Source organism: Arthrobacter sp. Sr33, assembly GCF_054511195.1.
In genome coordinates this window covers 341,009-396,030 of sequence record NZ_JBTNDD010000001.1, presented here as the reverse complement: position 1 = coordinate 396,030, position 55,022 = coordinate 341,009, and the positions used below count along the sequence as shown (strand labels likewise).

Annotated in this window: 62 protein-coding genes (2 of these 62 running past the window's edge); 32 read left to right on the top strand and 30 right to left on the bottom strand. The window is 62.7% G+C overall.

Going from position 1 to position 55,022, the window contains the following annotated elements:
• From ACX80T_RS02025 to ACX80T_RS02015, 3 genes are all read left to right on the top strand, one after another.
• On the top strand, positions 1–1,419 hold the 3' portion of the coding sequence (locus ACX80T_RS02025; protein ID WP_459303561.1) for a rhamnulokinase. Its footprint begins 72 nt before the window's first position; the window shows 1,419 of its 1,491 coding nt (coding positions 73–1,491); the start codon falls outside the window, past its left edge; it ends in the stop codon at positions 1,417–1,419.
• 99 nt (positions 1,420–1,518) lie between these two features.
• Entirely contained in the window at positions 1,519–2,517 is a 999-nt protein-coding gene (locus ACX80T_RS02020) for an acetamidase/formamidase family protein (protein WP_459303560.1), read from the top strand.
• Positions 2,518–2,525: 8 nt separating this feature from the next.
• Positions 2,526–3,287, top strand: a complete 762-nt coding sequence (locus ACX80T_RS02015) for an SDR family NAD(P)-dependent oxidoreductase (protein WP_459303559.1) — start codon at positions 2,526–2,528, stop codon at positions 3,285–3,287.
• Between the two features lie 15 nt (positions 3,288–3,302).
• On the opposite strand, the gene ACX80T_RS02010 is transcribed toward ACX80T_RS02015, so the two are convergent.
• Positions 3,303–4,130: a DUF1206 domain-containing protein gene (locus ACX80T_RS02010; protein ID WP_024476015.1), complete on the bottom strand. Its 828-nt coding sequence runs from the start codon at positions 4,128–4,130 to the stop codon at positions 3,303–3,305.
• Positions 4,131–4,470: 340 nt separating this feature from the next.
• Here ACX80T_RS02010 and ACX80T_RS02005 point away from each other — a divergent pair, with 340 nt between their 5' ends.
• Positions 4,471–4,962, top strand: coding sequence for a nucleoside deaminase (locus ACX80T_RS02005; RefSeq protein ID WP_459303558.1), 492 nt, complete (start codon positions 4,471–4,473; stop codon positions 4,960–4,962).
• Here ACX80T_RS02005 and ACX80T_RS02000 read toward each other — a convergent pair.
• The 3 genes from ACX80T_RS02000 to ACX80T_RS01990 are packed head-to-tail and all read right to left on the bottom strand — an operon-like array spanning position 4,956 to position 6,891.
• On the bottom strand, positions 4,956–6,143 hold the full coding sequence (locus tag ACX80T_RS02000) for a hypothetical protein (protein WP_459303557.1): 1,188 nt from the start codon (positions 6,141–6,143) through the stop codon (positions 4,956–4,958). The genes ACX80T_RS02005 and ACX80T_RS02000 overlap by 7 nt on opposite strands.
• Before the next feature lie 13 nt (positions 6,144–6,156).
• Positions 6,157–6,426, bottom strand: a complete 270-nt coding sequence (locus ACX80T_RS01995; RefSeq protein WP_116777978.1) for an SHOCT domain-containing protein — start codon at positions 6,424–6,426, stop codon at positions 6,157–6,159.
• A gap of 36 nt (positions 6,427–6,462) precedes the next feature.
• A complete protein-coding gene (locus ACX80T_RS01990; protein WP_116777979.1) occupies positions 6,463–6,891 on the bottom strand; it encodes a DUF6325 family protein in 429 nt (142 codons plus the stop codon).
• Positions 6,892–7,007: 116 nt separating this feature from the next.
• Here ACX80T_RS01990 and ACX80T_RS01985 point away from each other — a divergent pair, with 116 nt between their 5' ends.
• The 4 genes from ACX80T_RS01985 (at position 7,008) to ACX80T_RS01970 (ending at position 10,994) form a co-directional block, all read left to right on the top strand.
• A complete protein-coding gene (locus tag ACX80T_RS01985; protein ID WP_116777980.1) occupies positions 7,008–7,229 on the top strand; it encodes a DUF1269 domain-containing protein in 222 nt (73 codons plus the stop codon).
• Between the two features lie 62 nt (positions 7,230–7,291).
• The gene (locus ACX80T_RS01980) at positions 7,292–9,970 is read left to right on the top strand and encodes a LuxR C-terminal-related transcriptional regulator (RefSeq protein ID WP_116777981.1); all 2,679 of its coding nucleotides are present in this window, start codon (positions 7,292–7,294) and stop codon (positions 9,968–9,970) included.
• A gap of 29 nt (positions 9,971–9,999) precedes the next feature.
• Positions 10,000–10,428 carry an SHOCT domain-containing protein gene (locus ACX80T_RS01975; RefSeq protein WP_165802554.1) on the top strand — a complete coding sequence of 143 codons (429 nt, stop codon included), beginning with the start codon at positions 10,000–10,002 and terminating at the stop codon, positions 10,426–10,428.
• Positions 10,425–10,994, top strand: coding sequence for a potassium channel family protein (locus tag ACX80T_RS01970; protein ID WP_019482160.1), 570 nt, complete (start codon positions 10,425–10,427; stop codon positions 10,992–10,994). Before ACX80T_RS01975 ends, ACX80T_RS01970 begins: the two co-directional genes overlap by 4 nt.
• A 69-nt stretch (positions 10,995–11,063) precedes the next feature.
• Here ACX80T_RS01970 and ACX80T_RS01965 read toward each other — a convergent pair whose 3' ends face one another.
• The gene (locus tag ACX80T_RS01965) at positions 11,064–11,930 is read right to left on the bottom strand and encodes an MBL fold metallo-hydrolase (RefSeq protein WP_459303556.1); all 867 of its coding nucleotides are present in this window, start codon (positions 11,928–11,930) and stop codon (positions 11,064–11,066) included.
• Between the two features lie 60 nt (positions 11,931–11,990).
• Here ACX80T_RS01965 and ACX80T_RS01960 point away from each other — a divergent pair, with 60 nt between their 5' ends.
• The 9 genes from ACX80T_RS01960 (at position 11,991) to ACX80T_RS01920 (ending at position 19,499) form a co-directional block, all read left to right on the top strand.
• Positions 11,991–12,650, top strand: coding sequence for an NUDIX hydrolase (locus ACX80T_RS01960; protein ID WP_116777984.1), 660 nt, complete (start codon positions 11,991–11,993; stop codon positions 12,648–12,650).
• A gap of 172 nt (positions 12,651–12,822) precedes the next feature.
• Positions 12,823–13,077, top strand: coding sequence for a hypothetical protein (locus ACX80T_RS01955; RefSeq protein WP_207771301.1), 255 nt, complete (start codon positions 12,823–12,825; stop codon positions 13,075–13,077).
• On the top strand, positions 13,074–13,622 hold the full coding sequence (locus ACX80T_RS01950) for a hypothetical protein (protein ID WP_133185406.1): 549 nt from the start codon (positions 13,074–13,076) through the stop codon (positions 13,620–13,622). Before ACX80T_RS01955 ends, ACX80T_RS01950 begins: the two co-directional genes overlap by 4 nt.
• Before the next feature lie 140 nt (positions 13,623–13,762).
• Positions 13,763–14,911, top strand: coding sequence for a LolA family protein (locus ACX80T_RS01945; protein WP_459303555.1), 1,149 nt, complete (start codon positions 13,763–13,765; stop codon positions 14,909–14,911).
• Entirely contained in the window at positions 14,908–15,888 is a 981-nt protein-coding gene (locus ACX80T_RS01940) for an ABC transporter ATP-binding protein (RefSeq protein WP_019482154.1), read from the top strand. The genes ACX80T_RS01945 and ACX80T_RS01940 overlap by 4 nt, the downstream gene beginning before the upstream one ends.
• Positions 15,872–16,735, top strand: a complete 864-nt coding sequence (locus ACX80T_RS01935; protein ID WP_459303554.1) for an ABC transporter permease — start codon at positions 15,872–15,874, stop codon at positions 16,733–16,735. Before ACX80T_RS01940 ends, ACX80T_RS01935 begins: the two co-directional genes overlap by 17 nt.
• Before the next feature lie 120 nt (positions 16,736–16,855).
• Positions 16,856–17,617, top strand: coding sequence for an IclR family transcriptional regulator (locus ACX80T_RS01930; RefSeq protein ID WP_116777989.1), 762 nt, complete (start codon positions 16,856–16,858; stop codon positions 17,615–17,617).
• A 46-nt stretch (positions 17,618–17,663) separates the two neighbouring features.
• On the top strand, positions 17,664–18,680 hold the full coding sequence (locus tag ACX80T_RS01925) for a PHP domain-containing protein (RefSeq protein WP_116777990.1): 1,017 nt from the start codon (positions 17,664–17,666) through the stop codon (positions 18,678–18,680).
• Between the two features lie 60 nt (positions 18,681–18,740).
• Positions 18,741–19,499: an SDR family oxidoreductase gene (locus tag ACX80T_RS01920; RefSeq protein WP_116777991.1), complete on the top strand. Its 759-nt coding sequence runs from the start codon at positions 18,741–18,743 to the stop codon at positions 19,497–19,499.
• Between the two features lie 55 nt (positions 19,500–19,554).
• Here ACX80T_RS01920 and ACX80T_RS01915 read toward each other — a convergent pair whose 3' ends face one another.
• Positions 19,555–19,821, bottom strand: a complete 267-nt coding sequence (locus ACX80T_RS01915) for a hypothetical protein (protein ID WP_019482149.1) — start codon at positions 19,819–19,821, stop codon at positions 19,555–19,557.
• Positions 19,822–19,992: 171 nt separating this feature from the next.
• Here ACX80T_RS01915 and ACX80T_RS01910 point away from each other — a divergent pair, with 171 nt between their 5' ends.
• Entirely contained in the window at positions 19,993–20,397 is a 405-nt protein-coding gene (locus ACX80T_RS01910; protein ID WP_116777992.1) for a helix-turn-helix domain-containing protein, read from the top strand.
• A gap of 18 nt (positions 20,398–20,415) precedes the next feature.
• Here the strand turns inward: ACX80T_RS01910 and ACX80T_RS01905 are convergent, their stop codons facing one another.
• Positions 20,416–21,627 carry a PucR family transcriptional regulator gene (locus tag ACX80T_RS01905; RefSeq protein WP_116777993.1) on the bottom strand — a complete coding sequence of 404 codons (1,212 nt, stop codon included), beginning with the start codon at positions 21,625–21,627 and terminating at the stop codon, positions 20,416–20,418.
• A 279-nt stretch (positions 21,628–21,906) separates the two neighbouring features.
• Between ACX80T_RS01905 and ald the strand changes: the two genes are divergently transcribed.
• Positions 21,907–23,019 carry an alanine dehydrogenase gene (gene ald / locus ACX80T_RS01900; protein ID WP_116777994.1) on the top strand — a complete coding sequence of 371 codons (1,113 nt, stop codon included), beginning with the start codon at positions 21,907–21,909 and terminating at the stop codon, positions 23,017–23,019.
• A gap of 1 nt (position 23,020) precedes the next feature.
• On the opposite strand, the gene ACX80T_RS01895 is transcribed toward ald, so the two are convergent.
• The 3 genes from ACX80T_RS01895 to ACX80T_RS01885 all read right to left on the bottom strand — a co-directional run bounded on the left by ACX80T_RS01895 (position 23,021) and on the right by ACX80T_RS01885 (position 25,394).
• Positions 23,021–24,040 (bottom strand): Gfo/Idh/MocA family protein, encoded by a 1,020-nt coding sequence (locus tag ACX80T_RS01895; protein ID WP_024476009.1) that lies wholly within the window; start codon positions 24,038–24,040, stop codon positions 23,021–23,023.
• A 114-nt stretch (positions 24,041–24,154) separates the two neighbouring features.
• Positions 24,155–24,346: a hypothetical protein gene (locus tag ACX80T_RS01890; RefSeq protein WP_019482144.1), complete on the bottom strand. Its 192-nt coding sequence runs from the start codon at positions 24,344–24,346 to the stop codon at positions 24,155–24,157.
• Between the two features lie 49 nt (positions 24,347–24,395).
• Positions 24,396–25,394 (bottom strand): lantibiotic dehydratase C-terminal domain-containing protein, encoded by a 999-nt coding sequence (locus tag ACX80T_RS01885; protein ID WP_024476008.1) that lies wholly within the window; start codon positions 25,392–25,394, stop codon positions 24,396–24,398.
• Positions 25,395–25,998: 604 nt separating this feature from the next.
• On the opposite strand from ACX80T_RS01885, the gene ACX80T_RS01880 reads away from it, so the two are divergent.
• Together ACX80T_RS01880 and ACX80T_RS01875 are read left to right on the top strand one after the other, a co-directional pair.
• Positions 25,999–26,967 (top strand): helix-turn-helix transcriptional regulator, encoded by a 969-nt coding sequence (locus tag ACX80T_RS01880; RefSeq protein WP_024476007.1) that lies wholly within the window; start codon positions 25,999–26,001, stop codon positions 26,965–26,967.
• A 103-nt stretch (positions 26,968–27,070) separates the two neighbouring features.
• Entirely contained in the window at positions 27,071–28,333 is a 1,263-nt protein-coding gene (locus ACX80T_RS01875; RefSeq protein ID WP_116777995.1) for an aminotransferase-like domain-containing protein, read from the top strand.
• A 7-nt stretch (positions 28,334–28,340) separates the two neighbouring features.
• Here ACX80T_RS01875 and ACX80T_RS01870 read toward each other — a convergent pair whose 3' ends face one another.
• The 5 genes from ACX80T_RS01870 to ACX80T_RS01850 all read right to left on the bottom strand — a co-directional run bounded on the left by ACX80T_RS01870 (position 28,341) and on the right by ACX80T_RS01850 (position 33,412).
• A complete protein-coding gene (locus ACX80T_RS01870) occupies positions 28,341–28,577 on the bottom strand; it encodes a hypothetical protein (RefSeq protein WP_133185410.1) in 237 nt (78 codons plus the stop codon).
• Positions 28,578–28,601: 24 nt separating this feature from the next.
• Positions 28,602–29,996, bottom strand: coding sequence for a dihydrolipoamide acetyltransferase family protein (locus ACX80T_RS01865; protein ID WP_116777996.1), 1,395 nt, complete (start codon positions 29,994–29,996; stop codon positions 28,602–28,604).
• Between the two features lie 9 nt (positions 29,997–30,005).
• Entirely contained in the window at positions 30,006–30,980 is a 975-nt protein-coding gene (locus ACX80T_RS01860; RefSeq protein ID WP_019482138.1) for an alpha-ketoacid dehydrogenase subunit beta, read from the bottom strand.
• A complete protein-coding gene (gene pdhA / locus ACX80T_RS01855; RefSeq protein WP_024476004.1) occupies positions 30,981–32,153 on the bottom strand; it encodes a pyruvate dehydrogenase (acetyl-transferring) E1 component subunit alpha in 1,173 nt (390 codons plus the stop codon).
• A 119-nt stretch (positions 32,154–32,272) separates the two neighbouring features.
• Entirely contained in the window at positions 32,273–33,412 is a 1,140-nt protein-coding gene (locus ACX80T_RS01850; RefSeq protein ID WP_024476003.1) for a histidinol-phosphate transaminase, read from the bottom strand.
• Positions 33,413–33,463: 51 nt separating this feature from the next.
• On the opposite strand from ACX80T_RS01850, the gene ACX80T_RS01845 reads away from it, so the two are divergent.
• The gene (locus tag ACX80T_RS01845) at positions 33,464–33,856 is read left to right on the top strand and encodes a phage holin family protein (RefSeq protein ID WP_019482135.1); all 393 of its coding nucleotides are present in this window, start codon (positions 33,464–33,466) and stop codon (positions 33,854–33,856) included.
• Here the strand turns inward: ACX80T_RS01845 and ACX80T_RS01840 are convergent.
• Positions 33,833–35,161 carry an alpha/beta hydrolase gene (locus ACX80T_RS01840; protein ID WP_156911174.1) on the bottom strand — a complete coding sequence of 443 codons (1,329 nt, stop codon included), beginning with the start codon at positions 35,159–35,161 and terminating at the stop codon, positions 33,833–33,835. The genes ACX80T_RS01845 and ACX80T_RS01840 overlap by 24 nt on opposite strands.
• Entirely contained in the window at positions 35,158–35,466 is a 309-nt protein-coding gene (locus tag ACX80T_RS01835; protein WP_024476001.1) for a hypothetical protein, read from the bottom strand. Before ACX80T_RS01835 ends, ACX80T_RS01840 begins: the two co-directional genes overlap by 4 nt.
• A gap of 169 nt (positions 35,467–35,635) precedes the next feature.
• Between ACX80T_RS01835 and purB the strand changes: the two genes are divergently transcribed.
• Complete coding sequence (gene purB, locus ACX80T_RS01830) at positions 35,636–37,060, top strand: adenylosuccinate lyase (RefSeq protein ID WP_024476000.1); 1,425 nt, start codon at positions 35,636–35,638, stop codon at positions 37,058–37,060.
• Between the two features lie 98 nt (positions 37,061–37,158).
• Positions 37,159–38,079: an AEC family transporter gene (locus ACX80T_RS01825; protein ID WP_019482131.1), complete on the top strand. Its 921-nt coding sequence runs from the start codon at positions 37,159–37,161 to the stop codon at positions 38,077–38,079.
• Here the strand turns inward: ACX80T_RS01825 and ACX80T_RS01820 are convergent.
• From ACX80T_RS01820 to ACX80T_RS01800, 5 genes are all read right to left on the bottom strand, one after another.
• Positions 38,076–38,609, bottom strand: a complete 534-nt coding sequence (locus tag ACX80T_RS01820) for a 2'-5' RNA ligase family protein (protein ID WP_024475999.1) — start codon at positions 38,607–38,609, stop codon at positions 38,076–38,078. The genes ACX80T_RS01825 and ACX80T_RS01820 overlap by 4 nt on opposite strands.
• A gap of 8 nt (positions 38,610–38,617) precedes the next feature.
• On the bottom strand, positions 38,618–39,532 hold the full coding sequence (locus tag ACX80T_RS01815) for an FHA domain-containing protein (protein WP_024475998.1): 915 nt from the start codon (positions 39,530–39,532) through the stop codon (positions 38,618–38,620).
• A 3-nt stretch (positions 39,533–39,535) separates the two neighbouring features.
• Positions 39,536–39,787 carry a hypothetical protein gene (locus tag ACX80T_RS01810; protein ID WP_019482128.1) on the bottom strand — a complete coding sequence of 84 codons (252 nt, stop codon included), beginning with the start codon at positions 39,785–39,787 and terminating at the stop codon, positions 39,536–39,538.
• Between the two features lie 187 nt (positions 39,788–39,974).
• Positions 39,975–40,427, bottom strand: a complete 453-nt coding sequence (locus ACX80T_RS01805; RefSeq protein WP_237742085.1) for a phage holin family protein — start codon at positions 40,425–40,427, stop codon at positions 39,975–39,977.
• Between the two features lie 80 nt (positions 40,428–40,507).
• Positions 40,508–41,974 (bottom strand): cryptochrome/photolyase family protein, encoded by a 1,467-nt coding sequence (locus tag ACX80T_RS01800; RefSeq protein WP_024475996.1) that lies wholly within the window; start codon positions 41,972–41,974, stop codon positions 40,508–40,510.
• A gap of 93 nt (positions 41,975–42,067) precedes the next feature.
• Between ACX80T_RS01800 and ACX80T_RS01795 the strand changes: the two genes are divergently transcribed.
• Entirely contained in the window at positions 42,068–43,123 is a 1,056-nt protein-coding gene (locus ACX80T_RS01795) for a lactonase family protein (protein ID WP_459303553.1), read from the top strand.
• A gap of 121 nt (positions 43,124–43,244) precedes the next feature.
• Here ACX80T_RS01795 and ACX80T_RS01790 read toward each other — a convergent pair whose 3' ends face one another.
• Together ACX80T_RS01790 and ACX80T_RS01785 are read right to left on the bottom strand one after the other, a co-directional pair.
• A complete protein-coding gene (locus tag ACX80T_RS01790; protein ID WP_035766517.1) occupies positions 43,245–43,802 on the bottom strand; it encodes a dihydrofolate reductase family protein in 558 nt (185 codons plus the stop codon).
• Positions 43,803–43,920: 118 nt separating this feature from the next.
• On the bottom strand, positions 43,921–44,274 hold the full coding sequence (locus tag ACX80T_RS01785; protein WP_459303552.1) for an ArsR/SmtB family transcription factor: 354 nt from the start codon (positions 44,272–44,274) through the stop codon (positions 43,921–43,923).
• A gap of 110 nt (positions 44,275–44,384) precedes the next feature.
• On the opposite strand from ACX80T_RS01785, the gene arsB reads away from it, so the two are divergent.
• The 6 genes from arsB to ACX80T_RS01755 are packed head-to-tail and all read left to right on the top strand — an operon-like array spanning position 44,385 to position 49,308.
• Positions 44,385–45,485, top strand: coding sequence for an ACR3 family arsenite efflux transporter (gene arsB / locus ACX80T_RS01780; RefSeq protein ID WP_459303551.1), 1,101 nt, complete (start codon positions 44,385–44,387; stop codon positions 45,483–45,485).
• Positions 45,478–45,891 carry an arsenate reductase ArsC gene (locus ACX80T_RS01775; protein WP_019482121.1) on the top strand — a complete coding sequence of 138 codons (414 nt, stop codon included), beginning with the start codon at positions 45,478–45,480 and terminating at the stop codon, positions 45,889–45,891. Before arsB ends, ACX80T_RS01775 begins: the two co-directional genes overlap by 8 nt.
• Positions 45,888–47,252, top strand: coding sequence for an NAD(P)-binding domain-containing protein (locus tag ACX80T_RS01770; protein WP_459303550.1), 1,365 nt, complete (start codon positions 45,888–45,890; stop codon positions 47,250–47,252). The genes ACX80T_RS01775 and ACX80T_RS01770 overlap by 4 nt, the downstream gene beginning before the upstream one ends.
• A 16-nt stretch (positions 47,253–47,268) precedes the next feature.
• Positions 47,269–47,916, top strand: coding sequence for an arsenate-mycothiol transferase ArsC (locus ACX80T_RS01765; protein WP_459303549.1), 648 nt, complete (start codon positions 47,269–47,271; stop codon positions 47,914–47,916).
• 40 nt (positions 47,917–47,956) lie between these two features.
• On the top strand, positions 47,957–48,289 hold the full coding sequence (locus ACX80T_RS01760) for an ArsR/SmtB family transcription factor (RefSeq protein WP_459303548.1): 333 nt from the start codon (positions 47,957–47,959) through the stop codon (positions 48,287–48,289).
• A complete protein-coding gene (locus tag ACX80T_RS01755) occupies positions 48,286–49,308 on the top strand; it encodes an arsenate reductase ArsC (protein WP_084442816.1) in 1,023 nt (340 codons plus the stop codon). The genes ACX80T_RS01760 and ACX80T_RS01755 overlap by 4 nt, the downstream gene beginning before the upstream one ends.
• Position 49,309: 1 nt before the next feature.
• Here ACX80T_RS01755 and ACX80T_RS01750 read toward each other — a convergent pair whose 3' ends face one another.
• The 6 genes from ACX80T_RS01750 to ACX80T_RS01725 all read right to left on the bottom strand — a co-directional run bounded on the left by ACX80T_RS01750 (position 49,310) and on the right by ACX80T_RS01725 (position 54,562).
• Positions 49,310–50,005: a winged helix-turn-helix transcriptional regulator gene (locus ACX80T_RS01750; RefSeq protein WP_024475988.1), complete on the bottom strand. Its 696-nt coding sequence runs from the start codon at positions 50,003–50,005 to the stop codon at positions 49,310–49,312.
• A 59-nt stretch (positions 50,006–50,064) separates the two neighbouring features.
• Positions 50,065–50,838: a phosphate ABC transporter ATP-binding protein PstB gene (gene pstB / locus ACX80T_RS01745; protein WP_024475987.1), complete on the bottom strand. Its 774-nt coding sequence runs from the start codon at positions 50,836–50,838 to the stop codon at positions 50,065–50,067.
• Between the two features lie 119 nt (positions 50,839–50,957).
• A complete protein-coding gene (gene pstA / locus ACX80T_RS01740; RefSeq protein ID WP_024475986.1) occupies positions 50,958–51,860 on the bottom strand; it encodes a phosphate ABC transporter permease PstA in 903 nt (300 codons plus the stop codon).
• Positions 51,860–52,813, bottom strand: a complete 954-nt coding sequence (gene pstC, locus ACX80T_RS01735; protein ID WP_459303547.1) for a phosphate ABC transporter permease subunit PstC — start codon at positions 52,811–52,813, stop codon at positions 51,860–51,862. Before pstC ends, pstA begins: the two co-directional genes overlap by 1 nt.
• Positions 52,814–52,859: 46 nt before the next feature.
• Complete coding sequence (locus ACX80T_RS01730; protein WP_024475623.1) at positions 52,860–53,837, bottom strand: PstS family phosphate ABC transporter substrate-binding protein; 978 nt, start codon at positions 53,835–53,837, stop codon at positions 52,860–52,862.
• 176 nt (positions 53,838–54,013) lie between these two features.
• Positions 54,014–54,562, bottom strand: coding sequence for a TetR/AcrR family transcriptional regulator (locus ACX80T_RS01725; RefSeq protein WP_019482118.1), 549 nt, complete (start codon positions 54,560–54,562; stop codon positions 54,014–54,016).
• Positions 54,563–54,623: 61 nt separating this feature from the next.
• On the opposite strand from ACX80T_RS01725, the gene ACX80T_RS01720 reads away from it, so the two are divergent.
• On the top strand, positions 54,624–55,022 hold the 5' portion of the coding sequence (locus tag ACX80T_RS01720; protein WP_024475624.1) for an MFS transporter. It continues 1,149 nt past the right edge of the window; 399 of the gene's 1,548 nt are visible here — the first part of the coding sequence; its start codon is at positions 54,624–54,626; its stop codon lies off the right edge, out of view.

The following is a 55,022-nucleotide window of genomic DNA, read 5'->3' as shown; positions in this document are numbered from 1 at the left end:
CGAATGGGATCGGACGGCCCGTCGCTCCAGATCGTGCACCGGTTTCCCAATGGGGCGGTGGAGGTGGACGGCACTCTGCGCTGGGACGTACGCGCGCTGTTCACCCAGGTGCTTGCGGGACTGACATTTGCGTCAGGTTCGCTTGAACCCGGAGAACGGATTGCGAGCGTGGGTGTGGACACCTGGGCAGTGGATTACGGTCTGCTCGACGACGGCGGCGCCCTTGCCTCTCTACCCTTCAGTCACCGGGACGTTCGAAGCGAGACAACCGTGGCGGGCGTGCACGCGCTGATCCCGTTTGAGCGCTTGTATGAGATCACCGGATTGCAGTTTCTGCCGTTCAACACCGTCTATCAACTGGCCGCCGAGACGTCACTGGACCGGCAACAGGCGCTGCTGGTCCCGGACCTGCTCTGCTTCTGGCTGACCGGACGGCGGGCCAGCGAGGCGACCAACGCGTCAACCACTGGATTGGTCGATGCGCGCACCAATGACTGGGCGCCCGAAATCTTCACCCGGTTGGGACTTCCTTCCGGCCTCTTCCCGCCGTTGATCCAGCCGGGACAAACGCTGGGCATTCTCCTACCCGAGGTGGCGCGGAGCACCGGGCTGCCTGCGGATACTTCCATCGTGGCGGTGGGCTCGCATGACACTGCATCAGCCGTTGTCGCGGTCCCCGCCGCATCCGCAGCCGAAAAGTTTGCCTACATTTCCTCGGGCACCTGGTCCCTGGTCGGAGTGGAACTAGACCATCCCGTGGTCACTCCGGCCAGCCGCTCAGCCAACTTCACCAATGAACGCGGTATTGACGGCACCATCCGGTATTTGCGGAACGTCGGAGGCCTCTGGCTCCTGCAGGAGTGCCTGCGCAGCTGGGCTACTGGCGGTGAAGCCCCTCAGTTGGAGTCGCTACTGACCGAGGCTGCGTCCCAACCTGCCGACGGTCCCCGAATTGACGTTGACTCAGCCACCTTCATCCCCCCGGGAAATATGCCTGCCCGAATCCTCGACGCGATCCGCCGAGCCGGGGGTGCGGCACCTGCCGATCCCGCCGGCGTCGCGCGCTGCATTCTGGATAGCCTCGCCGACGCCTACGCGCGAACGGTGCGGCAGGCTGTGGACCTTTCCGGCGCCTCGGTCGAAGTGGTGCACATTGTGGGTGGGGGTTCCCAAAACGCGCTGTTGTGCCAGCTGACCGCTGACGCGACTGGCCTGCCGGTCGTGGCCGGACCGGTCGAGGCGACAGCATTGGGTAACATCATGGTGCAGGCCCGCGCAGCGGGACTCCTCGGTGATGCAGCATCGCTTACCGATATCAGGGCGGCGGTCGCCCGGACGGCGGACACCACCAGGTACACGCCTCACGGGCCCGGAAGTGCCCCAGGGGTCAGCCCTGTCGCAAGGAACCGGTGTACCTGAGTCTGACACCCACGGATCGAGGGGTGGAGACGGGCTGCTACGCATCCTTGATGGTGCCGCACCCTTGTCAGTGCACAACCACCGGCATAGCATCCAATAATGGATGCCGTTGAATACACTCCAGCCCGAGATCAGCTCGTCTACACGTTCGGCGGCGCAGCGCCAGTCATGACGATCCAGCCCGGAACGGTATTGAAACTGTGGTCTGAGGACGCCTTCAACCACGCCCTGACCAGCGTCGATGATCTGTCCAGCGAGAAGGTGGGCCTCCGGTTTGTGAACCCCCAAACCGGGCCGTTTTACGTAGCTGGCGCGGAACCCGGGGACACTCTAGCCATTCATATTGTGGACCTGACGCCCGCCCGTTCCTGGGGTGCATCGGCCACCATCCCCTTCTTCGGCGGACTCACCAGCACCGATCGCACTGCTCTACTGCAGGAACCGCTCCCGGATACCACCTGGATCTACCACGTCGACACTGCGCGGCAGACCGTTGGATTCCAAGCCCGACATACCGAATTCGAGGTCGCGCTGCCTCTTGAACCAATGCTTGGCACCATTGGGGTCGCTCCGCCCGGCGGCGAAGTGCGGTCATCGCTGGTCCCGGAGCGTTTCGGCGGCAACATGGATTCCCCCGAAGTCAAAGCCGGAACCACGGTCTATTTAGGGGTGAACGTCGAGGGAGCCTTGTTCTCCATTGGTGACGGCCATTACCGGCAGGGCGAGGGCGAAGCATGCGGAACGGCCGTGGAGGGGGCGATGAATTCAACCATTATCGTCGAGCTTATTAAGGGTGGAGCTCCGGCCTGGCCCCGACTCGAAAGCGACAGCCACTGGATGGCCGTTGGTTCTTCACGACCTATGGAAGACTCCTGGCGAATCGGTCAGGTGGAGATGGTGAGGTGGTTTGAGGAGCTCTTCGGACTGCATCAGATGGACGCTTACCAGTTACTCACCCAGACGGCGCTGGCGCCCATCGCCAACGCCGTCGATGCCAATTACAGCGTGGTGGTGAAGGCCGCAAAGAAGCTATTCCCCCGAGTGCATGCTTTTGACGGATTACACGATGACCTGCGTCACCGCAGCAAGAACCTTTAGGAGAGACCATGGACCTGCAATTGGCTGGACTGACCGCACTGGTAACCGGCGGTACTAAAGGTATTGGCCGGGCAATCGTCGAATCCTTCGCGGCAGAGGGTGCCAACGTGGGGTTCTGCGCTCGGAACCCCGTCGAGATCGAAGCTAGTGAAGCCGCACTGGTTGGCAGCCGCGGTCGCATCTCTGGTACGGCGATGGACATGGGCGACGCCGCCGCGGTGGCACGATGGGTCGGTGATTCAGCGTCGATGTTCGGCGGGATCGACATAGTGGTCAGTAACGTGAGCGCCCTCGCCATCCCCGACACTGACGAAAACTGGGAAGCATCCCTCAGGGTAGACCTCATGGGTACGGTCAGGCTGGTCAAGGCGGCGCTGCCCCACCTGCAGCAGAGCGGCGCTGCGTCAATCATTGCCATCTCCAGCGTCTCCGGACGGGAAGTGGACTTCGCCTCCGGGCCCTATGGGACCGTCAAGTCGGCTCTCATCGCCTACATGGCAGGGCTCGCTTTTCAACTGGCCGAGCAAGGCATCCGCGCCAACACGGTCTCCCCCGGCAATACCTTTCACGAGGGCGGCGTGTGGCAGAACATCGAACAAGGCGACCCCGAGCTGTTCAGCATGGCGATGGGACTGAACCCAACACACCGGATGGGCACGCCGCAAGAAGTTGCCGATACCGTGGTATTCGTTGCCAGTCCGCGGTCCAGCCGAACCACTGGAGCCAACATCCTGGTCGACGGCGGGCTGTCCCGGGGCATCCAGTTCTAGGCCAGGTGAAAAGTGCTACATCCGGCCGAACCTGGCACGGATGATGGCGAAAGCGCCGTAGAAGATCAGCCCCACAGCGATGGCGATCAGGATCCCATTCCCAAACGGGTGGTCCTGGAGCGCCTTGAGGCTCCCATCCAGACCCGTCGATTGGGACGGTTGGTTGGTGATGGCAGCAACCACAAAGAGCAATCCCATGAGGATGAGCGCCACCCCCTTCGCGACGTGGCCCAGCACCCCCAGTGCGTCGACCACGGCACCCCGCCGCAAATCAACAAAGTGCTCCAGTTCGGGCCTGAACGTTCGACGCAGCCCTTTGACGATGAAGTAGACGCCAATCCCTAGCACCGTGCCGCCCACCACGAGCACGATGAAGGATCCCAGCGGGTAGGCCATCATCGTCCTGGTGAAATCCCTGGTGAACTCACTCGAGTCCGGGCCATCGCCCAGTGCGAATCGTGCCATGGTCACCGCCATGATCCCGTAGGTGACGGCCAGGGACCCCGACGAGACGGCTTTCTCAAGCCGCTTCCCCACTGGCTTCCGCCGATACCGCAGGGTGGACTCGCTGAGCTGCCACAGGGCAAGCCCCAAACAACCAATCGCACACGCCCACATGGTCCACGGTCCAGCAGATCCTGAAGCCAACTGCTCCAGCGCCCCCGTGGGCTCCGCCTGCCCGTCCCCACCGGACGCGACCTGCAATGCGATGACCCCGATCAGGATGTGCACCACCCCGAGCACCGCAAACCCAAAACGAGCGGTGACGTCCAATGCCAACCCGTCCGAGATACTTTCAGCCGTATCCGCTATTCCGGACCTGTTGCTTCCCCCCGCGGACATCCACGCTCCCCCATTAGCCAGAGCTTCTACCCTATCCGGGCGGGGGAGCGACCCGGAAAACTTTGGAAGCGGCCCGTCGTCAGCTCCTGAAGGGACCCTCGCCCACGCTAGTGGTTGACGAAATGTCAGTGGGAGGGATGCCTTCGCAGCAGGGCGCCCTTTCGGTCACGGAAAGCGCGGTGCTACAGTTCGAACGAAACCAACGGCGGGCGTCCCGGCTGGGATAGCTATCTACCAGGTGGACCTGCACATTGATGACCCGCAGTTGCCCGGAAGCGCCCGCCGGCAGGATTCCCCGGCCAGGGCTCGACGGCGGCTGCCCACCCGGGAGACAACACCTGTGAACACTCAAGACGAAGCGCGGTTCCTCGACGAGACCGTCGCGTTGGCGGTCGCAAATGTCCACAACGACGGCGGTCCATTCGGGGCGCTAATCGTCACCAGCGATGGTCGTAGCTTCGCGGGCGTCAACCGTGTCACCGCGTCCAATGACCCGACCGCGCATGCCGAAGTGATGGCCATCCGCAACGCCTGCACCGCACTGCAAACCTTCGAACTCTCTGGAAGCACGCTCTACACGAGCTGCGAGCCCTGCCCACTTTGCGTCTCCGCCGCGCTTTGGGCGCGAGTCGAATCGGTGGTTTACGCGGCCGACCGGTTCGACGCGGAGAAAGCCGGCTTTGATGACGCGGTCTTCTACGACTACTTCAACACCCCGGTTGAAGAACGGTCGATGCCAATACGGCAGGTGGCCCCACTCGCGGAAGCGGAACTCCCAGCCTCGGCTCCGTTTGACGCCTGGCGTACCCTGGCCGCGAGGGTCGACTACTGAGCAGTCATGGACCGCGGCAGCAGTTCGACCGCCACCAGGGCCAGCCCAGCAGTAACCGTCGTCCACAGTACAACGGCCGCCGTCGGCTGCTGCCACAGCACCAACACGACCATTGCGACGACGATGACGGCGGCTTGGGCCGCACGTTTGTGCCGCCCCAGGCTGTGCTGCCAGGGCTCTGGGTCGTTGTCGCCGCGGGCGTATCCGGCATCCGGGGTATTGCCGCGCCGTTGCCCCACAGCCACACTGGACCGTCTCACCAGGAACGCAACCAGCATGGTCAGCAACGCAACCACGAAGACGCTCCTCAAGCTGACCTGCAGTGGGGCAAGTAGACGATCGATGAGACTCTGCGCTGCCGCTGGGGTAATCCGGTCGGACGGGATCGCGTTGAGGTAATACGCCCGCCCCAGTCCCACTGCGACCGCTAGCAGTGCCATGGCAAGCGCAGTCCCAAAGCCCAGCGTCCCAATCGCTCGCAGCCTCGAGCCGGTGGGTGCCACCGCGATCGCAGCGACTGACCCTAGCGCGGCGAGCCATGTCAGGGTCACTGCACCACGGTCAAGGACATTGATCGCTCGCCCAGCCCAGACCAGCTCTGGCGACTGGAAAAGGGTGACCTCGGCGTCGATCTCTGGAATTCTTGCCGCGATCGTCACATCTTCTCGGATCAGCCGCTCCTTGACCTGCGCGATGATCTCCCCGGTGGAAATAGTTACAGCACCGCTCTCGTCGAGGCTGGCCGCACCGGTGGGTTCGCCCGTGATCAGACCAATGAGCCGCTGGTGCGCCTCGCGGTTCGCCGCGATCCACAGGACCTGAAACTCCGGGGCGGTGACCACCCGGGAAGCGACAGCCTCAATTCTGGCGTGGGTTTGTTCAACGATCACCGGCACCAGGTCCGCGATCAGGGGTTCTGCCAACGGTGCCGACCGGGTCAGCTCGGTCAATGCATCCCGGGCGCGTCCCTCAACGTCAATTGACGCAACAATTCGCTCGGTCACGTGTTCGGCCACCTCTGCCTGAATCGCTGGGTCGGCCGCCAGCGGAGCGACTGTTGCCACATATCGATCGGTGGCAAGAATGTGGGTGCGCAGGCATAGAGCCGGAACCGTGGCGAAGACCAGTCCGGCGGTGAGGACTACCAGGATCACTGACGTGACCCAACGTTTCCTGGGCATGGCCGCGCTCCGGCTAGGCCAGCAATCTGGATTTCGCGGCCGCGAATTCCGCGGCGGTCAGCACCCCGGCCGAGTGAAGGTTGGCGAGCCGGGCCAGTTGGTCAACCAACTGATCTCCGCCTGTCATCGGCGGTGGCGGGCTCGACGCCGGATGGGGGCGAACCTGTCGGTCATGCATCCGATGGTTGATAGCCGCGGCGGTCATCTGTGCTGTGCCTGAGATGACTGCTGTTCGGGCCACGGATCCAAGGAGGCCCGGTCTGCCCTGTCTGCCGAATGGCATTTCGTGTCCTTCGAACGGATTTTGGGGATGAGTCGATTAGCTTGCAGCGACACCATCGGCCTGAAAAGCGTCGACCACTGTGTCGTGCGGAATGTGGACGTGCAGCGCGGTTGTCCCGCCCGCGGCCCGCACGTCTTCAGACAAGCGCCGAGCCCACCGATGCTCCAGCGTGACGATCACCGAGGACTCGTTGTCCCCGACTGACTCCGCCACCACCTCAATGTCGGTTTCGCTGAGCAACGTCAGTGGCCGCGGATCGACAATCAATCGCGACCAGACGGCCGGCAGATCGTCCCCCAGATCCCTGACGTTGAGCGTGCCCAGCCCATCCCTGGCAACAACAACTACGTCGAGGAGGGCGACTGCCCCCGACTCAACTGCCTCGCTCAATGAGAAAGCAACACTCTGGTCAATCTCCGGGCTGGGAAACGTGCAGATGATCACTTCGACTGGGCCGACTCGCATGTGGCTCCTCTTCAACACCTACGCTCAGGTTCAAAGCTCAATTTTCCACAAACCACACGAACTGAAATCACCCGGTCCGGGTGATCTGCCAACCACGTCCCGAACGACACAGTTAGATGGTCACCACTGGCACCTCGGCACTCTTCCTGCTGACGAGTGGGGCAATCGTCGACCGGGTCAGTGAAGCCTTCGCCGGGACCAGGATGGTGCTCCTCGGACCTAACCTGGGCTGGGAAGCAGCGGATGCGCTCCGCAACACTTTTTCGGCGACCGACCACGCCTCTCGGGAAACGCTCTTGTGCTCAAAGCCAGGAACTCCCACGATTGGTATCAGCTGACGGGTTCTGCTGCAAGGATGCATGAGACCGCCCGATAGTCCATCGTGAGGACGTGTTGATCCATGGTCACATATGGAGCAGTTGCCGCGACAAAGGTCAGGCCGCCACGGCCGGACCAGTCTGCTTTGCTGCGTCCACGTCTCTTGCAGGCGGTGGACGCCGTGCTTCAGCCCTGCTCCCGACTTGCCTCGATCACCGGTGGGATGGGCTATGGCAAAACGACGCTCGCTGTTCAGTGGGTTTCCAGGCGGAAAGCTCAGGGCCGCCCCGTCGTCTGGCTCACCATCGACCCGGCCGACGACCAACCCGCACGGTTCTGGTCACTGGTGGTGAGTGCCATCGAGCTGGCAATTCCCACGCTGGGGGATGGCCGCCTGCGCAGACACCCAGCGCCGGAGACATCCGGGGACAACGCATTCATCGACAGCATCATCACGACCATCGCTGAGGTAAAGGGACAGGTTATTTTCGTCCTGGATGACTGCCACGCGCTGAGGGATCGTCGGGTCCTTCAGGACCTCGACTATTTTGTTCTGCGCTCCGCATCGAACGTGCGCTTCATTCTGATCGGTCGATCCCTACCGAGGCTCAGTGCGTTGTATCAGGTCAACCTTGACGACGCTCTCATCGAGGTCGACGGCGGATCGCTCGCCTTCACCAGGCGTGAGTTGGTTCGGCTGGTGAGGGGTTCCCCCCTGGACGTTGACCGCTTACTTGATCTGACCGAGGGGTGGCCTGCGGCGACCAGACTGGCGTCCCGCCACGCAGAGTCGGTCAGTTCCCAGAACCCACCAGATGCGACCTCAGACCCTTTGCATCGCCAGCTTATGCGGCCTCTCTTCGACTCCTACAGGCCCGAACTGCAACAACTACTGCTCTCCGTGTCGACGCTTGCCACCTGGACTGTCGAGGATCTCAACCATGTTCTGGGCCGAACCAATGGCGCGCAGGTCCTCGACCGCCTCCGCGCCGAAACGGGTCTGATCATGGACGTCAGCAGCGAGCCATTGGCGATCAGACATTTTCGATGCCACCGGTTGCTGCGGCGCTTCCTCGACGCTCACGCTGCGGCGAATCCTACAGATTCCTTGGCTGCCGCCCACGCCCGGATGGCCGCCTGGTTACCGGAGCAGGGACGACACGCGGAGGCTCTGGTTCATGCGGTGCAGTCAGGAAACCCCGATGTATTGCGAACCACCGTGGCCACCTCTGGTCTTGAACTCCTGTGGGGCGGCGAAGCCAACCTTATTCTCGAAATATCCGCCAGCCAAAAGCGTCACTCCTTCCAGGAGCTGACGCTCCTGGAAGGGGTGATCGCGTTGCGGGCGGGCGACCCGACCGTAGCCTCCGAAGGCCTCGATCGCCTCAAACGCAGCGGCGCTGGGCAGCACCTACCGGCGGCATTTGTCCTGCTGGCAACCGCTCTCCAGGCTCAGTTGGATATGTCGCGAGGCTCATTCACTGACGCTGTGGACTTGCTTGAAAAGGTCGTTGAACAACCTCCCCTCGACGACCTCGACCTGTACCTGACGAATGTCCTGGCCGCAGCGATGGTTGGGGTGGGGCGGTTTGAAGACGCGCTGGCCCTATCGCTGCAGGCATCCCGGCTTGCCCGTAACCGCGGGAACCAGACCGCTCTGGTTGATGCCCGATCGGTTGCTGCCGCTGTCCATGTCTCCCGTGAAGAATTCAGGCTGGCCCGGGCAGAAGCCTCCTGGGCTATCCGGCGCGCCGGTGAAACCGAACTACGCTACGGCCCCAGCCTGAGGCCGGCGCACCTGATCGCCGCGTGGTGCGCCTATCACGCCTTGGACGATTCGTCGGCCCGGCTCCACAACGCCTACGTCAGACGCGCCGATTCGGCCGTCCCAGTAATCGCCCGTTCGAACTCAAAGCTATCCCTGATCCTGCAATTTCAAAGCGGGAGCAACCGGCATGAGGCTGCTGCCGGGCTGTTGAACCGGGTGCGACACGACCTTATCCACGGTGCGTTCCCACCAGACCTCGCTATTTGCTCCCTCCAAACGGCGTCAATGCTGCTCCAGCTGAGACACGGCGACGCATTGGAGACGCTCAAGTCGGAACTCAGGCAGCATCAAGGGGTGAGCGGAGAACTGCACACCATCTCCGCGTGGGAGCTCCTCGCCGCCGGGCATCTGAATGCCGCCCGGAAGCTCCTGTCAGCAGTCACCGCTGGCTACGTTGAAAGCCAAAGCCGGTGCTCCATTCTGACCGCGTGGGCTCTGACCTGCCGCATAGCGCTCGAAGAGGACCGGACCTACGAGGCTCGAACCGCGTTGGGGGAAGCTCTTCAACTGGGGGCCAAAAGCGGCACGCTACGCGCGTTCGCGTTTGCCGGGGCCGAAGTCCGAGCTGCTGTGGTTCATGAACAACTCTACTTTCCCGCGTTCGGCCACATCATCGCACGCATCACCCGTTTCCGGGGTAACGGGCAAAGCTCGTTCTACCCGCCCCTCACCCATCGTGAATTGGATCTCCTCACCCTGCTGCCCACCTTCGCGACCGTCGACGAGATCGCGGAGCGGCTGTTGATCTCAACAAACACCGTAAAGACACATGTCCGGGGCATTTACCGGAAGCTGGGGGCGACTTCCCGCCGGGAAGCGATCGCCATTGCCCAGGACCTTGGGCTGTTGCCGGCAACCGCCAGCACACCAGCCAGTTCCGCCGTTGTGCTCAACGGCGCGCGTAAATCCCTTACCCCGCGCTACGACAACTAGTCGTAGCACCCGACCCTAGGAGGTGCTCTGTGAGCATCAACTTCTGGGACTTCTTTTGGGCAACGCTGGTCTTTTTCCTGCTCGTGTCCTATTTGTCGCTCCTCTTCTTTGTACTGGCCGACATCTTCCGCAGCCCGGAAATGGGTAGATGGGTCAAGTTCGTCTGGGTTCTTCTCCTCATCTTCCTTCCCTTCTTCACAGCATTGGCCTACCTCGTAGCCCACGGACAGGCGATGGCCCTGCGCAGCTACGGAATGATTGAGTCTTCTCGCACCGCAGCAGCAGCCACCGCGGGCAACGAAGAGGCGACGGCCGTGAACCAGATCAAGACCGCGAAGGCCCTGTTGGATGACAACGCAATTTCTGAAGCCGAGTTCCAACGGCTCAAGGAGAGCATCCTGGTCGATCTGCCCTTCAGCACAGGCCGCTCACCTGGAGCGGGCACCCAACCTCGATGACACCAGACAGGCGGAACAGCAAAAACCGGCCGGCGTCCTTTCTTGAACTCGATCAACGACGACGACGCCGGGTCGTTGTCGTCGCCGTGATCCGTTCGATCGTGACTCTCGCAGTGATACTTGCCGTCTACTTCCAGTTCCCCGTTTCCGGATTCGCATCAGGCACTGCGGCAGCCGCCTGGATACGGCTCATCGCGCTGTTGCTCATTTTCCTGATCGCCATGGCCCTTCAGATCCAGCTGGTCCTCACCTCCGGGGTCCCCCAGGTGCGTGCCGCCGAGGCGGTTGTCCAGAGTGTTGCCCTCTTCCTCTGCCTGTTCGCCCTGCTCTACGTGTCCATTTCTGTGACGGATCCCCAGTCATTCAGCGAGCCCCTGAGCCGGGTGGACGCGCTATACCTCACCACAGCTACATTTGCGACCGTCGGCTTCGGCGACGTCGTGCCCATCGACACTCTCGCGCGGGTCGCGGTGACCATCCAGATGATCACCGGTTTGGGGTTGTTGATCCTGATCGTAAAAGTGGTGTTCTTCGCGGCGCGTCAGGGGCTACTTCGGCGAAGTTAGCGCTGCCCGCTGCCACTCCTGACCGGGGTGGTGGACGGATCGCGCTGCTCTTGCCGTTCGAAGTCGGTTTCACCCCGGCTCGGTGGTCTGGCCGGGGACGCCCAGGTAATCCAGCTGAGCTGCCACCGACGCCTCGGCTGCCCGCCGGACTGACCCGTCGACGTTGGCGTAGACCACGTCGGTAACGTTCTGTACCGTTGCGCCAGCACCAATATCCGCGAGCGCAGCGCGGATTTGATCCAACCGTTCTCCCCGGTGCCGTAAATAGTGGCGTGAGATGGCTGTCAGATCCGGGAGGATCGGGCCGTGGGCGGGAAGGACCCTGGCCGGTCCGAGCGCGCTGAGCTTCGCCAGCGAGTCCAGGTAAGGACCCAGCCGGCCATCGGGGTAGTCGATGATGGTGGTGCCGCGGCCCAGGATTGTGTCGCCCGTCAGGATTGAACCGGTAGCGCCGTCGTCGGGCAGGAGAAAACAGACCGAGTCAGAGGTGTGCCCGGGGGTGGCTAAAACCCGGATGGTCACCCCCGCCGCGAAAATTTCTTCACCGTCGACCAGCTGAGATCCCCCGTGGCAGTGGTCCGGATCCATTGCCCGTACCGGCGCTCCGGTCAGCTGATGGAAGCGTTCGCTGGCTTCGGTGTGGTCGCGGTGCCGATGGGTAATCAGGACCAGTTCAACTTTCCCTGCGCCGGCCAGCGCCGCCAGGTGTTCCTCATCCAACGGGCCGGGATCCACGACGACAACCGGGCGTTGCCCCGTCTCCACCGCTGCGACACCGGCTGCTTCACCGGGCACTTCACCGGGCACTTCGCCCTCCGGGGCTGCAATGAGATACGAGTTGGTGCCCTCCAGGCTCATCGGCCCCGGATTTGGGGCAAGCCGATACCGGGTGAGGTCGCTGCTGGAAACCAGACCTGGCGTGTGCAATTGAACCATGCATCTACCCTAGCGATCCCGGTCCCTGCGCCGACCCCCGTATCGGATAAAGTGCGCAGCATGAGAACATCCCACAACGACGCGCCGGCGGTGGTTCCCCGCCTGGCCGTCAGCGTCCTGATGGTCCGTGGGGATGAGGTTTTCATCCAGAACCGCTCGCTCACGATGGACTTTGCTGCAGGGGTTGTCGTCTTCCCAGGGGGCCGCGTGGACGCCGTCGACCATGTTACCGCCGTCGCCCACCCCGCCCCGGCGCACCTCCTGGCCAATCATGCGCGGAGCTGGGCGGCGACCAGCATTGCCTCCGGCCGGGGGCCCGGCTCGATTGAGGTGTCCCCGGCTGAGGCATCCGGCGTGTTACTCGCCGCAGCGGTGCGCGAAGTGCAGGAGGAAACGGGGGCTGTGTTGGCGCCCGAGGATCTGACCCCGTGGGCCAACTGGATTACGCCTGCCAGTTACGGCAAGCGCTTCGACACCTTCTTCTACCTGACCGTGCTTGCTCCGACCGTGGATCCGCGGCACCAGACCACCGAGGCCGATTCGTCGCACTGGGCAACAGCCCGGTGGATTCTCGCGGGCGCCGCCGATGGGCAGCTGAACCTGATGCGCCCCACGGAGGCGCTCCTAACGGAACTGGCCGGCCTCCCGGGACGCCTGGCGGCAGCGCTGGAGCCGATCCTGCAGGCGCCCCGCTGCATTTCGCCGGTGGGCCGACCGTAGCCCACCTCAAACCCCACCCAGCACCCCGCGACCGGATCGTCCGGGGTCCTCAACCTTCCGCGATCCGCCGGAGGTAATCCCGCCGTTCCCCACCACGATTCCCTGGCGCACCCATCACGGCGTAGTCTCTGGAGCAGGTCGCCGCTGCCGCGGCGCGTCGATGGGGGAAACATTGAACTGGATCCGCACACACAGGGTATTCGCGGGAGGACTGGGCGCCGCCGTCGTCGGGCTGGCCATGATCATTACAGCAGCGATGACCAGGCCGCCCCTGGAGTTTGGCTGGTTTGCCTACGCGCCGCTGTCAAACTCCGTGCTCCTGCCCGGTCCGACCGCTGGTGAAATCTTCGGGCTGGGTCTTGCTGCGCTCGGGCTGATAATTATCGCCTGGGCACTTGGCAACTTTCGCGGGTGGCGGGCACCATGACCACTTTCACTCTAAAGCCGGTGGCCGTCTGGCTTGTCGCGCTCTCATTTGTGGTGACGCTCGGTGGGGTGTCACTCCTGTTCGGCGCCGCCCCCACCACGCTGCCCCTGCCCACCGGCGTCGGCGAGCAGAGCATCGCCTATTCCTCCGAGTTGGTCATAGCGGTCGACGACGACGCCTCCTCCTTTTCCGACCTGCTCGCCGTGTGCGGTCAAGTGCTGCTGGTCGGTGGGCTGATGGCCAGCGCCGCAGCCGCCGGCCGCCGGCTGGGGAAAGGTCAGCGGGTCATGACTGGGACAAACCCGAGGAAGCCCAGCTCACCGGTGGTGGTGCTGTGGGTGGGCGCCGGTCTACTTCTGGCCGGAGTCCTCATTGCGGTGGGATCGGGACTCGTGCCTGCCCCTCTGGCCTCGCATCCGGGTGCCGTCCACACGCCCTTCGGCAGTGGACTCCCGATCCGGCCGATCGGCACCGCCCTGTTGACCAGCGGGGTCGCCCTCGGCGCCGCGGTCGGCGGCTACCTTTTCGGTTCACGCCGCCGTTAGGTGCTTACTTTCCCCCGGCCAGACCGTTCGCTTCCCTAGCGGACAGGGGCGGGAAACTCAGATCAAACTCTCAGGAAACCGGAGTAACGTCCAAACATAACCGTTGTGGTTGCGGAACTTGTGATCAAGGGAGATGGACCATGAACCGTAAGTGGCGAAACTGGGCGCCGGCCGTAGCAGTGACAGCTGTCATGGGCGCCGGGGTCATCCTGGTCCCACTCACGGCTAACGCCGCGGTCGACCTGCCGGACCTGACCGCCGCCGAGGTACTCGAACTAGCTGCCGGCCACTCGGTGGATGCACTTTCGGGCACCGTGGAGCAGACGTCCGACCTCGGGCTGCCTGACCTCTCCCTGATCAATGGTGCGGGCGGAGGCGGTATGGGGCCCAGCACAGCCCCTGGAACTGATCCCGGCGCCGACGGGGGGTCGGTTCCGACTGCCGAGGGCGCCATGCTGGAAATGCTCACTGCCCCACACACCGCACGGGTCTTCCTTGACGGCCCAACCCAGGCTCGAATCCAGATCCAGGACGAGATGGCCGAACGAAACCTCATCCTCAACGGCGATAAGCTCTGGTTCTACGACTCCGAAGAAAATTCCGCAGTACATTCGGTAATCAAGTCGGCAGACGGAGTGCCGGCTGACCTCCCCGGGGTGCAGACCCCGGACCAGCTCGCCACACTCCTCCTCGAGAAGGCCGACCCGACCACCGAAGTTTCAGTTGGCCCCGACCGGATGGTCGCCGGCCGTGCCGCCTACCAGCTGATCATGACCCCCCGCAGCAACGAAACTCTGGTGGGTTCGATCACGGTCGACGTCGACGCCGAGACGGGCCTCCCGCTCGCGGTCAGCGTCGCTGCCAGTAGCGGAACCACCCCGGCGTTCAGTGCCGCATACACCGAGATCAGTTTCGAGGCGCCCGCTCCCGAGATATTCGACTTCACGCCCCCGGCTGGTGCCACCATCACTGAGGCTCCGGAACACGGCGAATACCGCGAACACGACGACAAACGCGATCATAGCGATGGCAAGCCCGAAGCCACCGACGAGTCAACCGAACCGACTGTCACCGGCACCGGCTGGGGAACCGTGGTGGAGTTTTCCGCCGGGGACTTCCCGACCGGAGACCCCGAGTTGACCGGAATGATCGATCAGCTAAGCACACCGGTCGACGGCGGCCGCCTGATGCAGACCCGACTGCTTAACGTTCTGCTCACCGATGATGGGCGGGTTCTGGTGGGTTCCGTGCCCGCCGATCGTCTCCAGGCAGTTGCCGACGACGAGTGAGCGACGAAACGTTACCGGAGGGCCCTGCCGTTCAGACCAGGGGGCTCTCGAAGCGATTCGGTGGGCAAACAGTCCTGGACGGTATCGACCTGTCAGTACCACGGGGGTCGGTTTTCGGCTTCCTCGGCCCCAATGGGTCAGGCAAAACTACAACGATCCGTATCCTGCTAGGCCTGGCGAGCGCGACATCGGGCGACGTGGAGGTACTCGGGCGCAAGATCCCCAGGTTTCTTCCCGAGGTACTGCCCAGGGTGGGAGCCCTCGTGGAAGGACCTGGGTTTTACCCTTTCCTCTCGGGGCGGGCCAACCTGCACCGCCTCGACGCCGCAGACCGCTTCGTTGACCCGTCGACCCGCCGCGCCCGCACCGCGCAGGCACTGGAACGGGTAGGCCTTTCACAGGCGGCCGACAAAAAGGTGGGGGCCTACTCTCTGGGAATGAAGCAACGGCTAGGGATCGCCAACGCACTGCTGACACATCGGGACCTGATCGTCCTGGACGAGCCGACCAACGGCCTCGATCCCCAGGGCACCCGCGAGGTACGTCATCTGGTCCATTCCCTCACCGCAGAAGGCACCACGGTCTTCGTCTCCAGTCACCTGTTGGCCGAGGTGGAACAGATCTGCTCCCACGTGGCGGTCCTCCGAGCGGGCAAGCTGGTGGCGCAGGGCGAGCTGAGTGAGCTGCGCGCCGCCGGCCAGACCCGGGTGGAGGTACTTACCCCCGACGGCGCGGACTGCCGACAGGTGTTGACCCGGCTGGGATTGACCCCGCAAGAGCCGACACCCAGCCACCACACCCCGGGCGGTTCCGATGTTGCGGTGGGCGCCCCGCTACCCGAGCATTTCCCACCCGAGACCATCGTCGCCGCTCTCGTGGCCGCCGGGGTCCGAGTGAAGGGCTTTACCGTCGATCAGGTGGGGCTTGAGGAACTTTTTGTGTCGCTCACCGGGGAAGGGTTTGACGTTGTCCAATAACGATCCGGCGCACAGCATCGGGCGGCGGCCCGCAACGGGGCTGGTGTTTATGGCTTCGGAACTTTCAATCCTGTTCAGACGACGGCGCACCTGGGCCCTGCTTCTTGCGCTGGCGGCCATCCCGGTTCTGATTGCGGTGGCTGTCCGGCTGACCTCCGGTCCGCCTACGGGGCGCGGCCCGGCCTTCCTTGACCAGATCACCCAGAACGGGTTGTTCGTGGCCGTCGCAGCGATCACTGTCGCTATTCCGCTGTTTCTGCCGCTCACTGTCGGGGTAGTGGCTGGCGATACCATCGCCGGCGAAGCCAGCACCGGAACGCTACGCTACCTCCTGGTGGCACCCGTGGGCCGGGGCCGGCTGCTCGCCGTGAAATTCGCCGGTGCTGTGGTGTTCTGCCTGGCAGCGACACTCGCCGTCGTCCTGGCCGGAACGCTGATTGGCGCTGTCCTGTTCCCAGTGGGGCCGGTGACCCTCCTGTCCGGTGACACCGTGAGCATCGGCGAGTCTCTGCTGCGGTCGGCGTTGATCTGCGCCTACGTCACCGTGTCGCTTACCGGGCTCTGCGCCGTCGGCCTGTTCATCTCGACCCTCACGGATGTGCCGGTCGGCGCGATGGCCGCGACGGTGGTCATCTCGGTCGTCTCCCAAGTGGTGGGTCAGCTTCCCCAGCTGGAACTCTTGCACCCCTGGCTCCTGAGCCACTACTGGTTTGGCTTCGTGGATCTGCTCCGGCAGCCGATCGAGTGGTCCTCCTTCGCCGCGAATGCCCTCCTACAATCGGGTTATGTGCTGGTCTTCGGCGCGCTCGCCTACGGCCGGTTCACCACGCGCGATGTCCTCGCCTGACGGCTGCCCTCATCTTGCTGGATTCCCGATTCCACTGAGTGGAAAGTACGATAGCCTCTAGAAAGTTTCCACCTCGCGGATCAAACCTGTCAGTGGGAGCTCGAGAATTGGGAGTGTCACATGGCTGAGAAAGCAGCAGGCGGCGGGGTACAGTCCGTCGAGCGGGTCTTCGAACTGCTCGAGCTCATCACCGACGCCGGCGGGGAAGTCTCCCTCAGCGAACTTTCCTCCTCGACCGATCTTCCCTTGCCGACCATCCACCGCCTGCTGCGCACCCTGGTCGCCAAGGGTTATGCCCGCCAGCTACCAAACCGCCGTTACGCGCTGGGCCCGCGGCTAATCCGGCTGGGCGAAGGCGCCAACAAACAGCTCGGAGCTCTTGCCCGTCCCCAGCTGAAGAACCTGGTTGACAGTCTGGGCGAGACGTCCAATATGGCAGTCCTGGATTCGGACATGGTCATCTACATCGCTCAGGTGCCCTCCCCCCACTCGATGCGCATGTTCACCGAGGTGGGCCGCCGCGCCCACACCCACGACACCGGCGTGGGGAAAGCCATCCTTGCGCAGTTGAGCAACGATGCGGTGCGCAGCATCGTCGGCCGCGCGGGCATGCCCACGCCGACCGACAGGAGCCTGAAAAACATCGACGAGTTGCTGGCCGAACTGGAGCTCATCCGCGAGCGCGGTTACTCAGTCGATGAGCAGGAGCAGGAACTCGGCGTCAGGTGTTTCGCCATGGCCGTCCCCGACGCGCCGACCCCCAGCGCCATTTCAGTATCCGGGCCGGTCTCCCGCGTCGATGAACGGTTCGCCGAGAAGGCCGTCCCTCTGCTCCGCGAGGCGGTCCGATCAATCGCCGCGGAACTGAATCTGAAGGCCTGACCCGGTGTTTCGGCGACTTCAGACCGGGTTATTTGTAGGGTGAAGCATGGACGCCGTAGCTGCGCTTAATGAAATTGCCTTCTGGCTCGAACGCAAGGCAGCGCCAACCTTCAAAATCAAGGCATTCCGGAACGCCGCCGATCTTCTCGGTGAGCTGTCTTTCGACGAGCTGCTGGCCAGGACCAGAGATGGTCGACTCAAAAGGATGAAGGGCATCGGGGCGCGCACCTTCGAGGTGGTCTCCCAGTCCGTCAGCGGAGAGATCCCCGATTACCTCGCTGAACTCCGCGAACAGTCGGCCATGCCCCTGGTGGAAGGCGGACACTCGCTCAGGGCCGCCCTACGAGGCGACCTGCATAGCCATAGCAACTGGTCCGACGGCGGTAGCCCCATCGAACTGATGGTCCAGGCCGCACAAACCCTCGGCCATCAGTATCTGGCCCTCACTGATCATTCGCCCAACCTCACTATCGCCAATGGGCTCAGCGCCGAACGACTCGCTGAGCAGCTCGATATTGTGGAGCAGATCAACGCCAGCGCCGCCGGGTTCCGGCTGCTGGCCGGCATCGAGGTCGACATTCTTGAGGACGGCACCCTCGACCAGACGCCAGCGCTGCTGGACCGGCTCGACGTCGTCGTCGCCAGCGTGCACTCCAAGCTTCGCTCTGACCGTTCCACTATGACCCGGCGGATGCTCGGCGGGATCCGGAACCCACAGACCAACGTCCTGGGACACTGCACCGGCCGTCTCGTGCAGGGGGCCCGGGGGACTCGCCCGCCGTCGGAGTTCGACGCCGTCCAAGTCTTCGCGGCCTGCGCCGAAAACAACGTTGCCGTGGAGATCAACTCCCGACCGGAACGCCAGGATCCTCCCGATGAACTGATTCGCCTGGCACTGGATGCTGGCTGCCTTTTCAGCATCGACAGCGACGCGCATGCGCCCGGCCAGCTGGATTTCCTGCAGTACGGGGCGGAACGGGCCGAAGCCAATGGCGTTCCAGCTGAGCGCATCATCACTACCTGGCCGGAGGAGCAACTGCTCAGCTGGCTCAACGGCGACTAGGTGAGCCAGCATCGCGGAATGAACCAACCGACAGCACCAGAACTAGCCCAGGGGAAACAGATGGACGTAACACCCAGTACGCCCACCGCAGTCGTGACAGGCGCCGGCTCGGGCATTGGGCGTGCCGTGGCCCGAGAGTTTCTCACCGCCGGGTTCGACGTCGTCCTGGCGGGCCGGAGACAAGCTGCCCTTGAAGAGACCGCAGACGGGCATCCCCGCGCCCATGTGGTGTCCACCGATGTTACCCGGCCCGACGATGTCGACCGACTTTTTTACTACGTCCAGCAGGAGTTCGGGGCCCTGTCGGTGCTTTTCAATAATGCGGGCGTGTTCGGTCCTACGGGCGCCGTTGACGAGATTCAGCTGGCAGAGTGGGCCGACACCGTTGCGGTCAATATCACCGGCGCGTTCCTGTGTGCCGCAGCCGCTGTTCGACTGATGAAGAGCCAGCAGCCACCGGGTGGGCGGATCATCAACAACGGGTCCATTTCGGCTCATTCACCCCGCCCATTGTCGGTCGCCTATACAACCACCAAGCATGCGATTACTGGCTTGACCAAGTCGATCGAGCTGGATGGACGCCCCTTCGGCATCACCTGCGGCCAAATCGACATCGGGAACGCCCACACCCAACTCATGGACACCATCGGCGTCAACGGCGGCGCGTTACAAGCAGACGGCTCCCGCCGACCGGAGCCCACCTTCCCCGTGGCAGAGGCAGCCCGGGCGGTCCTTTTGATGGCTCAACTGCCGGCCTCTGCATCGGTCGGGTCGTTGCTCATCACCGCGAGCGGGATGCCCTTCGTCGGCCGCGGCTGACCCGGGCGCCTTTTGGCCTCTGGGCGGTGCGGCTATGCCAGGAGGTGCAGCGCCGTCAGGAGTACCAGAACCAGTTGGGCGGGTTCCAGGAGTCCGGCACCTCGTGCCCGTTAAACCTCCCGCAAACAGAGCAGGAGTAATTGACGCTCGCTGCAACCAGGTGACCGCCCCCCGCGGGACGACGCGCCGGGACGAAATCCTCATACATCAGGAACTCGTCGGTGTCGCATTCGGAGCACCAGGGCAGGCCCGGGTCACGTTCCCTGACATCGCCTGCGGGCACTCGGGTCCGCTCGGACTCGTATGGATTGAATATTGCCATGGGAATCACCACTCCAGCCAGTGAATAATTGTGCTCCGGTTAATTCCGCCCCTTATGAGTGGACCCCACCCTAGTCCTCTCACGACATTTGGGGAAGAGCCTGTCGTCACCACTGGATTAAAGACTTCTGTTGAAACTTTCACTTTTGACAGGCCTTGGCAGAATAGAGGAATGGTCATCCGCAGCCCCCACACCACCGAGGCCCTTCGCCCAGCCGATGCAGCACCGTTGAACCGTGCCCTCGCCGAAACTGCTGACGTCACCGTATTTGTTGACGGCACCGCGGTGAAACTGCCACCTGCCGCCCGGGATGCTGTCGTCGACGTCCTGCGCCGGCTTGCTGCCGGTGACGCCGTCACCACCACCTCCACTGCCGAGACCCTGACCACTTCACAGGCCGCGGCGGCAGCTGGAATTTCACACACCTATTTACGAAATCTCACTGATGCAGGGATTATTCCGGTCGAATATCGCGGCACCCATCGACGAATTAGATCCCAGGACATTACCAAGTGGCTGGCCACGCAGAAATCAGACAAACGCGGAGAGTCGCCGCGATCAATTACGGGCAGCTAACAGACTGCCAGTACGGGATTAGATCCTGGGACGCCGTGACCATTTCCGCGCCTTGAGGGCTAAATGGAGTTCCAGCCGCACGTGACCGTTCAGCGGGTCCGCGCCGATGATCGACCGGATTCGCGCCAGCCGGTTGTAGACACTACTGCGGTGTAGGTGCAGTTGCGCGGCTACATCCTGAACCGACCCGTTCTTGTCGTAAAGCAACTCCAGGACGGGCAGTAGTTCAGAGTTTTTATCCTGCTCCTCAATTTCGGCGAAGTGGACCGATTTGGCGGATGTCAGCTGCCATCCTCCGGCGGCTAGGAACTGATAGCACCCGGTGGCCCGGTATTCAGTGATCAGACCGAGCCCTCCATCGACCGCCGACGCCTGGACGGCGCGGCGTGCCTGGCTGAAAGCCTTTGGCAGCTCCCGTAGATCAAGCACCCGTTCGCTCAGCCCCAGCAGGGCGCGCCCCACAGCACCGCCTTCACGCTTGGCTTGTTCCTGATCGTATCGGCGAAGGATCTCCGCGTATTCGCCGCCGCCCACGTCACCGGTGAGGAGCAGCACAGCGATGGCCGGAGTCCCGGCGCTGAACAGCACCGACCTCACACCCACGGTGGCCTGCAGGGCGGCGGTGCGGTGGGTCAGCAGGCTCGCGTGGGGGTCGACTGGTTCGGGCAGATCGTTCTGGGCGTAGAGCACCGCTACCTGCCAGGGAGCAGTGTTGTGAAGCTCGGGCCAACCAGCCAGCTCGTCGGTACCAGCCTCGGTCCCGTCACAGGCCGCCAGAAAGATGCTTTCCCTCTTGCGACGGTGTTCGGAGGCTGCCGTGTTGCCTTCCAGTAGTAGTGATGCAAGTCGATCCATGTCAGCACGCACATCCGGGAGCTGGTCGAGAATTGCCTCGGGGGTCGTCTCGTTTGCCTCCTGCTGCACCCAGAGGTAGCCCACCCGGAACCCTCGGACCAGCAAGGGAACGCAGACTCGTCCGAGCATCCCTAGCGACGGGTTGGCTGGCAGCACCACTGGACGGACTGCCGATGAGATGCCGTGCTGCAGTTGCCATTGGCTGACGTCGGCAGGCACCTTCTTGCTCAGCAGGAAATTGACCCTGACCCGGTCAGCGGCGGATTGGTGGCTGCTGTACGCCAGCAGCACGCCGTCGAGATCTTCAAGAGACAGGCCGCGGTTCAGCCGGGCGGCTATCGATTCGACGGCCGCGTCGACCCCGTCTGGCTGCATTGCCTCATGCTACTGGGCGGCGTCACCAAGGAGACAATTGATGCGCAAAAGGTCGACACTTGTCGACGTCGTTAGCTGCTGTTCGTATGGTAGTGAACCAGGTCACATTCCGCACCGGGCCCGCATCCACAGGGATCGTTGACCCAGTCGGGCCATCATCCGTCCCCGGGCGACGATCTAACACGACCGGGGGGCTGCCCGAAGGCTCCTGGTTGTCCGTAGGCTAGGGACCTGGCTATAAGCCACCTCACCGCACCTTGAGAGTGAACGGAGAATCCCGTGATCGTCGGCGTTCCTAAAGAAGTCAAAAACAACGAGTTCCGCGTGGCCATCACCGCCTCAGGGGTGCATGAGTTCCGTACCAACGGGCATACAGTCCTGATTGAAAAAGACGCTGGAGTCGGTTCATACATTACCGACGATGAGTACTCTGCAGCCGGCGCGGAGATTGTCACCTCTGCCGACGAATTGTGGTCCCGGGCGGACCTGGTGCTCAAGGTCAAGGAGCCGATCGCCGAGGAGTATCACCGGTTCCGCGAGGGTCTGATTCTCTTCACCTACCTCCACCTCGCGGCGGAACCCGAGCTGACCCGGGCACTGCTGGACGCGGGCGTAACGGCGATTGCCTACGAAACGGTTCAGGACGGGCGCGCGCTGCCCCTGCTGGCACCGATGTCCGAGGTTGCCGGTCGACTGTCGGTACAGGTGGGAGCTCAGGTCCTGACCGCTCCTGCTGGTGGCCCCGGTCTACTCCTCGGAGGGGTCCCCGGAGTACGCCCAGCGAAGGTAGTTGTCCTCGGCGCCGGCGTAGCCGGCACAAATGCGGCAGCGATGGCGGTGGGCACTGGCGCTGAAGTCACCATTCTCGACATCAACATTGGCCGGTTGCGCGAGTTGGACGCCCTCTACGCGGGCCGGGTCAAGACCGTCGCCTCAAATGCCTTTGAAATCGAGCGAGCAGTGTTGGACGCTGATCTGGTGATTGGTTCTGTCCTGATCCCCGGTGCCCGTGCTCCGAAGCTCGTGACGAACCAAATGGTTTCCCGGATGAAACCGGGAAGCGTCCTTGTGGATATCGCTGTGGACCAGGGTGGTTGCTTCGAGGATTCACATGTGACCACGCACGAGAATCCCACCTTCACCGTGCACAACTCGCTGTTCTACTGTGTGGGGAACATGCCGGGCGCAGTGCCCAACACCTCAACCTACGCACTCACCAATGTGACGCTCCGCTATGCGGTCGCACTGGCGAACCGCGGGGTCCGGGCTGCGTTTGAGTCCGACGCTGCACTGGCGCATGGCCTGAATATTGCCGGTGGACGGGTTGCACACCATTCTGTTTCCGAAGCTCACGGCCTCGACCTTGCCGCTGACTGGCGAGAACTGGTCTGACTCAGCGGAGGTGGGTTGCCTCAATGATCCGCAGGGCAGCAATGCTGTCCTGCGGATCTACGGGCACCGGTGCACCATCGAGCACGGCTGAGGCCATCAGCTCGTAAAACCGCGGGTAAGCGCCCTTCTCCGTGCGCACCTTGGTAGCGTCGGCGTCGAACCCCAGGAGCCCCCAGGCGAGTTCATCCTCGACTCCATAAAGGGAATCTGTGGGCAGCATTCCCGCGATGATCGACGGTTCCTGCACGTCAACACCCCACTTCGAATAGGCCGACTGGGATCCAACGATACGGAACCGGGGGGCAGCCTGTGGTGCCAGGGCGTTCATCCACAGGTGGCTGATGGTCCCGCTGGTGTGCCGCAGGGCGAGGAACGCATCGTCATCCGGCCCACCGTCGCCGCGGTGCGCGGCAAGCTCGGCGTATTGCAGCTCCGCGGGCCCGAATAGCTGCAACGCCTGGTCGATCAGGTGCGGTCCCAGATCGTAGAGTATGCCGCCGCCCTCCCCGGCGACCGCCCCCTTCCACGGTTTGGACACCACAGGTTTGAAGGACTCCATGCGGGACTCGAAGCGGCGTACCGTCCCGAGGGCGCCGTCGTCGATGAGCTTCCGGGCGGTCAGGAAATCGCCATCCCACCTTCGGTTCTGAAAAACGCTCAGCACCGTCCCACGAGACCGCGCCAGTTCGATGAGCCGCAGACCATCCGCCGTGTCGACGACGAAGGGCTTGTCGACGACGACAGCGAGCCCAGCCTCCAAAGCCGCTTGAGCCAGCGGAACGTGAGTGGCCGGCGGAGTGCTGATCACGGCCAGATCGAGCTGACCAGCCAGGGCGAAGGCGTCCGCGGCAGTCGGTACTACGCGGACACCCGGATACCGCACCTCGGCTTCGGCTTTCCTGGCTGGGTCGGAAGTGACGATGATATCGAGTGAGTACCGCGGGTCAGCGTGGATGAAAGGGGCATGAAACACGCGTCCACCAAGGCCGTAGCCGAAGACTGCTGTTCGGATTGTCGTCATGGGCTCAGCCTACCGGGCGGAGTTAAACCCTTCGATCCTCGACTGTTCGATAAACCTCAGCCGCAATGAACACCGCCCGCAGTGAGAATCAGAGGCAGTCAGAACCAGAGGCAGTCAGGACCAGAGGCTGTCCGCCCAGGCGGCATCGCGCAGGTAGTCCCTGGCCGGTCCAACCTCCCACAATTCGCCACGGGAAGCGAGCACACCCTGCACCAGCATGTCCTCAAGGGTGTCCGGTGAGCACCCCAGAGCCTCACTGAGTTCCCGCACATCGGTTGCCAGGATGACATCATTGCTAATCGCCATGGTGCTCTAATCCTTCCGTGGTGCCCTGCTGGTCGGGTCTGGGTCTGGCCTAATTCTGTCGGTAAGTGGGTGACTCGCGTTCGATGCCCCATGACCGGGCGTACAGACCGAGGACTGCCTCTTCACGGGTAGAAAAGCCCAGCCGATTCAGCGTCAGGTGCGCCTGGTAAACGGTCAGGTGCTGAGCGCTGCGGCTCACCTGGGCCTTGTCGGCGCGGTAAAGATAATTGTCGATCCCGCGGGACCATCTGCGACGCCAGTTATGCGCCGCAGATTCGGCAGCGGTGGCCGCCATCAAGCCGTGGAAGGCTGAAGCCCGGACCTCCACCTGTGCCGCCAGGGCCTCACGGACGCCCACCGCGCGGGGGCCCAGGTCAGCGGTGCAGGTTCTGAGGTGACTGTTCCAATAAAAGTCCCAGCTGATTCGCCGCCGGTCAGGCCAACCAGCAGATCGTGGGCCTTTCATCATGCTCCGTGCAGAGTCGAAAAGGATCAGCGCACCGAACGCCGATCGGTTGTGCATCTTGGGGAAACGTCGGCTGGCCCATGAGGCCAGCTCGGAGGAGAGTTCGAAGACCTCTTCAGCAAGTTGGAGACCTGCAACCCCACCGTATTTCTCGAGGTCGGCTTCCAGCTTCCTTCTGATCTCATTGCCACTGGATTTATCGGAGCCCGGGGGCAGCTGGCTGCCCGCTGGTGAGGAGAGGTACTGCCGGACGTGCAACCCAGCCACAGCGCTGGGGTTTGCGCCGCCAAGGTCCCCCGCGGTGGCCCGGGCCCGGAAGGTGGCAAGCGAGGTCTGAAGACTGGCAATTGCGGCGGGACTGGCAAGAACGTGAAGCCGCACCTGAGGCACCGTTGGTTCCTCACCCCGGGTGAAGAACCAACGGCTGGCCCCCAAAAGCTGAGCCTGCGCCGCCAGTGGGGTGACCAGATCTTCAATGATGCCGTCCGCTACATCGAAGCCACCGGTAAAGAGCGAGAGATGCCACCATTGAGTGCTGTTGGCGGTTCGTGAGGCGTTTCGAACTGCAACCAGCTGACTCATAGCTCTCTCCTTCCGGATGTTGGTCACCGCCACTGGGGCGAGTCTAAGTGCTGCCATCCCGACGGGAATCGGTCAAAACAACCTGCTATTTCGGCCACTCCCAGTTGTCTGCCATCACCGTTTTAGGCCATTCCCAGTTCGCCGCGCTGAGCTCGGGACTGGTAGAGGCAACGACACTCATGACGACTAGAAGACCGGCTACTGTGCCGACAATCTTTTTCACGAGAACCCCCCTTGAGTGGCCACATGTGGTGGTGCGTCGGCGGAAGTGATGCCGATACCCACAACCATGAGCCGCTGGCTCTATCGATGTCCAGCCAGATAACCACCCTGTTCTGGACATGGCCTAAAGATGACTAAATGGCAGATTTCTGCCGGCGCAACCAACGCTCGCAAGACCCCAATACCCGCACCCGTCCAAGGGAAATCCGCTCCTGGGGCGGAACCGCGACAGGCATCAAGCACTGTGTCATAAAGTGGACATGTCATGTTTTACAGCGCCATGATCGACCTATCAGGCGGCGCTGCACAACCGAATCGCCCCGCGAGGAAACAGGTCGGTAGGCTACAGGCAGGTGTGCCGCCATACCGGGGAGGAATGTTCATGCTCGACGGACTAGGTCTAGAGCTCTACCGCTACGCCGTCGCCCACCCCGGATGGACGCGTCAGGGTGCCTCGGAGGCCCTTGGTTACACCCTGAGGGACATTGATTCCGCGACGAACCAGCTCAGTGAGCGGAAGCTGCTCAGCTCACATGCAGCGGATTCGGACGCGTTCGTCGCGATTTCGCCCGACGTCGCGCTGGCCGATCTGGTTGACGCTGACGAGCGCCTCGTCCAGGACTTGAAGAGTCGGATCAACACCAGGCGCCTCGAGCTATCCGGCCTGGTTCCCCTCTACCTCGAAGCCCGCAGGGACGTCCTCTCCAGCGCATCGGTTGAGGTGCTCGAGGACCCGCACCTGATTCAACGGGTGTTGATCGAGTATGGTCGGGACGTTTCCGAGCACGTGTTGATGGCTGTCCCCGGCCAGGGCGCGAATGCAGATTTCCAGGAGGAGAACGTCAGGAAGGACGTCGACCTGCTGAAGCAGGGCGTGAACCGCAGGAACCTCTACGACCTCAGTACCCGCGACCACATGCCGACCCGCAAGGCGGTGAAAGCGATTGCTGCGGAGGGCGGCGAGTTCCGCACTTTGCCGTCGGTGCCATTCAGGATGCTGATTTTCGACCGGAAACTCGCTGTGGTGGCTCGGCAGCTGACGAGCGACGACAAGGCCGCGATGATGATCCGCGACCCTAACCTGGTGAACGTCTTCATTCGGTTCTTCAACTTCACCTGGGAGTTCGCCGAGCCGTTTCCAACGGAGGAGGATACGGTGTCGCCGCTCAATGGAACCCAGCAGGCAATTCTTGCGGGCCTCGCTGCCGGCTACTCGGATGAGGTTATTGCCCGGCGCCTCGATCTCAGTGTACGCACGTGCAGACGGCACATTGCCTGGATGCTCGAGGCATTGAAGGCTGACAGTCGATTCCAGGCGGGCGCGAAGGCCCGCGATGCGGGCTGGATCTGACCACAGGGAGAATACCTACAACAGGCAACACCCGTTGCTCATTAGTTAACCCCTGCCTTAGACTGCGTGAGTGAACTCACAGGCAAAACTTGACCCAACGACCATGCCGGCCGAAACCGAAGCAGCGCTGGTCCGCGCAGTTGATTCAGCTCATCGACACGAGGCTCTATTCTCCGATCGGGCTGCGAACATCAAACAGTCTGCGGTGCGCGATGTCTTCGACATTTCAATCCAACCCGGGCTGGTGTCGCTCGCCGGAGGAAGCCCCTACCTGCGTTCGCTTCCCCTGAAGGAGCTTGGCGACACTGCCCAACGGATCATCGCCGAGCACGGCCTGGAGGCGCTGCAATACGGCGGTGGCCAGGGGATGGAAAAGCTTCGCCAACAGATCTGCGAGGTCATGGCGGCCGAGGGAATTACCGACGCCGACCCGGCAGACCTCGTGGTCACAACCGGATCGCAGTCAGCGCAGGACGTCGCCGCCAAGGTTTTCTGCAACCCAGGCGATGTGATCCTGTGTGAGGACCCCACATATGTCGGAGCGCTCAACACCTTCGAGGCATACCAGGTGGATGTCCAGGCGGTGGCCATGGACGACGACGGCCTGATCCCCGAAGCCCTCGAACAGCGGATCACCGAACTACAGTCGGAGGGCCGAACCATCAAGGCCCTCTACACCATCCCCAGCTTCAACAACCCGAGCGGGATTACCCTGAAGGCCAGTCGCCGTCAGGTCATTGTCGACATCTGCAAAAAACACAACATCCTCGTGCTGGAGGACAACCCGTACGGCCTGCTGCGCTTTGATGGCAAGCCGCTGACCCCGCTGCGCGAAGGCAACCCCGACGACGTCATTTATCTGGGGTCCTTCTCCAAAATTTTCGCCCCCGGGGTGCGGCTCGGCTGGGCGTTGGTGCCCAGGCACCTGCATCGTCGGTTCTATCTGGCGTGCGAAGCTGTGGTGCTTTGTCCATCCCCGCTGACCCAGATGCTGGTTTCGGCCTATCTCAGCGATTACGACTGGCTGGGTCATCTTGAGACCACGCGAGCCTTGTACAGCGAGAGGTGTTCGACCATGCTGAGTGCCCTGGCGCAGCACCTACCAGCGTCGGTGTCGTGGACGCGTCCCGATGGGGGCTTCTTTATCTGGGTAACCCTGCCCGAAGGGATCGACACCTACCCCCTGCTGTACAAGGCAATCGACGCGGGGGTGGTGTTCATTCCCGGTGCCGCTTTCACCCCCTCCGATGCCCCGTCGAACAAGCTGCGGCTTGCCTTCAGCGCAGTCTCCAGCGAGGACATCGTCACGGGAATCGAGCGTCTTGCCCCGATCCTCCAGGAAGCGATCGCATCGAATCATGCGTAAGCGGAGGCTACCTGTTGCGGGAACGCAACCGGTCCAGGACAACCGAGACCGCCAGCAGCAGGACGGCAAGAATCAGCAACCGGACCACGAAGTTCAGTTCCGGGAAGAGCCACTGCAGCACGGTTGAGCCGATGAACGCGGCGAGCAGCATGGGCAACAGCCGCTTGAGGTAGGAACCGGTGGGCGACGGCGCCCCCGAATTTTCTCGGTCGGGGCGCTGGCTCGGACTGGGGTTATTTGGCATCGGAAACCAGCCTAGGGCACAACCTCAGTCGAGCAGCAGCGCAGGCTCCTCCAGGATGGAGGCGACGTCGGCCATGAAGCGTGCGCTGAGGTCGCCATCCACCACCCGGTGGTCGAACGATCCCCCCAATGTGGTGATCCACCGTGGGATAACTTCTCCGTCGAGCACCCACGGTTTCTGTTTGATCGTGCCGAAGGCCACGATTGCAACCTCTCCCGGGTTGATGATTGGCGTCCCTGTATCGATCCCGAGTGCGCCGATGTTCGTGACTGTGAGAGATCCGCCCTGCATCTGGGCTGGTTGCGTCTTTCCCGCACGAGCAGTGGTCGCCAGCTCATTGAGGGCGATCGCGAGTTCCTTCAACGTCAGGTCCTGCGCATCCTTGATGTTCGGAACCATCAGTCCGCGAGGAGTAGCGGCAGCGATGCCCAGGTTCATGAAGTGCTTGACGAGGATCTCGTCACCGGCCCAGGTCGCATTGACCGACGGGTTGCGGGCGGCGGCCCAGATGACTGCCTTGCACAGAATGAGCAGGGGCGACACCTTGATTCCCTCGAAGTCCCGGGAAGCCTTGAGCCGCTTCACGAACTCCATGGTGCGGGAGGCGTCCACGTCCACGAAGATGCTGACGTGCGGCGCCGAGAAGGCGCTGTCCACCATCGCCTTGGCGGTCGCCTTGCGGACACCTCTGACGGGCACGCGTTCAATCCGCTGGTCCTGAGGCTTTTGGGTCGCTTCCCAGAAGGTATTGGCGCCGTCCTGTTCGGCGTCGCGCTGCGCCTGGTAGCTCATGAGATCCCGCTTGGTCACCTCGCCCGAGCGGCCAGTCCCTTCGACATCGGACAGGTTGATTCCGAGATCGCGGGCCGCCTTCCGAACCGGCGGTTTGGCCAGCACCCGGTTGGCTGGCTGCGCCCCGTCAGCCGGCGGGGCGGACTGCGGAGTTGGAGCCTGCATTGGCGCTGCGTCAGCCCGTCGAGGCCGCCGCTTCACCGCATCAGCTTTCGGGCCGGTTCCCACCAGTGGGCCGGCCTCCGGTGGCTCCTGGGCGCCCGGAGGCTGTCCGCTGTCGGCTGCGAAGCCGCTGGTGGCTGACGCGTCCGTCGCGGCTGATGGATGAGTGGTCGCCGGCGGGGTGGATAACTCGCCGGGCATCTGGGGAGCCGGTGCGTCGTCGTCGCCGTCCGCTACAGAGATGATCGGCGAGCCGACGTCGATGGTCTCACCCTCCGTGGCTAGAAGCTCCGCGACGACGCCCGCGTACGGGGAGGACAGCTCTACCAGGGATTTGGCAGTCTCGATCTCGACGATGATGTCATTGATCGCGACGACGCTGCCTGGCTGGACCTTCCACTGAACTATCTCTGCCTCGGTGAGCCCTTCCCCGACGTCGGGGAGATTAAACGTATTGAGTGTCATGGGGTTCCTCTAGTAGGCCAGGGCCCGGTCGACGGATTCGAGGATCCGATCAATATCTGGCAGGTAGTGCTCTTCCATGCGCGCCACGGGATACGGCAGATGGAAGCCTCCTACCCGCATCACGGGGGCCTGTAGCGAAAGGAAGGCGCGTTCGGTCACGCGGGCCGCAAGCTCACCGCCGATCCCGCCGAACGTGGGCGCTTCATGGGCGACAACCAGCCGTCCCGTCTTTTGGACTGATGCCGTCACCGTGTCGAAATCCATCGGTGACACCGACCGAAGGTCGATTACTTCGATACTGTGTCCATCCTCCGCTGCAGCCGCTGCGGCGGCGAGCGCAACGGGCACCAGCGGGCCGTACGCCACCACTGTCGCGTCCGTGCCTTCACGCAGCACGTGGGCGGTGAACGGGTCCCCGGATGGGGAGGTTAGGTCCACCTCCCCCTTGAGCCAGTAGCGTCGTTTCGGTTCGAAGACGATCACCGGGTCGTCGCACTCGATGGCCTGCTGGATCATCCAATAGGCGTCCTGGGGGTTGGAGGGCGTGATGATGCGCAGTCCTGCGGTGTGCGCAAACAACGCCTCGGGTGACTCGGAGTGGTGTTCAACGCTACCGATCCCGCCCCCATAAGGGATCCGGATGACCACCGGAACTCGGAGCATTCCGTCGCTGCGGGCATGCATCTTCGCCAATTGGGTGGTGATCTGGTTAAACCCCGGGAAGACAAACCCGTCGAACTGAATCTCGCAGACGGGTCGATAGCCGCGCAAGGCCAACCCGATGGCTGTCCCGATGATGCCTGACTCGCCAAGCGGCGTATCGACTACGCGATCTGCGCCAAACTCGGCTTTCAGGCCCTCGGTCACGCGGTAGACGCCCCCGAGAGCGCCGATATCTTCGCCCATCAGCAGCGTCGTCGGGGAAGCCTCCAGCGAGGCGCGGAGGCCCTCGTTGATCGCTTTGGCGATGGTCATGACCGGCATCTAGCGACCTCCATCCTTCTCTGGCGCGAATCCAGCCTCGTAGTCCTGCCAGAACCGCAGTTCCTCCTGAACCAGGGGGTGCGGCTCGGCATAAGCCGTGCCGAAACGCTGGCTAAGATCGGGTGCTTCCATGGCGAGGACCGCGCGACGGAGCCGGCCGGCCTGCTCCGCCGCCTCCGCCTCAAGTCGTTCGAAAAACGAGTCGGCGGTGCCGTTGGCTCGGAGATAAGTTTCCAACCGGAGTAGAGGATCACGCGCCAGCCATGATTCTTCGTCAGCGGAGGCACGATACTTGGTCGGGTCGTCGGCTGTCGTGTGGGCACTCATCCGGTAGGTGAACGCCTCGATGAGCACCGGCCCCTTGCCCTGCCGGGCATGTTCCAGCGCCCAGGCGGTGACCGCACTGACTGCCAGGACATCGTTGCCGTCGACGCGGATGCCGGGGAACCCGTAGCCCGAGGCGCGCTGGGCCAGGGGTACCCGGGTCTGGACGTCCGAGGGCACCGAGATGGCCCAGTGGTTGTTCTGGCAGAAGAACACCACCGGGGCGTTGAACGAGGCGGCGAAGACCATCGCTTCGTGAACGTCACCCTCGGAGCTGGCCCCATCCCCGAAATAGGCGACCGATGCCGCCGCGGGGACGGCAGGATCGGCGGTACGGTCCCGCTGAATCCCCATCGCGTAGCCGACAGCGTGCAGGGTCTGGGCAGCCAGCACCAGCGTGTAGAGCTGGAAGTTGTGCTTCCGGGGATCCCAGCCACCGTTCGTGATCCCGCGGAACAGCTTGAGGATGTCCGGTAAGTCGACTCCCCTGGTCAGTGCCACGCCGTGCTCCCGGTAGGTAGGGAAGGCATAGTCCTGTGGCTGCATTGCGCGACCCGAGCCGATCTGCGCGGCTTCCTGGCCGGTCAGTGGCACCCAGAGGGCTAGCTGGCCCTGCCGCTGGAGCGCAGTCGACTCCTGATCGAACCGGCGGATCAGGAACATGTCCCGGTACAGGCCCTGATAGGTGTCCGGATCGGGGGCATAGTCGCTGAACCGAGCATCGTCCAGCAGATCGCCGTCTGCGGTCATCAGCTGGACCATGTCCGGGGTGTCCAATCCAGCACCGGCCGGACCCACGCCGTTTCCGTTGCTGTCCAGCCCGGCTGCGGTCGATTGCACAACGTCCATACGTGCTCCCTCCCCGTCCTTATATACCTTGAATGGAATGTATCGCTGGGACATACGCTCATGCGCATGTACCTCGTCCACACTAGTCACGTGATCGTGCTCAACCCATTTATGACGCTCTACGAAAGGCCGGGCCCATGTGGGTAAGCAGCGCAAAGGTCAAGGAAACGGGTGTTGGCTTCGGGCTCGCCAATACTCACCCGGGCCCCCTCGGTGCCGAAGGCGCGGACCGACAAGGCCCGCTGTTCAGCGAGTCCCGCGAATTCCGGCGTGTTGTCGCCAAGCGCGAGCCAGACGAAGTTTCCCTCGGCGTTGGGCACAGTCCAGCCCAGCTCCCGCAGGCCCTCGACCACCCGGGTCCGCTCATCGACAATCCCCTGGACGCGCTCCCTCACCTCGTCGAAATGCTCCAGGGAGGTGACCGCAGCCTGTTCAGCGATCTGGGAGACTGCAAACGGCACGGCGCTCACCCTGAGATGTTGAGTCAGTTCCGGCTGCGAGACGGAGTACCCCACGCGAAGCCCAGCGAGGCCATGCGCCTTGGAGAACGTGCGCAACACCACAACGTTCTGGTGCTCCCGGTACATCGCGAGCCCGTCCACTGCCTCGGCGTCCCTGACAAACTCCTGGTAAGCCTCGTCGATGACGACGACGATATGCGCCGGCACCCGCTGCAGGAACGAGGCGACCTCGGCCGCCTTAAGGATCGGTCCGGTGGGGTTGTTGGGCGTGCACAGCAGGATGACGCGGGTCCTGTCAGTAATTGCCGCAAGCATTGCCTCGAGGTCGTGGGTTCCATCCTGGTTTAGTGGAATCTGCACACCGGCCGCCCCGGCCAGCCCAACGCAAATCGGGTACGCCTCGAATGAGCGCCACGGATAGATCACTTCATCGGCCGCGTCGTAGTCGTTTTGCCCCGCAAACGTGGCCAGGACCTGGTTCAACGCGCCCAGGCTTCCTGCGCCGGCAACAATGTCATCGGCGGGGACGGCGAGGAACGACGCGAGCGCCGTCCGGAGCGCGGTGGTCATCGGGTCTGGATAGCGGTTGATGTGCGTCTGCGACGCGATCGCCGCTAGCACCGACGGTAGCGGTGGGAGGGGGTTCTCATTGGAGGAAAGTTTGTAGCTCTGCAGGCCCTCGACAACGACCGGCGGCTTGCCGGCCGCATAGCGTGGCAGGCGGCCCAACACGCTGCGGGGATGGATTGAAGGTTCCTGTGCCCCGGCGTCGTCGCCCTGGCGCTCTGGTGTAGTCATAGGTCCAGCTTATCGCTGGGCATGGGTTGAGCCTTATGACAGCATTGGGTCATGCTGAAGTTCATTGTGCGTATCCTCATTAATGCGCTGGCGCTTTTCGTCGCGGCCTGGCTTCTTCCAGGCATCGAGGTGGGAGGAGCGGCGTCCAGTGGGGATACCACCGGAGTCGTGTTGTCTTACCTGTTCGTAGGGTTGGTTTTCGGTATCGTCAATGCGCTGGTCCGGCCAATCGTTGCATTGCTGTCCCTCCCGCTCACCATCCTGACGCTCGGTTTGTTCACCGTCATCATCAACGCAGGCATGCTGATGCTCACCGCGTGGCTGACCTCTTTCACCCCAATTCTGTTCTCGGTTGACGATTTCTTCTGGACCGCAGTCCTCGGCTCACTCATCATCAGCGTGGTCTCGATGGTGGCAGGGTCACTCACTGGCACTCGCAGGTAGCTGGGGTCCACCCACCGAGCGGCCCGGCTCAGGGGCCGGACCAGGCGTGAACCGATGTCCCCGTCGCCGCTGGTCAGTCGAGGAGGTACGCCCCTCAACCGATGGGCGGTGGGCTATGAACACATGCCGTTCGGCCGGGACCCGGGGACCGATCGCAGCCCTGAGTGTGGCGACGGTCGCTACCACTGAGGGGTGGCTGCTGGCCTCGACCGCTTCGGCCCCGGCCAGATAGGTGCCCAGCTTGTGCGCTGCGCCCAACCCTTTGTCGCCGTCGGGAATCCCTGCGACCGGATCCCGCAGGGTCACCGTCACCCGGTCGCGTTCGTCGGGATTCGAGGTGCCATCCACCTGATGGACCCAATCGTCGGCATGCTCCAGGTGCAGGTATTGAGCCCCACCGGAGGGTTCCCGGCCGGTGGGAGATCCCGCGGTCAACACCAGCTCAAGCTGGTAGGTTTCCACGAAGCCCGGGTTCTGGGCAATGTTCGCTGCGTGCATTCCGCCCTGGCTGTAGCCGACGACCATCACCCGGTCCCCCGGGACGGCTCCAGATTCGGCGAGCGCCGCTCCCACTGCCTCGGTGACAAACATGCTGTCGTACTGGACCGCCTCGACGATTCCGGTCGGATCGAAGGGCTGGGTGCTGGCGGTGATGGACGACCCCTGGGTGCCTGGCAGCACTACGACAAACACCGACCCCTCCGGTCCCTGAACTTTCAGCACCTCGAAGGCTCCTGGTCCGTCTGCATTGACCGCCTGGACCCGATCCAATAACGCGGGCACTGTGCCGTCGAGTGTCAGCCCGGCAACAGGCGATAGCCGTTCCACGCTCAACGCACTGGGTTCGGCCAGGTCGCCACCATTGGCGAGGCTGATGGCCCGAGCCAGGTCCCGTTCGACCTCTCCCAGAGCGGTCCTGGCTGCGGCCGAAGCCAGGCGAGCCATAGCCTCGGCCGCTTCGTAGGCCAGTCGGCACGCTTCAACCCGCTGGGCTGTGTCCCGCAGTTCGTCTTCGGCTGCCGCCAGCGCGGTCCGCGCATCGTCAAGGCCGGTGACGGCGCCGACCCCTGCGCCCCGCACGGTCGGGTCCTGCTCTTTGAGAAGCATTTGGAGCCGCCATTGGAGCTCCCCGCACTGCTGGAGGATATCGCTGATGCTGTCGGCCAGGAGCCCGAGCCGTACCGTTCCCTGCCGTAGCTCCGACCATTGGAACCTGATGCTTCCTACTCCACCGTTGACGACGATGCTGGACTCCACCGGTTCCGGTGGTGGGTTGACTGGCAAAAGGTCGCCCGTTGCCCTCATGGCAGCTGCTGCGCCAGGTACCGGTTGTACTCGAAGCTTCTGAGCGTGGCGGCGAACGATTCGACACCGATCGCGGCGTCTCGCAACAGTGCACCGCACAGGCGCACTCCTCCCGCCTGGACCAGAACGTAATCCCGATAGTTCCGGCCCGCCGGTGATTCCCACTCAAGGTCGGCAACCTCCACCATCCGGGACGCCACGTTATCCACCGCGTCAGCCTGGAGCAGGACCAGGGCGCTGAGCGCTACTGCGGTGCCACTGTCGGTCGCCCAGGGCTCGCACGGTAACCCAGCCGCACCGTTCATTGAATCTCCCTGTCTGTCCTAACCGGGGCTGTATCACTCGAACGGTACCCCCGCAGCAGGGCAGCCGTGGGCGAAAGCGTTGCTATGTGAGCTGGCGCAGTGCGTTGGCTGGAGGCGGGGGCAAGTCACACGACAGCAGGCACCCTCCAGATCGTGAAATGATCTGGGTATGGCTGATACTTCCCGAGTAAACCTCGCATCGACTTCAACCCAGTCGGGCGTTCCGCTGGCTCTCGGCCCGCTGGACGGTCGGTACAGCGGTGCCGTGGCGGCCCTGGTCGACTATCTCTCAGAGGCAGCATTGAACCGGGACCGCGTCCATGTGGAGGTGGAGTGGTTGATCCACCTCACCCGCAATGCCGTCCTGCCGGGAACCGCACCCCTGACGTCCGATCAGGAGGCGGCACTCCGGGAGATCGTGACCGGTTTCGACGGAGAATCGGTCGCCGAGCTCGCCGAACTGGAACGGGTGACAGTCCACGATGTCAAAGCGGTGGAGTACTTCATTGGACGCCGGCTCCCCGAGATCGGAATATCGGCCCTCAAACCTCTGGTCCACTTCGGCTGCACCTCGGAGGACATCAACAACCTTTCCTACGCCGTGGGAATCAAGGGTGCCGTCGAGAACGTCTGGCTACCCGCCGCCCGGGCCCTGACTGCCCAGATCTCTGAAATGGCACGCGAGTCGGCAGCCGTACCCATGCTCTCGCGCACCCACGGTCAACCAGCAACTCCGACCACGCTGGGCAAGGAGCTCGCCGTCGTCGCGCACCGGTTGGACCGCCAGCTCAAACGGATCGAACGCACTGAGTACCTTGGCAAGATCAACGGTGCGACCGGCACCTTCGCCGCCCACTACGCCTCCGTTCCCGGTGCCGATTGGCAGCGGGTGTCACGGGATTTCGTCGAGGGGCTGGGGCTGACCTGGAACCCGCTGACCACCCAGATTGAATCCCACGACTGGCAGGCTGAGCTCTACGCGGATGTGGCTCGTTTCAACAGGATCCTGCACAACTTCTGCACCGATGTGTGGAGCTACATTTCGATCGGGTATTTCGCCCAGGTTCCGGTGGAAGGCGCCACCGGGTCCTCCACGATGCCGCACAAGGTGAACCCGATCCGATTCGAGAACGCCGAAGCGAACCTCGAAATCTCCTGTTCCCTGTTGGACGTACTGGGGGCCACCCTGGTCACCTCACGGTGGCAACGTGACCTCACCGACTCATCCTCGCAGCGGAACATTGGTGTCGCGTTCGGTCACTCGCTGTTGGCACTGTCGAATGTGGCGAAGGGCCTGGAGCGGCTCGACGTCGCTGGTCCAGTGCTGGCCGCTGATCTCGACTCCAACTGGGAAGTACTCGGTGAAGCCGTTCAGATGGTCATGCGGGCCGAGGGCATCGCCGGTGTCCCGGGTATGGATGACCCCTACGAGCGCCTGAAGGAGCTGACCCGTGGACAGCGTGTCGATGGCGCCCGGATGCAGGAGTTCGTTTCCGGCCTGGGGCTTTCAGCCGAGGCGGAGACCCGACTGATGGCATTGACTCCCGCCACCTACACGGGGATCGCTGAACAGCTCGTCGGCCACCTCAGGTAGTACCGACCGAACGACCCCCACAGCGACGGGACGGATGCACCCCGAGGCCCCGGGTCTCATCCGAACTTTCCCCATCATCAACTGCGGTCGGAGGGCCTTTGAGCGGCGTACTGGCGGGCTTCGCGATAGTCGGAGCGGTGATCCTGGCGGGCTATATTGCTGCCCGCCTGCGGATCGGTGGGCCCGAGACCGTAAAGGCTCTCACCCAGACGGCCTTTTTCATCACCAATCCGGCCCTGCTGTTCACCATTCTCGCGGACGCTGACCTTACGTCGGTCCTGTCCGCCTACCTGCCAATCGCGCTCATCACTGCCGTGGTCGCGGCGCTCCTGTATGTAGTGGTGAGCCGGATCTGGTTCCGGCGCCCAGCGGCCGAAACAGTCATCGGTGCGATGGCAGGCTCCTACGTCAACGCCAATAACATCGGCATCCCGATCGCTGTCTACGCGCTGGGCAACGCGACGGCCGTCGCCCCGGTGTTGCTGGTGCAGTTGCTTCTGTTGACTCCGCTCTATCTCACCATTCTTGACCTCTCCTCGGGACGGAAGCCCTCGGTCAAAAACGTTCTGACCCAGCCATTTCGCAACCCGATGATCGTTGCCTCATTCATTGGTTTGGCCGTCGGATGGGCTGACCTCGACGTGCCCCAACTGATCTGGGAACCGCTGGCGCTGCTGGGCGGGGCGGCGGTTCCGCTCGTACTGTTGGCGTTCGGCATGTCGCTGCGGGGGAGCCGCCCGCTGCGTGCCAGCGAGGGCCGCACCGAGGTCATCGTGGCGACCCTCATTAAAACCTTCGTCATGCCCGCGACTGCCTACCTGCTCAGCAACTTCCTGTTTCAGCTGGATGATGAGCTGGTGTTTGGCGCGGTGGTCATGGCCGCCCTGCCCGCCGCCCAGAACGTGTTCCTGTTCGCTGGCCGATACAACCGCGGAATCACTGTCGCGAGGGACGTCATCCTGATTTCGTCGATGCTGTCGGTGCCAGCCCTGATTGTGATTGCCTGGTTGTTGACCTAGCCGCTTGTCGCGTTGGTGAGATGAGCCAGTGAGGTGATGGTCTTGGCCTGGCTGTCCCAGCGCCGTGCCTCCACCACGCTGCCCTCGGGCATGGGTGCGCCGACGACGTCGAGCGCTGCTGCCAGCTGCTCTCCCGGCACCGCGTTCGCGAGCGTAATGTGCGGGATCCACCTGCCGGGCAGCGAGGTGTGCGCCGCGCCAGCCACCGCACCGGCGTCGTGCACTCCGCGATGGAGCATCAGCAGTTCGGCGGTGCAGATCACCTGCCGTGCCAGCACGTAGCCCTTCCGCCCGGCGTTGAACAGCAACATCCCACCGCAGGTGAACGCCAGGGGCAGGTTCAGACCTGCCCCTGTTTGCTCATCCCGATTGCCGGTGATGGCTGGTGCGGCTACGAGGGTGATGTGCGGACGGTTATGTGGAGAACGGTGGGAAGCCCTGCTGGGCAGTCCAGCCGCCTGAAGCGCCTCCCACTCGCGCAGGATGAATTGCTCGGATCCCTCATCGAGCAGCAGTTCAATGCTGTCCACCGAGCGGTTTAGCGCGGCCGGCGGCGGAAGTCCCCGACGCCTTCTGAGCCGTCACCCTCGGTCCTGCCGGTGCGCGGATCGAACTGCGGTCGCTGGTATGCCAGTTCCCCTCCGCTGCGCCCGCCGAATGGCCGCCCATGATCGGCGTACTCCTCACGGAAATAGGCGAGGCACCACTGACCCAGTTGGATGCGCGCCCCGGTCCGGAGCACCGACGGCCCCGAGGGGTTGACGCTGCCGCTGACCGGTCCATGCGGGATGAGTACGTACTCGTCGGCGTCGTTGTGCACCACTTCGGCGTGCACGGCGTCCAGGCCGGGCAATACCAGATCGACACCGTCTCCGCTGCCGATCGTGGTGGACACCGGCCCCAGGTTGAACTCCCGTGGCACCTGCCCATTCCAGGTCGCTGAATCCTGGACGAAGATCAGCCGGGCACGCCCGCTGCCGGGCGTGTGGTGGGTGGTGGTCACCCGCCGACGGATCTTCCGGTTCACCGTGGGCACGAGGGGAAACGGGGTCGACGGCGGCAGCAGGTTGGTGGCGTCGGACTTCCCTGAGGCCCGCACGCTTTTGGCCATGGGTTTGAGTGCGCTGAGGGATCCCAGCCGGATGTGGGGTGACCGGGTCAGGAGCCGCTGCGCCCGCGAGACCTTGACGGCGCCGAGGCTTACGAGGTTCCCCTTGGGGCCGGACACCGATACGGCAACGCCCTGGTCAGCGAACGCTTTGGCCAACTCCCGGACGGCGTCGAGGCTGGGAAGGGTAGACCCGCCAAAAGCCTCGGGCGTATCGAGATACACCTCGACGGTCGATCCGTCCGCCTTGACGGTCCCGTTGATCGTTGAGGGGGAGCGGTCCGGCGTTGCTGGTTCGGTCACCGAAAATTCGAGATCGATCTCCAACCGGATCTTTGCGGTCATGGCTCAGCTGCGGTGGGTGTCTGAGCCCGCTGCATCGTTGTCACTGGTTGTGACCCGCAACGTTCCGTTCAGCTTCCATGTGGCGCGAGGGGCGTCGGGACCAATATCCCGGGGTACCTCGACGGTCATGTCGATGAAGCTGTAATTTACGGCTGCGCCCTTGCCGGTGAGGTACGTCCACATTTCCTCGGCAAGATCTGCCCAGTCCCGGATGTTGTGGTGGTCCTGGCTGGCGGGGGAAATGTTTTCGGTCATGAGTGATTCCTTCGTTGGAGCGTGCACTATGACAGACGCCCTCTACCCGTCTGACGCTAACAATCCAACCTTAGTACGACACCCCGAGCGGCAACACCCCCCCAAAATCCAATAGCTCACCAAGCTACTGACCACAGTCTGCACTTCCCGCGTTTCCCCTGAAATCGCGACATCACCGGTCATTCCGCTATTGAGTTTCAGCTTTGCGCCGTGCGCTCCTGTTCTTGAGAAAGATCGCTCCGAGGATCCAGCCTCCTAGCGCGGTGACAATCCACACGATCAGAGTTGCGAGCACCCAGGCGGAGACACCTCGAATCTCCAGCCCTCCCTGAAAGAAGGAGGCGACGAAAAGGGCGATCAGCGTGGTCACCAGCCCTATCCCACCCAGGATGGGCGACGCGTACTGTCGCGCGACGTTGAAAACAAATGGCCCCAGGATGCCCTGCGCGAAGGCAAATACCAGAGTGGCGACGATGAAACCCGCAAGCTGCAGAGTCACCCCGGGGACAAGCCACGCAGCCAGAAGTAGACCGATGGCCGCAGTAATCAAATTGATGACGACATGGAACAGAAACCGGATCATGAGCATTTCACTTTCTCTCGGGCTTCTTACCCGCTTCGGTGAGGCCCATCCTGCCATCAAGGTCTCCTTCAGGGCTCACCCGTATCGGGTGGTCTCGTCACGACGCGTGCGCTATGCAGCCCGCGGCGGTGATGCGCCTATTTGCCCTGCAACCACCGTGCTGCCTCGTTCTGCAGGCGCACCTTCTTGTCGTCGTCGAATTTGTCATAGAGGCTGACCATCATGGAGGACCGTGGATTCCGGCTGAACATTTCGCGGTGATCATTCACGAACTGCCAGTAGAGCGCATCCCAGCTGTCCTGCCACGGGCCCGGTGGAAAATTGCTCATCTTCTTCAGGTAATTGCTGCCGCTCACGTAAGGCTTGGTCGTGATCATGTTGCCGGCCGCGAACTGGCTCATCGCGTAAACGTTCGGGACCATCACCCAGTCGTAGGCGTCGATGAACATCGCCATGAACCATTCGTAGACGTCGTCCGGGTGCATCCGCAACAGGGCCATTGCGTTGCCGAGCACCATCAGTCGCTCAATGTGATGCGCGTAGCTGGTGGCGTCAACTCGCTTGATGACCACGTCGACCGGCTCCAGCCCGGTCTCCCCGGTCCACCAGCCGTCGTCGAGGCGACGCTCAAACCCGAGGGTATTGATGGTGCGCATTTCACGGCCACGCAGCAGGTAGGAGGCGCGCATGTATTCGCGCCACCCGATGACCTGACGGATGAAGCCCTCGACGCTGGCAATTGGTGTGTCATGCCGCGCGGCATGATCCAGGGTCACGTCAACCACTTCCAGGGGGCTGAGCAGACCCAGGTTCAGGCTTGAGCTCAGCACCGAATGGAACAGGAAGGAATCAGGGGCCGAGATGGCGTCCTCATAGGGGCCGAACTTCGTGAACCGGTCATTCAAGAACGCTTCCAGGGCAGCGGCCGCTTCCTGGTGGGTGACCGGCCAGTTGAACCCGCCAGCGGCTCCTGGGTTGTCGGGGAATTCCTGAGCCACCCACTCCAGCGCACTCAGCACCTCATCCGAACGGTCAAACACGGGAAGGTCCGGCAGCGTCATCCCTTTCGGAAGCTTCTTGCGGTTCTCCGAGTCGAAGCTCCACCGCCCACCAATCGGGCTGCCATCGGGCTCGACCAGGATGCCCAACCGGCGGCGCTGCCACTCGTAGAAGTTCTGCATGCGCCAACCGTTGGCCCTGAAGTAGCCGCCGATGTCTTCACTACTGAGCAGGAAACCGGGGCTGGTTTCGATCTGAGCAGGCAGGCCAAGGTCACTCAGGGTCGTGGCGAGCCGCTGGTTCAGCCAGTCGTCCACAACTTCGTAGTAGGTACACCGTGTGGCGCCAAGTTCGCCCAGAAGGGCGCCCAGCCGGTCCTGACTCGCCTGGGTTGCTGACGTTTCGAGGTAATCCACAGCGTGACCTGAATCTTTCAGGCGTTGCGCAAAAAGGCGCATGCTCGCCCGGTGCAGGACCAGTTTCTGCTGGTGGAAGCGGTATTGGCGGAAGAACAGGTCGTCTTCAACCAGAATGAAACGGCGCGACGAGGGGGCCTCCAGGTGCTCTTCGAAGAGCTGGTGGGGGAATACCAACTGAACGTGCATTGCAACTCCTTCGTCCCGCCTGACATGCGTCTGCACCGCTGCAATGCTCGCACATCCGGGGAGTCCTGCGGCTCGGTTGCTAGGCTGAGCCATATGACTCGATTCGCCGTACATGTTGCCTGCGCCGACGGCCGGAGCATCGATACTTTCCAGCTGGACACAGCCTCCGGAACGTTGGCGACCGGCCAGTCCTTGCCGCTGGGCGTGAAGGTTCAATGCCTCGCGATACACCCCTCCAGCCGAGTGCTCTACGCCGCTCTCGCCACTTCCCCGCCCTCGGTCACCGCGTTATCCATCGACTCAAGCTCAGGCAGCCTCGCCACGGCTCATAACGCCGCTCTGATTGCCGGGATGGCCTATCTGGGTGTCGACCCATCGGGCAGCCACCTGCTGGGCGCGTCCTATACTGACCACCTGGTCAGTGTGATGAAGCTCGACGGCGACGGCAGGATGCTGCCGGACACTGCCACCTCCGAGGCTCCCGGGGCCCACGCCCACGCCGTCGTCACGAGCCCCGATGGTCGGTTTGCCTACGCCACCGCCCTGGGTGATGACCTCATTGCCTGGTGGGCATTGGACTCGGCCACGGGCACGCTGACTGATCACGGCCAGATTGCCACCCCTGCCGGGAGCGGCCCGCGTCACCTGCGCTTCTCACCGTCGGGCGCGACGCTCTTCGCGCTCCACGAAATGTCCGGGGAGATCGCGGCGTTCGCCCGGGACCCCGAGTCTGGCGCCTTGACCGAGCAGCAGCGGATCTCCTCGATTTCCCCCTCACTGAATCTGGTGCCCGGACGGGTCCGGGACGGGTCCGGGCCCGAACCGGCAGCCAACGCCATCTGGTGCGCTGAGCTGCAGGTGTCCCCCGATGGTCGCTTCCTGTACAGCACCGAGCGCACCAGCAGTACCATCGCCGTCGTCGCCGTGGCACCCGATGGCACGCTCACCCTGGTCGACACCACCCCCACGCAGTCCCAGCCTCGCGGGATGAACATCGACCCTACCGGTGGGTTTCTGCTGGCATGCGGGGAGGCCTCGGACGGGATAACCCTGTACGCGATCGACCCGCAGAGCGGACTGCTGCACGAACGCGGGAGCCATGGCTGCTCCCCGGGGCCGCGGTGGATCGAGTTCTCACCGCTGGACTAGCTCCTTCTCGGCCTAGAAAAGTACTGGACCCGCAGCTTCGTGGTGGCGACACCACTTGGCTGCGGCCCGGCCACTTTTCTGAGTCCGTGCCGGGTGTTTTTGAGCCGTGCCGGGCCGATATTCACGATGTGCTGCCTGCTGGACCGTTCACCCGGTAACGGGACTGGACGGCACCGCCGGTCAGGACTTTGGTCTCCTCGTGGGTCAACTGGATGTCGGCGGGAACTGAGCCGAAGAGGGGCTTACCGTCACCGATCAGCACCGGCACCCGAGTGAGCGTCAAAGTGGAAATGAGGCCCTCCGCCAGGAACGTCCGCACCGTTCTGCCGCCGTCAACGTAGACATGCCGGGCGCCGCCGTCGTCGAGCCTCGCCAGTGCCTCGGTGAGGGACCGCACCACCTCGATCCGGGGATCGTCGGACTCAAGGGTGGTGCTGAGCACCAGAACCTTGGTGTCACCGTAAGGCCACTCGCCGAAGGAATTGACGATGTCATAGGTGCTGCGGCCCATCACCATGTGATCGACCAGTTGCATGAAGTCCGAGAACCCTGCCTCCTCCGGATCTGCAGCGTCGCTGGGGCTGCCGGTAAGCCAGTCGAGGTCGTCATCTGCGCGGGCGATCATCCCGTCGACGCTCATTCCGATAAAGACGTGCCCCTGCCACTTTCCTCTTTGCATCAGCTGCTCCCATCGTCAGTTGTCCGGCAGTTTAGTCCTGTCGGCGTTTCACCGTTCCACGACAAAGCGAGCAGGACCTCTTGACGCCCACCCCGGGCAGGCGGGGAATAGCTTCGCCCTAAGGACGGCTAGTGAGCACTCCCGCGAGGCTGTCCAGCGCGCCCGGCACGAGCGAATAGTAGGCCCACACACCGCGCTTCTCGCGCGTCAGGACGCCGGCATCCACAAGGATCTTCAGGTGATGCGACACGGTCGACTGCCCAAGGTTCAACGGCTCGGTAATATCGCAGACGCACGCCTCGGCGTTCTCGCTCGAGGAGATGATCGACACCATCCGCAGCCGGTTGGGATCAGCGATCGCCTTGAACTGGGCAGCCAACGACGACGCCGTCTCCTCCGACATTGCAGGCTCACCCGTGGGTGTGCAGCAGGCGGTGAGCGCCTCCGGCGTTGTGCTCATGGCTGTAGTCATCCATCTATTATGCACTGACATTGACATTCGTCGATGTCCTGGGAAATACTTCAGGCATCGAAGACCATCGATCCATGCGACCGTCATTCACCACAGTTCAACGGAGCCCCTTGAGTACTCACACCCTTCCCGCCGAAGAAACGGCCGGCAAACTGTCCACCCTCGATCGGCTGCTTCCGGTGTGGATCATCGCCGCCATGGTGGTGGGCATAGCGCTCGGCCAGTTCATCCCCGGCATGGCCGGTGCCCTGGATTCCCTGGCTGTCGGCTCAGTGTCCCTGCCCATCGCCCTCGGCCTCCTGGTGATGATGTATCCGGTGCTGGCAAAGGTTCGCTACGACCAAACCGGCGCCGTGATCAAGGACCGGAAGCTCATGATCACTTCCCTGGTGATCAACTGGGTCGCAGCCCCCGCCTTCATGTTCATCCTGGCCTGGGTCTTCGTCCCCGATCTGCCCGAGTACCGCACCGGCCTGATTATTGTCGGCCTGGCCCGCTGTATCGCCATGGTGATGATCTGGAACGACCTCGCCTGCGGTGACCGTGAGGCGGCGGCCGTTCTCGTCGCCATCAACTCGGTCTTCCAGGTCTTCGCGTTCGGAGCACTGGGCTGGTTCTACCTGCAGGGGCTGCCGAGCCTGCTTGGCCTGCCAACCACCAGCGCAGACTTTTCCTTCTGGGCCATCACCATCAGCGTCCTCATCTTCCTCGGGATACCACTTCTGGCCGGATTCCTGACCCGCACCATCGGCGAACGCACCAAAGGCCGCGACTGGTACGAAGGGAAGTTCCTCCCCAAGCTTGGACCGTGGGCACTCTACGGTCTCCTGTTCACCATCGTCATCCTCTTCGCCCTCCAGGGAGATGAAATCCTCGCCCGGCCGCTCGACGTCGCCCGTATTGCCTTGCCCCTCCTGATCTACTTCCTGGTGGTCTTCGCCGCAGGAATGGTGATCGGCAAGCTCCTGAACCTTGGCTACGCCAAAACCACCACCCTCGCCTTCACCGCCGCTGGCAACAACTTCGAGTTGGCCATCGCCGTCGCCATTGGCACCTACGGGGTCACCAGCGGTCAGGCCCTCGCCGGCGTCGTCGGACCCTTGATTGAAGTTCCAGTTCTTGTTGCACTGGTTTATGTGGCCCTGTGGGCGCGGAAGCGCTACTTCTCCACCGACTCCCTGACACCATCAAAGGAAACCTCTCATGTCTGATTCATCGACAAAACCCTCAGTCCTCTTCGTCTGCGTCCACAATGCCGGGCGGTCACAGATGGCGGCTGCCTTCCTGACCACACTTTCCGAAGGCCGGATTGAGGTCCGATCGGCAGGCTCGCAGCCAGCCGATTCCATCAACCCGTCGGCAGTCGAGGCCATGCGTGAACTGGGCATCGACATGTCAGCCGAAATCCCCAAGGTCCTGACCGATGACGCCGTCAAGGACTCCGATGTAGTGATCACCATGGGCTGCGGCGACGAATGCCCTTATTTCCCCGGGAAACGGTATGAAGACTGGGTACTGGAAGACCCGGCGGGTAAGGGCGTCGAATCGGTTCGACCCATCCGCGACACCATCAAGGGCCGCGTCGAAGCGCTGATCGCAGAGCTGATCCCCGCATGAGCGGACTCCCAGTCCTCATCATCGGCGCCGGACCGATCGGTCTCGCCGCTGCGGCTCACCTGTTGGAGCGCGGACTGACCCCCCTCATCTTCGAGGCCGGCAGGACGCCGGGCGCAGCCATCAGCGACTGGGGCCACATCCGCTTATTCTCACCGTGGCAGTTCAACGTCGACGCCGCCGCCCGACGCCTGCTGGAGCCCACCGGCTGGACCTCGCCGCGGGGAACGGCGCTGCCCTACGGGTCCGAACTGGTCGCCGACTACGTGGCGCCGCTCGCCGCCGTCCCGGCCATCGCCGAGGCACTGCACCTGAACTCCCGCGTCGTCGCCGTGACCCGTCAGGGCATGGACAAAACCCGCACCAAGGGCCGCGACACCCAGCCGTTCCTGGTTCGCGTGCAAGGCCCTTACGGGGTCGAGGATCATCTTGCTCACGCCGTCATCGATGCGTCCGGCACCTGGGACCAACCCAACCCTCTCGGCCAGAGTGGACTCCCCGCCCATGGGGAGGCAGAGGCGGCACGGTTCATCACGCACCCCCTCCCCGACGTCACAGGATCCGAGCGGGCACAGTTCGAAGGCAAACGGGTCATGGTGGTCGGTGCCGGCCATTCCGCAGCGAACACCCTGATCGCACTGGGACAGGTGGCCCGGGCATCCGAGTCCACCACCCTCATCTGGGCAGTCCGCGGCACCGGCTCCGCTGAACGGCTCTACGGGGGCGGCGACCTTGACGGCCTCCCAGCCCGCGGCCAGCTCGGCTCCCGGCTGCGCAAACTGGTCGACGACGGCGTAGTGGAGCTCAAAACGAACTTCACCATCAGCAGCTTCTCAACCGGTGACACCCTGACTGTCCACACCATCGATGACTCAGTCGAGGTGGACCTGCTGATTCCAGCGACCGGCTTCCGGCCAGATCTCGGCATCCTCCGCGAACTTCGTCTGGAATTGGACCCAGCGGTCGAGGCACCGCGCGCATTGGGGCCACTGATTGATCCCGAGTTCCACAGCTGCGGAACGGTCCCCGCTCACGGCGCCAAGGAGCTCGCCCACCCCGACAAGGACTTCTATCTGGTCGGGATGAAAAGCTACGGCCGTGCTCCCACCTTCCTGCTGGCCACCGGCTACGAGCAGGTGCGGTCAGTGGTCGCAGCAATCGCAGGAGATACGGCAGCCTCAGAGGATGTCCAACTGGAACTGCCGGAAACGGGAGTGTGCAGCACCGACCTGGGGGGCTCCTGTGATGCCCCCGCCCCCGCTGCTGAAGCAGCGGCAGACAGCTGCTGCAGCACACCGCAGCTCGTGACCGTAGGAGTTCCTACTGGAACGGCGCACGGCCGCTCCAACGATCCTGACTACTGACCACCAAGGAGCAATGATGTCCACCAAGCCCGACCCGATGCCCGGATTGATCAACGACGAACACGTCCTACACCGGATTAGCGGTGAACTGGCTGGCAGGTTTGATGGCGTCTTCACCCCGGAGATGGTGGATCGGTACGTCTTCGAGTCCTACACAGCTCTCGCACGCACGGCAAAGATCAAGACCTATCTCGCCTCCATCACCAAGCACTTCGCCGAGGACCGACTCAACGCCCTCGCCCATTCCCAGGGCATTCGTCCCAGCGGAAAAGCCGAGGTGCTGTTCGTCTGTGTGCAGAATGCCGGACGCTCACAAATGGCGGCTGGGCTGCTCAGACATTACGGAGAAGGTCGGATCAATGTCCGTTCCGCGGGATCCATGCCCGCCGAACAACTCAACGTCCTCGTGGTCGACTCCATGAAGGAACTCGGTATAGATCTCGGTGCCGACTTCCCCAAGCCCCTCACCGATGACGTGGTGCGTGCAGCCGACGTCGTCATTACCATGGGCTGCGGCGATACCTGCCCGATCTACCCGGGAAAACGCTACGAGGACTGGCACGTTGAGGACCCCGCTGATCTCGATGCGGCAGGTGTTGAACGGGTACGGAACGACCTGGACGTGCGGGTCCGCAAACTGGCCGACGAACTGTTGGACCAGTAGCAAAGCGGGGTGGTGGCATGAACGCATTAGACTTCGTTCTATGTCCGAAGCCTCAGGCCACAGCCACGATGTGGGAAACGAAATCCCCCGTGGTCCGCTGGACAGGGCGTCGGCGGAAGTTCTGGCACGCACCCTTCGCGCCCTCGCCGACCCCACCCGAATCCAGTTGCTGAGCATGATTATTGGAAGCACGGGAGGCAGGGTGTCGGTAAAGGAGCTCGTCGACCAGCTGAATTTCAGCCAGCCGACCATCAGCCATCATTTACGGATCATGTTTGACGAGGGGATTCTGGACAGGGAGCAAAGCGGCCGAAAGGTCTGGTATTCCATTGCGAGTGCATACCGCACCTCGATCTCGGACCTGCTGCGATGACCTCGGATCAGTTGTCCTCGCGTGCTATTGCGAAGCCGCTGGATGATCATTCAGCCACCGAGCTGGCCTACCAGCTCTCGGCTGTGGCAGATCCGGTAAGGCTCCGGGTGCTGAGCCTGCTCGCCGTCAGCAGCGATCACCACTACCGTCCGGAAGGCCTGAGCCAGGACCTCGACCTCGAGTCAGACGTCACTGAAGATGCCCTGGATCGCCTGGTCCGCGCAGGCTTGGTCGAACACTCGTCTGCGGGGACGCTCGCGCCGTCGGCAGATGCCTGGATCCGATTCGGCAGACTATTGACCAAACCTTCCACTGCTGCACAGCCCTCCATCGAATTGAGCTCCTATGACAGGAGGCTGATCGCCGCTGGAACCTTGATCGCTTCTCGTGGGTCCGACCAGGAGATATTGCCGGACATCATCGTCAGGATCGCCGACCAACTCAGCCATCGGTTCGCCGCCAATTTCTCGCATGACACCGTGTACCGCTACGTCGGTGATACGTACCTTCTCCTCCAAGAACGGGCCAAGGTAAAAAGATTCCTGCCCTCGTTGACCAGCCGGTTCGCTACCGACCGGTTGACGGCTCTCGCATCCGCCCGAGGATTAACGCTTCACCGGGTGCCAGAAATTTTGTTCGTCTGTGTACGGAACGGCGGGCGGTCGCAAATTGCCGCGAGTATCCTCAAACAGCTGGCAGGGGACCGGCTCAACGTTCGTTCGGCAGGGTCAACCCCCGGGGAAGGCGTCGACCCGACAGTCGTCAGGCTCCTCGATGAAATTGGCATCTCGGTGGCCGGGGAGTACCCAAAACCCTTGACCGACGAAATAGTTCAGGCGTCCGACTTTGTGATCACTATGGGTTGCGGCGATGCCTGCCCTGTGTATCCTGGTCGACGCTATCTGGACTGGGCAATCGAGGACCCGCTCGGATTGACCGACGATCAAGTACGCCAGATTCGTGATGAAATCTACGACCGGGTCAAGTCCTTACTGCCAGAACTTGTCACCCCTCGGTAAATCAGAGAGCCATGCGGTATCCGACTCCTCGTACCGTTTCAATAAAGGATTGTCCGAACGATGATGCGAGCGCGAGCTTCTTACGCGTCCGCATGATGGCCAGCCTGGACCGGGTTTCCCCGCCTGGTCCGCCATCCTGGCAATGTGATGTAATCTCGTCCACGCCTACTACTCGAGGCGACTCGGCCATCAGGTAGCGCAAAACCTCGAATTCCTTCGGAGCCAAGTGCACCGGATTACCTTCAACGGTCACCCGCAACGACTGAGGATTCAGGTGCAACGGACCTGAGCTCAGCTCATTCCCTGAACCGCTTGCAAGCACACCCAGCTGACCGATCGCTGCTGCAATCCGCTCCGCAGTGGACGGCAATGGGATTAACCCGCGCGCGCCGCCTTCCAATGCGCGGAAACCCAGAATCTGGCTGGCTTCAGTGGCCAGGATGCCGACTAAAACAGGGATTCCCGCCAATTCCGACGCCGCATGGACGAACCTATCGAGCGGTACCCCCTCCATGTCCGTGGGCGCAATCACCACTTGCGGATTGTTGGCTCCGATACCCAAGAGGGCGCTGGCTCCGTCGTCGTACTGATGAATCTCGATGCCCTGACGCATGAGTGACAGTTCATCGTTGGCGTAGGAAACGGAGGCCGACCTCACCGAGACAACATGGCAGGGCCACCGGGTGATCGCGCCCATGGACGGCCCAGTCCTTTCCACCCTACGTATCCTGCTCTCAACTCGTTCGGCCACCGCACTCATCCGAACCGGCCGGAGATGTAATCTTCGGTTCGCTGATCATCCGGATCCTCAAAGATCTTTGTGGTCTTGCCGTATTCGACCAGGACGCCGGTACGGTCCCCACTGCCTTCGGCCGCGAGCGCCGTGAAGAAGGCTGTCCGATCGGCAACGCGGGCCGCCTGCTGCATGTTGTGGGTGACAATCACGATCGTGTAGTCCTTCCGCAACTCATGCATCAGGTCCTCGATACGAGTGGTGGCGATCGGGTCAAGCGCCGAACATGGCTCATCCATCAGGATTACATCGGGCTGGACAGCTATGGTCCGCGCAATACATAGACGCTGCTGCTGGCCGCCGGACAATCCGAACGCCGATTGCTTCAGCTTGTCCTTCACTTCGCCCCAGAGAGCTGCTTTGGTGAGAGCTTCCTCCACTAGGTCGTTCATGCTCTCGACCCTCATGCCAGTGACGCGGGGGCCGTACGCGATGTTGTCATAGATCGATTTCGGGAACGGATTGGGCTTCTGGAACACCATTCCGATCCGCCGGCGCACTTCAATCGCGTCGATCCCTGGCGCGTACATGTCCACGCCACGGAAGGACACGGTTCCTTCGACCCGTGCTCCTTCGACCAGATCGTTCATCCGGTTCAAGGTCCGCAGCAGAGTTGACTTCCCGCAACCCGAAGGGCCGATCAATGCGGTGATTTCGTTCAGCCCGAACTTCAGGTTCACATCGGTGACGGCTCTGAATTTCCCGTAGTAGACATTGACGTCATCGCAGGTAAGCAATGCATCCGGTTGGTCCGGTAAATTATCGTTCTTTTGGGAGCTACGGAAATGCACAGGAACACCTTGCTGTTCCGACTTGCCCCCAGGCTCGACCGTCATATTCGTTGATTCAGTCATGTTTACCACCGTGTCTGGAAGCGATTGCGGATGAAAATTGCCAAGCCGTTCATGATCAGGAGGAGCCCGAGCAACAGGATGCTGGTGGCTGCGGCGAGTTCCTGGAATCCTGCCTGAGGCCTGCTGGTCCAGTCAAAGATCTGGATAGGCATAGTGGTGTAGCCGCTCATGAGCCCGTTCGGGTCGAAGCTGAGGAAGACCAGCGCGCCGAGCACGAGCAGCGGAGCTGCTTCGCCAAGCGCACGAGATAGAGCCAGGATTGAACCAGTGGCGATGCCTGGCACCGAGGCGGGAAGGATTTGCCGCCAGACAGTCTGCCATTTGGTGGCCCCGAGCGCCATCGACCCCTGTCGGATCTCCAGCGGCACCGATCTGATGGCCTCACGGGTCGAGATAATAATCACCGGCAGGATCAGCAGACTCAGAGCCAGCGCACCAGCTATCACAATGTTCTTGTTCTGCACACCGATGAGAGCGAGAAAAGCCAAGGCGAGAAGTCCGTAAACGATCGCGGGGACCGCTGCGAGATTTTGCACGTTCAATTCAATGATCCGGTTGTACCACTTGCGTTTGTCAGCGAACTCTTCCAGGTGAATAGCGGCTGCGACGCCCAGTGGCAGCGTCATCACGGCGGTAGTTCCAATCACCCAGGCGGAACCCAGGATGGCTGGTCTCGCACCGGTGCGGTCAGGATCGGACGCGGGATATTCGGTGAACAGGCCAGTAGTGAACCTTCCAGCCCCATCAAGAAAAGTGGTGATGATGAGAATAATGAGGAAGAGGAAAGAAAACGTGATGCAGGCCCAGAGGAGGATAAGGAAAATCAGTGCAGTTGGACTTCTTTCACCGCTGAACTTGCTTTGGCGATGACCCAGCGGTTTGACGACGTCGGCTATTGATCTCATCAGTACTCCTCCCGGAACTTGCGGACAAGGCGGATGCTGATGAAGTTCACCAGCAGGGTGATCAGGAACAGCAGGAGTCCAACAGCAAACAGTGTGTCGTATTCGAGGGATCCGACCCTGGAGTCGCCAAGGGCCGCGTTTGCAATGAACCCCGTCATCGTTTGCCCCTGTTCGAGCGGATTGTTAACAATCCGTGCCTGGTTGCCAGCAGCCAGCGCGACAATCATGGTTTCGCCGATCGCCCGGGATACGCCGAGCACAATTGCTGCGACAATCCCCGACAGGGCAGCCGGGAAGACTACCCGAATGCTCGTCTGCATCCGGTTCGCTCCCAGTGCTGCGGAACCTTGCCTTAGCGCTGATGGCACAGCGCTCATGGCGTCCTCGGAAATCGAGGCAATTGTGGGGACGATCATCACGCCCATGACCACTCCTGCAGCGAGTACGCTAAAAGCCCCTGTTTCAAGGTTGAGCCACTCCCTGAAGACGGTCGCCTGAACAAAAGTCAGTGCAAAGTAGCCGTATACAACTGTCGGTACACCGGCCAGAATCTCAAGAATTGGTTTGAGAACCTTGCGGACACCCGGCTTGGCGTATTCGGACAGGAGGACAGCCGCTCCCAGCCCAAGCGGGACTGCGACGACTAAGGCAATTGCGGTGGTCCAAGCCGTCGCTGAAATAAGTGGGAGAACACCGAACGAATCATCGGCGAAGCGTGGTGCCCAGCGGTCCCCGAAGAGAAAGTTGGTGAGCGGAACTTCGCGGAAGAACCCAAGCGACGGTATCAGGAGGGCAAACACGATGCCGATCGTCGTGATAACCGTGAGGATTGCTGCAAGGCGAAGAACGCCGAGTATTACTGCCTCGCCGTAGCGCTTCTTGCCCTGAAACTGGGCCGGGACCGGGCGGTCCGGCGCGCTGGCCGGACCGCCCTTTTCTGTAACGACTGTCATGAATGAACCGTCGATTTCCTGTTAGATAATTTCTTACTTCGAGTGACTAGGAGTCAATTGAGGCGAGTTCTTCCTGCGCGGTAGCCTGCTGATCGTCGGTCAGGCCGATGAACAGCGCTGCCTCAGCAATCTCGGCGGCATTCTCGACGTAGAAGTCAATGAACGTTGCGACCTGTGGCTTTTCGGTGTATGAATCGTTGGCGACATACACGAACAGCGGGCGACCCAGTGGAGCGTAGGTTTCGTCCTGGACGGTCTCTGCCGATGGGGTAACGCAACCGTCACCGTTGTCGACCTGGACAATCTTCACGGCGTCGGGGTTTTCCTCGGCGTAGGACAGCCCGAAGAAGCCCATCGCGCCGGCTGCACCTTGCACGCCCTGGACTGTGACATTGTCGTCCTCCGACGGGCTGTAGTCGGTGCGAATCGCGCCTTCTTCGCCGTTGATGGCCTCAGTGAAGTAGTCGAAGGTACCGGAGTCAGTGCCCGCGCCGTAGAGCACCAGCTCCTCATCAGGGAAGGAAGGGTCGACCTGGTTCCAGCTGGTGATCTCCCCTTCTGACTCGGGCGCCCAGATGGTGGCGAGCTGTTCGACCGTGAGGCAGTCGGCCCAGTCGTTTTCAGGGCTCACGACAACTGACAGACCATCGTTGGCCATGATGATTTCGGTGAACCCGATACCGTTCTCTTCACAAATGGCAACTTCATCATCTGCAATGGGGCGGGAGGCGTTGGAGATGTCGGTTTCACCGGCGCAGAACGCGGCAAACCCACCGCCGGTGCCTGAGGTGGCAACCGTGACGTTGATGTCGGGCTCTACATCGCGGAACAGGTCAGCAGCGGCTGACGAGAGAGGAGCAACTGTCGACGAGCCGTCAGCGGCTACCGAGCCGGTGGCTGCTCCAGCTTCCGCTGGCTCGCCATTCGATTCTGGCTCGGCCTGGCCGCCACATGCGGAGAGCAGCAGAGCGGCAATGGCGATTGATGACGCGACGCCAACGCGACGGGGAAGTCTGTTTTGCACTGTATTGATCCTTCCAATGGCAACTTGCGCTGCCCAGGGTATGGGGAGGTCGGCGGTGCCGACAAGAATCAATAGAAGCTCGCCTATATGAACACAGGATGAACAGAAGTTGGCTATAGAATTTACATAGATAAAGATCTATGTAATGTATCGGCGAGAGAATGCACCGCTGCCTTCTAGGCGCCCCGACGCTGGGGCGCCTGAAGAAGGTCAACCAGCTCCAGGAGTTGCTCCATTTCATCCGCGGATCGTTGATCCGCGCCGCTGCCCGCAAAGAAGGCCGCGTCATAGTAGAGGCCGTCACCCATCAGCTTCACTGCACGGGCCACCGGATGGCTCCCTAGTGCCAACTCAAGTGCCTCGAGCCACAAGGACTGGATCTGGGCGAAGTTTTGCTGTGCCTTCGGGTGCCCCTGCTGGGCCAGTCGCGCCATCGCCACAAGCGCGCGATCCAAAGCGCTGTCTTCATAGACAGAGGTCCGGACGTAGTAGCGTGCCGCACCGTCGGGGTCGGCGGCCATCAGCTCCCGGTCCCGTGCGGAAAGAGCGAGTAGCCGCTCCCCCAACGCATCGACCAACGCCTCCTTCGACGGAAAGTGGTATAGCAGACCGCCCTTGGACACGTCAGCTGAGGCGGCCACCGCCTCCATGGTGGCAGCCCGCTCCCCGTCGCGGATAAGGATGTTTTCGAAACTGTCGAGGATGCGCTCTTTGGAACTGGCCATGCATTCATCGTAACGGTGCTTCAAATTTTACTGTACCGGCTGGACGGTATAGCCTCGAGTGATGAGCACATCGACCTACTTCACCGAGCCGTCAACCGGAGCGGCAGCACAGCACCCCGCTCCCGGCCGGGCGGGGAGGCGCGAGTGGACCGCCCTTGTTGTTCTAATGCTGCCCGTCCTGTTGGTTGCGGTAGACAACACGGTGCTCGCTTTCGCGACCCCCGCCATCTCCCTGGCCTTCAACACCAGCGGCACCACCCTGCTGTGGATCATCGATAGCTATCCCCTGGTCCTGGCGGGGCTACTGGTCGCAATGGGCAGCTTCGGCGACCGTTTCGGCCGCCGAAAGCTCCTCATCATCGGTGCCATTGGCTTTGCCGTCTTCTCGGTCGCCGCCGCCTACTCGCCCACGGCAGAACTGCTCGTCGCATCCCGGGTGGGCCTTGGCGTCTTCGGCGCC

Bases quoted from the DNA above. Each gene is read 5' to 3' on its own strand.
- ACX80T_RS01795 (WP_459303553.1), top strand. From the start codon at position 42,068: ATGACTCGATTCGCCGTACATGTTGCCTGCGCCGACGGCCGGAGCATC.
- ACX80T_RS01775 (WP_019482121.1), top strand. From the start codon at position 45,478: ATGTCTGATTCATCGACAAAACCCTCAGTCCTCTTCGTCTGCGTCCAC.
- ACX80T_RS01840 (WP_156911174.1), bottom strand. From the start codon at position 35,161: ATGAGGGCAACGGGCGACCTTTTGCCAGTCAACCCACCACCGGAACCG.
- ACX80T_RS01790 (WP_035766517.1), bottom strand. From the start codon at position 43,802: ATGCAAAGAGGAAAGTGGCAGGGGCACGTCTTTATCGGAATGAGCGTC.
- ACX80T_RS01880 (WP_024476007.1), top strand. From the start codon at position 25,999: ATGCTCGACGGACTAGGTCTAGAGCTCTACCGCTACGCCGTCGCCCAC.
- ACX80T_RS02000 (WP_459303557.1), bottom strand. From the start codon at position 6,143: ATGCCCAGGAAACGTTGGGTCACGTCAGTGATCCTGGTAGTCCTCACC.
- ACX80T_RS01870 (WP_133185410.1), bottom strand. From the start codon at position 28,577: ATGCCAAATAACCCCAGTCCGAGCCAGCGCCCCGACCGAGAAAATTCG.
- ACX80T_RS01915 (WP_019482149.1), bottom strand. From the start codon at position 19,821: ATGGCAATATTCAATCCATACGAGTCCGAGCGGACCCGAGTGCCCGCA.
- ACX80T_RS01810 (WP_019482128.1), bottom strand. From the start codon at position 39,787: ATGACCGAAAACATTTCCCCCGCCAGCCAGGACCACCACAACATCCGG.
- ACX80T_RS01770 (WP_459303550.1), top strand. From the start codon at position 45,888: ATGAGCGGACTCCCAGTCCTCATCATCGGCGCCGGACCGATCGGTCTC.
- ACX80T_RS01905 (WP_116777993.1), bottom strand. From the start codon at position 21,627: ATGCAGCCAGACGGGGTCGACGCGGCCGTCGAATCGATAGCCGCCCGG.
- pdhA (WP_024476004.1), bottom strand. From the start codon at position 32,153: ATGGACGTTGTGCAATCGACCGCAGCCGGGCTGGACAGCAACGGAAAC.
- ACX80T_RS01845 (WP_019482135.1), top strand. From the start codon at position 33,464: ATGCTGAAGTTCATTGTGCGTATCCTCATTAATGCGCTGGCGCTTTTC.
- ACX80T_RS01985 (WP_116777980.1), top strand. From the start codon at position 7,008: ATGGTCACCACTGGCACCTCGGCACTCTTCCTGCTGACGAGTGGGGCA.
- ACX80T_RS01755 (WP_084442816.1), top strand. From the start codon at position 48,286: ATGACCTCGGATCAGTTGTCCTCGCGTGCTATTGCGAAGCCGCTGGAT.
- ACX80T_RS01750 (WP_024475988.1), bottom strand. From the start codon at position 50,005: ATGGGCGCGATCACCCGGTGGCCCTGCCATGTTGTCTCGGTGAGGTCG.
- pstC (WP_459303547.1), bottom strand. From the start codon at position 52,813: ATGACAGTCGTTACAGAAAAGGGCGGTCCGGCCAGCGCGCCGGACCGC.
- ACX80T_RS01805 (WP_237742085.1), bottom strand. From the start codon at position 40,427: ATGGCAGGATGGGCCTCACCGAAGCGGGTAAGAAGCCCGAGAGAAAGT.
- ACX80T_RS01980 (WP_116777981.1), top strand. From the start codon at position 7,292: ATGGTCACATATGGAGCAGTTGCCGCGACAAAGGTCAGGCCGCCACGG.
- pstA (WP_024475986.1), bottom strand. From the start codon at position 51,860: ATGAGATCAATAGCCGACGTCGTCAAACCGCTGGGTCATCGCCAAAGC.
- ACX80T_RS01945 (WP_459303555.1), top strand. From the start codon at position 13,763: ATGAACCGTAAGTGGCGAAACTGGGCGCCGGCCGTAGCAGTGACAGCT.
- ACX80T_RS01925 (WP_116777990.1), top strand. From the start codon at position 17,664: ATGGACGCCGTAGCTGCGCTTAATGAAATTGCCTTCTGGCTCGAACGC.
- ACX80T_RS01890 (WP_019482144.1), bottom strand. From the start codon at position 24,346: ATGGCGATTAGCAATGATGTCATCCTGGCAACCGATGTGCGGGAACTC.
- ACX80T_RS01860 (WP_019482138.1), bottom strand. From the start codon at position 30,980: ATGCCGGTCATGACCATCGCCAAAGCGATCAACGAGGGCCTCCGCGCC.
- ACX80T_RS01725 (WP_019482118.1), bottom strand. From the start codon at position 54,562: ATGGCCAGTTCCAAAGAGCGCATCCTCGACAGTTTCGAAAACATCCTT.
- ACX80T_RS01895 (WP_024476009.1), bottom strand. From the start codon at position 24,040: ATGACGACAATCCGAACAGCAGTCTTCGGCTACGGCCTTGGTGGACGC.
- ACX80T_RS01765 (WP_459303549.1), top strand. From the start codon at position 47,269: ATGTCCACCAAGCCCGACCCGATGCCCGGATTGATCAACGACGAACAC.
- ACX80T_RS01785 (WP_459303552.1), bottom strand. From the start codon at position 44,274: ATGACTACAGCCATGAGCACAACGCCGGAGGCGCTCACCGCCTGCTGC.
- ACX80T_RS02020 (WP_459303560.1), top strand. From the start codon at position 1,519: ATGGATGCCGTTGAATACACTCCAGCCCGAGATCAGCTCGTCTACACG.
- ACX80T_RS01960 (WP_116777984.1), top strand. From the start codon at position 11,991: ATGAGAACATCCCACAACGACGCGCCGGCGGTGGTTCCCCGCCTGGCC.
- ACX80T_RS01910 (WP_116777992.1), top strand. From the start codon at position 19,993: ATGGTCATCCGCAGCCCCCACACCACCGAGGCCCTTCGCCCAGCCGAT.
- ACX80T_RS01990 (WP_116777979.1), bottom strand. From the start codon at position 6,891: ATGCGAGTCGGCCCAGTCGAAGTGATCATCTGCACGTTTCCCAGCCCG.
- ACX80T_RS01970 (WP_019482160.1), top strand. From the start codon at position 10,425: ATGACACCAGACAGGCGGAACAGCAAAAACCGGCCGGCGTCCTTTCTT.
- ACX80T_RS01875 (WP_116777995.1), top strand. From the start codon at position 27,071: ATGCCGGCCGAAACCGAAGCAGCGCTGGTCCGCGCAGTTGATTCAGCT.
- ACX80T_RS01920 (WP_116777991.1), top strand. From the start codon at position 18,741: ATGGACGTAACACCCAGTACGCCCACCGCAGTCGTGACAGGCGCCGGC.
- ACX80T_RS01930 (WP_116777989.1), top strand. From the start codon at position 16,856: ATGGCTGAGAAAGCAGCAGGCGGCGGGGTACAGTCCGTCGAGCGGGTC.
- ACX80T_RS01865 (WP_116777996.1), bottom strand. From the start codon at position 29,996: ATGACACTCAATACGTTTAATCTCCCCGACGTCGGGGAAGGGCTCACC.
- ACX80T_RS02015 (WP_459303559.1), top strand. From the start codon at position 2,526: ATGGACCTGCAATTGGCTGGACTGACCGCACTGGTAACCGGCGGTACT.
- ACX80T_RS01950 (WP_133185406.1), top strand. From the start codon at position 13,074: ATGACCACTTTCACTCTAAAGCCGGTGGCCGTCTGGCTTGTCGCGCTC.
- purB (WP_024476000.1), top strand. From the start codon at position 35,636: ATGGCTGATACTTCCCGAGTAAACCTCGCATCGACTTCAACCCAGTCG.
- ACX80T_RS01760 (WP_459303548.1), top strand. From the start codon at position 47,957: ATGTCCGAAGCCTCAGGCCACAGCCACGATGTGGGAAACGAAATCCCC.
- ACX80T_RS01850 (WP_024476003.1), bottom strand. From the start codon at position 33,412: ATGACTACACCAGAGCGCCAGGGCGACGACGCCGGGGCACAGGAACCT.
- ACX80T_RS02010 (WP_024476015.1), bottom strand. From the start codon at position 4,130: ATGTCCGCGGGGGGAAGCAACAGGTCCGGAATAGCGGATACGGCTGAA.
- ACX80T_RS01835 (WP_024476001.1), bottom strand. From the start codon at position 35,466: ATGAACGGTGCGGCTGGGTTACCGTGCGAGCCCTGGGCGACCGACAGT.
- ACX80T_RS01800 (WP_024475996.1), bottom strand. From the start codon at position 41,974: ATGCACGTTCAGTTGGTATTCCCCCACCAGCTCTTCGAAGAGCACCTG.
- ACX80T_RS01995 (WP_116777978.1), bottom strand. From the start codon at position 6,426: ATGCCATTCGGCAGACAGGGCAGACCGGGCCTCCTTGGATCCGTGGCC.
- ACX80T_RS01815 (WP_024475998.1), bottom strand. From the start codon at position 39,532: ATGACCGCAAAGATCCGGTTGGAGATCGATCTCGAATTTTCGGTGACC.
- ACX80T_RS01965 (WP_459303556.1), bottom strand. From the start codon at position 11,930: ATGGTTCAATTGCACACGCCAGGTCTGGTTTCCAGCAGCGACCTCACC.
- ACX80T_RS01885 (WP_024476008.1), bottom strand. From the start codon at position 25,394: ATGAGTCAGCTGGTTGCAGTTCGAAACGCCTCACGAACCGCCAACAGC.